The organism is Agromyces sp. NPDC058484, from assembly GCF_042720415.1.
Taxonomy (GTDB): domain Bacteria; phylum Actinomycetota; class Actinomycetes; order Actinomycetales; family Microbacteriaceae; genus Agromyces.
Genome location: NZ_JBHXMP010000012.1, coordinates 1 through 52,120 on the forward strand (window position 1 = coordinate 1; position 52,120 = coordinate 52,120).

Sequence of the window (52,120 nt, forward strand, 5' to 3'; positions counted from 1 at the left end):
GCGCGCGGCGCGGCGCCCGACACGGCCGCGCCGCGAGACCGGCTCACCCGTACTGCGGGAGCTGCTGCAGGGTCCAGCGATTGCCGTCGGGATCCTCGAGCGTGATGAAGCGGCCCCACGCCTGCTCGTCGACGCCCTGGGCGTCGACGCCCTTCGCGCGAAGGTCGGCGAGCACGGCGTCGGCGTCGTCGATCACGACCTGGATCACGTCGAGCGTGCCGGGTTCGATGGTGCTGCCGAGCCCCTCGCCGATCGCGATGGAGCACGCCGATCCAGGAGGGGTCAGCTGCACGAAGCGCAGGCCCTCGCCGACCCGCTGGTCGTGGTCGGCGTTGAAGCCGAGCTTCTCGACGTAGAACTCCTTCGCGCGGTCGACGTCGGTGACGGGCACGAAGATGAGTTCGATCTTCCAGTCCATGGGTTCGCTCCTCGATTGGCATTCGGAGATGGGTTTCTGACGATCCGGTTCATCGAATCGCCATACCATCAGTCTCGCCAACGAAGCGGTCGGTTTCCGTCCGCATTCCAGAACGGATGTCGCGGTGCGGTGCCGGTGCGAAGATGAATGCATGGCAGTGCACATCACCGGGGAGTCCGCCGCCGACCAGCTCCTGAGCGACGACGCATTCGCGCTGCTCACGGGCATGCTGCTCGACCAGCAGGTGACGATGGAGACCGCGTTCGCCGGTCCCGAGAAGATCCGCGCTCGGGTCGGGTCGATCGCCCCCGCGGCGATCGCCGACTACGACCCCGAGGCGTTCGTGGAGGTGTTCAAGGAGCGCCCGTCCGTGCACCGATTCCCGGGATCGATGGCCGGGCGCGTGCAGGCGCTCGCGGCGGCGGTGCGCGACGACTGGGGCGGCGAGGCATCCGCCATCTGGACGCAGGGCAACCCCTCGGGCGCCGAGGTGCTCGCGCGGCTGAGGGCGCTGCCGGGTTTCGGCGAACAGAAGGCGAAGATCTTCCTCGCTCTGCTCGGCAAGCAGTGCGGACTCGAGGCGCCGGGGTGGCGTGAGGCCGCCGGCCACTACGGCGACGAGGGCTCGTTCGTGTCGGTCGCCGACATCGTCGATCCTGGGTCGCTCGCCAAGGTGCGGGCGTCGAAGCAGGCGGCGAAGGCGGCGGCCAGGGCCGCGAAGGGGTAGTCGTCGTCACAAGCTGCTCATGTGCGCTTCGCGGCTTCGAAAGCGTGTTCGCAGATTGCTCATGTGCATTCCGCCGCACATGCGGCAAGGCTCACATGACCAAACGCGACACGCTCACAGGGCGCGACGAACCGAGACGGTCATCCGACGAGGAACTCGGCGATCGCGAGTGCCATCGACCGCGGCTCCCACCGGTGGTCGGCTGCGGGGAGCGTGCCCTTCCGCGCGTTCGGCAGCGACGCCACGATCGAGTCTGCGGCCGGGCCCATGATGTCGAGCGTCTCCTCGCCGACGAGCACGAGGGTGGGCTGCGTGATGCCGGCCCAGAGTTCGGCCCGCGGCGCGGACTGGGTCCAGGCGAGCGACTCCGAGTCGGGCTCGAGGCTCGGCCCCATCGCCGTCATGATCGGCCAGCCGGGGCTCGCCTTCGAGCCCGCGAGCCACTCGGGCGGCATGTCCTTCATGAAGTACTCGATGGTCGCGTCGCCGTCTCCGGCGGCGACGCGACTGCGCAGGCCGGCGAGGAACTCGGAACCCTCGGTGCCGCCCTCGTCGTCGAGCGGCACCTCCCACAGCACCAGCCTCGAGATCGGCAGTCCGGATGCCGCGGCAGCGAGTGCGATCGAACCGCCCGAGGAGTTGCCGAAGAGTGCGACCGCGTCATCCGCCCCCTCGGTGAGCTCGTCGATGAGCGCCCGAAGGTCGTCGATCGTCTGGGCGAGGGTGATGGGGGCATCCGCTGGGCTCTCGCCTCGTCCGCGACGGTCGTGGTGGACGACCGTGAAGCCGTGCCCCGCGAGCAGGCGGCCCATCTCGACCGTCGCCGGATCGAAACCGCGGAACTGCATCGCGCCGTCGACGAGGATGACGGGCGGCCCGGAACCCTCGCGGTCGAAGGCGATGCGCGTGCCGTCGGCAGCTGTCACGTACTCGGTCATGAGACCCTCTCTTGCGTCGGGCGACAGGCTACGCCGACCCGCCGACGTCCTCCACCGAGCGGATGCCGCGGACGCACGCAGCGGCGCACGTTCGAATGTCGGTAGGTGGTGGCAGGGTTGGAGGCACAACAGGCGACACGCCCGGCATCCGTCCACAGGCGAAGAGATCTCGATCGCACAGGCTGTGGATAACAACGGTGTGATTCGCGAGAATCCGCCGGTCATCGCGGCATACATTCTTCACAGTCGGTGGAAAGAATGGTGGATAACTACACGAATGTAACTACATCATGTTGTGTCGGTTCCGTTCAGCAGCCACTAGATGTAGTATTGAAGGACCGAAGAATGTACGGGGGCGGGCTCCTCCGGAGCTCGAAGAGAACGAGGGGAAACCATGACGGTCACGGTCTACACGAAGCCTTCCTGCGTGCAGTGCAATGCGACGTATCGCGCCCTCGACAGCAAGGGAATCGAGTACGAGGTGCTCGACCTCTCAGTCGACGAGAGTGCCCTCGCGCAGGTCAAAGAGCTCGGCTACCTGCAGGCCCCGGTCGTCATCACCGACGAAGACCACTGGTCGGGCTTCCGTCCCGACAAGATCGACGAACTCGCATCTCGACTCGCTTGATCAGCTGAGGTTCCCTGAGCTTGTCGAAGGGATCCGGCCGCTTCGACTGGCTCAGCGACCGACAGGCTCAGCGAGCGAACGTGAGGGGATGCACCATGACGAATCTCGTCTACTTCTCGAGCGTCTCGGGCAACACCGAGCGCTTCATCGAGAAGCTCTGCCGGCCGGCCACCCGCATCCCCCTGCACGCCCGTGAAGATCCGCTCCGGGTCGACGAGCCCTACGTGCTCGTCGTGCCCACCTACGGTGGCGGCGACGGCAAGGGCGCGGTGCCCAAGCAGGTGATCAGGTTCCTGAACGACCCGCACAACCGTGAGCTCATCCGCGGCGTGATCAGCGCGGGCAACACCAACTTCGGTACGGGCTTCGGCATCGCCGGCGACATCATCGCCGCGAAGACGGGAGTGCCGCACCTCTACCGCTTCGAAGTATTCGGAACCCCCGACGACGTTCGCGCCGTCAACGACGGATTGGATGCATTTTGGTCACAACAGGCACAGCGGTCTCGACCGGCACCGCGGCGAACACAGCAGCACCTGACGGCGTAGCGATCATGGACGCACCGCGCACCAGCGTCGCGATGGACTACCACTCGCTGAACGCGATGCTGAACCTCTACGGCCCGAACGGCGAGATCCAGTTCGACAAAGACCGCGAGGCCGCGCGTGAGTACTTCCTGCAGCACGTCAACCAGAACACCGTCTTCTTCCACTCGCTGAAAGAGCGGCTCGACTACCTCGTCGAGAAGGAGTACTACGAGCCCGCGGTGCTGGCGCAGTACGACTTCGCGTTCATCCAGAAGCTCAACGACCTCGCGTACTCGAAGAAGTTCCGCTTCGAGACCTTCCTCGGCGCGTTCAAGTACTACACGAGCTACACGCTGAAGACCTTCGACGGCAAGCGCTACCTCGAGCGCTTCGAAGACCGCGTCGTGATGACCGCCCTCGGCCTCGCCCAGGGCGACGAGCGGCTCGCCACCGACCTGGTCGAGGAGATCATCGGCGGCCGCTTCCAGCCGGCCACGCCCACGTTCCTCAACACGGGCAAGGCCCAGCGCGGCGAGCTCGTCTCCTGCTTCCTGCTGCGCATCGAAGACAACATGGAGTCGATCTCGCGCGGCATCAACTCTTCGCTGCAGCTGTCGAAGCGTGGCGGCGGCGTGGCACTGCTGCTCAGCAACATCCGTGAGTCCGGCGCGCCGATCAAGCAGATCGAGAACCAGTCCAGCGGCATCATCCCGGTGATGAAGCTCCTCGAAGACAGCTTCAGTTACGCCAACCAGCTCGGCGCGCGCCAGGGCGCCGGCGCGGTGTACCTCAGCGCGCACCACCCCGACATCATGCGGTTCCTCGACACGAAGCGCGAGAACGCCGACGAGAAGATCCGCATCAAGACGCTGTCGCTCGGCGTGGTCGTGCCCGACATCACGTTCGAGCTCGCGAAGAACAACGAGGACATGTACCTCTTCTCGCCGTACGACGTCGAGCGCGTCTACGGCAAGCCGTTCGGCGACGTGCCGATCACCGAGAACTATCGCGCCATGGTCGACGACGCGCGCATCACGAAGACGAAGATCAACGCGCGCGAGTTCTTCCAGACCCTCGCCGAGATCCAGTTCGAGAGCGGATACCCCTACATCGTGTTCGAGGACACGGTGAACAAGGCGAACCCCATCAAGGGGCGCATCAACATGTCGAACCTGTGCAGCGAGATCCTGCAGGTCAACACCCCGACAACCTACAACGAAGACCTCAGCTACGCCGGCATCGGCAAGGACATCAGCTGCAACCTCGGCTCGCTGAACATCGCCCTCACGATGGACGGGCCCGATTTCGGCAAGACCGTCGAGACCGCCATCCGCGGCCTCACCGCGGTGTCGAACATGTCGCACATCTCGTCGGTGCGCTCGATCGAAGACGGCAACGACAAGTCGCACGCGATCGGCCTCGGGCAGATGAACCTGCACGGCTACCTCGCCCGTGAGCGCATCTTCTACGGTTCGGAGGAGGGCATCGACTTCACGAACATCTACTTCTACACGGTGCTGTTCCACGCGCTGCGCGCCTCGAACCGCATCGCGATCGAGCGCGGCGAGGTCTTTGACGGGTTCGCGGACTCCAAGTACGCGTCGGGCGAGTTCTTCGAGAAGTACACGGATGCCGCGTGGGTGCCCGAGACCGCGAAGGTCACGCAGCTCTTCGCCGACGCCGGGGTGCACATCCCGACGCAGGAGGACTGGCGCGAGCTCGCGGCATCCGTCAAGGAGCACGGCATCTACAACCAGAACCTGCAGGCCGTGCCGCCCACCGGGTCGATCTCGTACATCAACAACTCGACGGCGTCGATCCACCCGATCGCGTCGAAAATCGAGATCCGCAAGGAGGGCAAGCTCGGGCGCGTGTACTACCCGGCGGCGTTCATGACGAACGACAACCTCGAGTACTACCAGGACGCCTACGAGATCGGCTACGAGAAGGTCATCGACACCTACGCGGCGGCGACGCAGCACGTCGACCAGGGCCTCTCGCTCACGCTCTTCTTCAAGGACACGGCGACGACCCGCGACATCAACCGCGCGCAGATCTACGCGTGGAAGAAGGGGATCAAGACGATCTACTACATCCGCCTGCGCCAGCTCGCCCTCGAGGGCACAGAGCTGGACATGTGCGTCAGCTGCACACTGTAGTGAATAATTCTCACTTTCGGATGTCTCGAACGAAGGACTAGACGGATGACCCTCACAGACCCCGTGAACTCGGCAAGCAACGACCCGGCACACACTGGCGGAAAGCTCAAGCTCGTGGACCACGTCAACGCGATCAACTGGAACCGCATCCAGGACGACAAGGACCTCGAGGTCTGGAACCGGCTGGTGAACAACTTCTGGCTGCCCGAGAAGGTGCCGCTGTCGAACGACGTGCAGTCGTGGAACACGTTGACGCCCGACGAGCAGACGCTCACGATGCGCGTGTTCACCGGGCTGACGCTGCTCGACACGATCCAGGGCACCGTCGGTGCGGTGTCGCTCATTCCCGACTCGCTCACCCCGCACGAGGAGGCGGTGTACACGAACATCGCGTTCATGGAGTCGGTGCACGCGAAGAGCTACTCGTCGATCTTCTCGACCCTGTGCTCGACGAAGGAGATCGACGACGCGTTCCGTTGGTCGGTCGAGAACGAGAACCTGCAGCGCAAGGCCGCGATCATCATGGAGTACTACCGCGGTGACGAGCCCCTGAAGCGCAAGGTCGCGTCGACCCTGCTCGAGAGCTTCCTGTTCTACTCGGGCTTCTACCTGCCCATGTACTGGTCTTCGCGGGCCAAGCTGACCAACACCGCGGACCTGATCCGGCTCATCATCCGCGACGAGGCCGTGCACGGGTACTACATCGGCTACAAATTCCAGAAGGGGCTCGAACTGGTCGACCAGGCCAAGCGCGACGACCTGAAGGACTACACGTTCTCGCTGCTGTACGAGCTCTACGACAACGAGGTGCAGTACACGCAAGACCTCTACGACGGCGTCGGCCTCACCGAGGACGTCAAGAAGTTCCTGCACTACAACGCGAACAAGGCCCTCATGAACCTCGGCTACGAGCCGATGTTCCCGAAGACCGTCACCGACGTGAACCCGGCGATCCTCTCGGCTCTCTCGCCCAACGCGGATGAGAACCACGACTTCTTCTCGGGGTCTGGGTCGTCGTATGTCATCGGCAAGGCGGTCGTCACTGAGGATGAGGACTGGGACTTCTAGCGTGTCAGCGATCGATGGATTCTGGTCTTATGTCCATGCCGACGACGACGCCGAGTCCGGTCGAATCTCCCAGCTAGCCAGGGATGTGGCGGCCCAATTCGAAATGCTAACCGGTGAGTCGATCAATCTCTTCCTTGACCGGGACCAGCTCGTTTGGGGTGATGACTGGCGACCCAAGATCGATGCGAGTTTGTCATCGATCGCATTCTTCGTGCCGATCATCTCGCCGCGATATTTCAAGAGCAAGGAGTGCAGACGTGAGCTCAACTTCTTCGCTAGGCAAGCTGAGAGGCTCGGGTTCAAGGAACTTGTGCTACCCGTTTTGTGGGTCGATTTTGCGGGTCTGCACGAAGAATCACCGGCCGACGAATTGCTTACCCTCGTTGGTCGATTCCAGTGGTCGGACTGGACAGCGCTGAAGTTCGCTGAGCTTGGCACGGGGGAGTACCGGAGGGCAGTGGCACAGTTGGCGGAACGTCTGGTTCATGCCAACTCTGCCGCTGAAGCATCCACGGCGAAGCTCGATATCGATGCCGTGGAAACGGAGTCCGAAGATGAGCCGGGCACTCTTGACAAGCTCGGCGTCATGGAGGAGTCCCTTCCGCAGATGACAGGCATCCTTACGCAGGTCGGTGCCGCCATCGAGGATATTGGACGCGCCATGCAGAGCGCGACGAGTGAAATCCACGCCAACCAGAATCCGAGTTCCGCACTCGCGAATCGATTGCGCGTGGCTCGAAATCTCGCGGGAGAACTGTCCACTCGTGTGGATTCCGTGCGGGCGCTCGGAAGCGAGTTTGCGACCTCGCTGAATGATGTTGACGAGGGTGTTCGAATCATCATTGCGCGCGCGCCGGAAGAATCCGTGCGCGACCCTGAAGCACGTGCGAACTTCGAGGGCTTCTTTGCGGCAATCCGGGCCATGGTCGTACAGGCGGAATTAGGCCTCGGCGCAGTGGCACAAATGATCGCCCAGATCGAACCGATTGAGAAGATGTCCCGCGACCTTCGGAAGCCGCTTCGGATTCTGCGAGAAGGCCTGACATTGTTCGTCGACGGGCTGACGGTGATGCGAGGCTGGCTGACACTGATTGACGAGGTCGAACCGAAACTTGACCGCCTCGAAGTTGCACGGCCTTAGCGGTTTGGCTCCGGGTCGCCAGTCATCCCTCTTAGTGACGGCGAGGCCGGTGAGCAGGCGGGCTTCGTCGAGTACGACGCGTACTCGGTTGTTGCGGAGGGACGATGCGGGGCGCACTCGTTCTCTGTGCCATCCGATGCGAGCAGAGCAGCGAGCCGATATCGGAGCGCCGCCTGAACGGTCCTAGCCGGCCGGTTCTGGGTCTATAGCGAAGCCGAGTAGGCAGCAGCCGCCTCCCCGACGATCCGTCCGAAGGCGAGCATCTCGATGGGCGAATTGCCGCCAGAAGTTGACATATAAGTTTCCATGAAAGATGCTGCCATAAGTTATTCTAAGAAATGCAGGAGAACTTATGAGGGGGCCGCGGATGGATCGGGTGACCGCCGATCGGGCGATCGACCTGCTCGTGGCATCGGGTGTCGACACCGACGTGCAAGGCGCCTCCAGGGTCGACCTACTCCTGCACGAACGACGTCCGGTCGAGATGAAGGTTCGTCAAACAGCGGTGACACCGTCGCAGATCACTCGCGACATCGATCACGCGGGTGGCGGCCAACTGCTCTATGTGGTGGCACGCCTGACTTCCACGATGAGAAGCGCTGCTGCCGAGCGGGGTCTCACCGTTGTCGCAGTCGATGATCGAGTCGTCCTTATCGACGGTCAGGAATTTCGGCCGCTGGCGGCGGCAGCGACCGTGCCGGCGCTTCCGAAGTCTTCTCGCCGCGCGCCGTGGGGTAGGTTCGCACTCCTACGAGTGCTGTGCCGCATCCGTGAACCGCGGACGCAAGCGCAGCTGGCTGACGAAGTCGGGATCACTCAGGCGGCCGTGTCGCAGACTCTGTCGAAGCTGAACGACCTCGTGACGAGAGAATCTTCCGGATGGGCGGCCGTGAAAGCACGGCCGGTAGCCGAGAGGTTCCTGGCTGAGTACCCCGGCGCAGGCGGGATCGGGATCAACTGGTTCGCTCTGGACTCGGTCAACGCCCAAGCGGAGAAGGCACTGAGCTCGGGCCTCGAGAAGGACGCGCTGCTGTCGGGTGATGTCGGCGCCGACTGGATCGCACCGTGGCGCGTTCCCCACAAGGCGATCGTCTACGCCGCTGCAGGGATCGACCTGGCCGAGGCGGGCTTCGCGCAGACGACGGTTGAACGGGGGACCCTCGAGCTGCGGGTACCGGCGGACCCGACCCTGTGGTCGACGGCCGCCGCATATGCCGGCAGCGAACGCCCGTCAACGGCCGACCCGTTGATCGTGGCGCACGACATTCTGCGCACCGGTGGTGCCGACGCCGACGAAGCCGTCGAGAAGGTCGTGGAACAACTGACACGCGAGTGGGCTGCCCGGTGATCCGCCGTCGCGCGGTCACGGTGTCGACGTCGAACGCCGACGACGCCGCATACCGTGCACTCCGCGATGTCGCAATTGCGACCGAGGACATCCCTGACGCCCGTGTGGTCGGGGGCCAGATGGTCGGTCTCCTGGTCACTGCCTTTCCGACCGGACCCGCGATCATCCGCAGGACCGCGGACGCTGATGCGGCCGTCTCCACTCAAGTGGCCGCGTCCGGGGCGCTGCATACCGCATTCATCGCCGCCGGATACCAACCGAAACGCGGGAGCCGTTACGAGTCTGAAGACGGCCGCGCGATTGACGTGCTCGTACCGAGCGACAACCGGTTCCGCCAGGTCGAGCTCGGAGGGCGCGGATTCGACGCGGTGCCCGGTCTGCGACTGATTTTTGCCGCAGATCCGATCCTCATCGATCTCGATGTGACACTCAGGATGACACGCGGTTGCACTTGACCGTCAAGCTGCCGGCTGTCGAGCACGCCCTCATCCTGAAAGCGCTGAGCTACGGCTCGCGCCACTCGTCCAAGGACCTCGTCGACATTCACAACCTTCTGCAGGTTGCTTACGGGCATGGGGTCGATGAGATCGGAGGGTGGGGCATCGGTGAGCCTCAACGGTCGGGATTGAGAGGCGACGCCCAGTGCGAGTTGCATCGACTCGCAGCAACCGCAGTTCGAAATCCGACGCTGAACACGGCCGGCGTCCGACCGGAGGTACTGGCGGCGTTGATCCGTGCGAAGGTCGGGGAACCGCGCAACTGACGTCCGCCACGCCCCGTCCCGGCAGACACCACGTGGCATCCGCCCGTCAGAATTCGCTGGGAAACTGATTCCTGATGGAATCACGTGTATCCCAACGGTGTCGATTTCACAGCAATCGTGGAGGTTTGCGATGGAACTCAACATGCCGCTGGCGAGCATGTTCGGCCGAGTGGACGGGGCCGTCCTCACGGTACTCTCGCGAGGGTCCGCCTCACTCAACGGTCGGCAGATCGAACGGGTTCTCGGGGGCTCGGTCAGCATCAAAGGCGTGCAGGGTGGGCTCGCGCGGTTGGTGAGAACGGGGCTGGTGCTCGCCGTCCATCGTCAAGCGGAGACCCTGTACCGGGTGAACCGAGACCATCTCCTCTGGCCGGCGGTCGTGGCTGCTGCCGACTCCCTGCCCGAACTCCGTCGCCGCATCCGCGACCTCGCACATCGTTCGGCACCAGCCGGAGCATCCGTCGTGCTCTATGGCTCCGTCGAACGCGGCGAGTCTACGCTCGAGTCCGACGTCGATCTCCTGGTGGTCCTTCCCGATGGCGCGTCGGGGGATGCCGGCGATGACTTCGTCGATGAGTTGGCGCGGAATGTCGAGCTCTGGAGTGGCAACTCGGCGCAGGTCATCCAGATCAGGGAGGGCGCGCTTCGAGAATCGGCTCGCCGCGACGATCCGCTGGTGGATCTTTGGATGCACGCGAGCGAGGTCCTCGTTGGACAACTGCCGGAGGTGGTGTAACCATGCCGAGACGGATCGGGAAGCGGCATCCGATGGGTGCCGCAGCAATCGCGGCCCGCCTCGCAGATGCTCGGAAGTTCCTCGACGCCGCAGACCTCTACATCGGCGAGGAGGATGTCGCCTCCTGGAAGGTCGCCGGATCGAATGCCGTGAATGCGGGCATCGCGGCGTCGGATGTGATCTGCGGCGTTGTCCTCGGTGAATGCCCGAGGAGCGGCAACCACGAAGATGCGCTCATCGTGCTCTGGGAGGCGACCCAGCCTGATCCGGCCCCGAGAAAGCACCTACGAGCGCTACTCTCCGACAAGAGCGACTACCAGTACGGCACAAGCGGTGTACGACAGCAGGCGGCTGCGGCACTCGTCGAGCACGCGCGGAATCTCGCGGCGGAATCATCCCGCCGGTCGGAGGAGCGCTGAGGACTTGTACATGAACTCGATGCCGATGCCGATGCTGATGTCGTTGCCGATGCTGATGTCGTTGTCGTTGTCGTCATCGACGAAGGATGCGTACGGCTCGGCCAGGGCCGGTCGCGTTGATGACCCTCCAACGCGGCCTGCGTCAGAGCCCCCAGTAGTAGGCGGCGGCCGACCCGTTCGCGTTGTTCGCGACGGCCTTGACGGTGATGAGGGAGATCGGCCCGGGCCCGACAGGGCACGTCCTCGGGATGCTGACCGAGCCCGATGTTCCGCCGCCCGACACGAGCAGCATGAAGCCGCCGGTCGCCTGGTAGTCGCCGTCGGTGTAGGCGTAGTAGATGTCGACGGTATTGCCCTCGCGAGCTTCCCAGGCGAAATCGCGCGTGACGACCTGGCCCGACGGGTACTCGCCGCAACTCGCGTACTCGCCCGGCCACATCCCGATGATCCCGGGATCAGGAAACTGCCCGATCGAGCCGCTGCCGTTCGATGGGTCTTCGCCAGGTGCGTCGCCACCGCTCGAACCAACTGAATCGGATGCCTCCTCCGCTCCCTGCTTCGCGGCGGCCGCGTCCGCCGCCGCCTTGCCGGCCTCTTGCGCAGCGACGACGGCGTCCGCGGCGGTCTTCACCCGGGCCAGTGCTGCCTTCACGTCGTCGGCGGTTCCGAGATCGACGACGGCTTGGGCGAGCGAGTCTCTGGATGCGCCGGCGAGCGGGCTCGCGCTGATGAGCGCGTCAGCCTGCGCTTCGGCGCTCGCGACGAGTTGCTCGAAGGCTTCGGTGACGGCAGCGACCGCCGCCGACACCTCCTCGAGCTTGCCGTCCGCGACGGCGAAAGCGAGCTTGACGCGCGCGGCTTCGAACGCCGCGGCGGCGTCCGGATGCACGCTGCAGCGAGTGAGGCGGTGAGCCCGTCGAATTCTGCGTTGAATCGGGACGCGGCGTCCTTCGCCCCGGCGAGCGCCTCCGCAGCCTCCGCCGCGGCCTTCTGCTCGGCGGCTTCCTCCTTCGCCGCGATCTCGAGGGTCAGTCGCCGGTTGCGCTCGTCGACGGCGGCCGCGGCCACCGGGATCGAGACGGCGCCGAGCACGATGGCCGCACCGGCGGCGACGGCCGCAACCTTCGCCCACATCGGAAACGCCCTGAACCGACCGACGATCTTCACAGCGGACGCCCTCATCGTCGACTCCTGACCCATGGCGTCAAGCTTTCCACGCTCACGACGTCGGGCATGACGCGGCAGGAGGTGCCGCCCCTCGAACACGTGGGTGGTCGGTATCGACCCGGGCTTGCTTCCCGGCAGGTGCGAGATGTCCGGCCAGGCACCGCCGTTGGCCTGCTGCGCACGACCTGTGGAGAGTTGACACTGACTGCACGAGCGTCAACAATATGATGACAATGGATCGCGGAGAGCGCTCGAAAACACGGCATCGCGGATGCTGACGTCCGGCACGCCTTCGAGAATGCGCTCCGGTATGCCGAGATCGAGTACGACCCAAGTTCTTCGACGCATTGAGGTGAGCCATGAAGACGACGAACCCGAACGACGTCGAGAAATGGCTCGATGAGCTCAACTCCGCTGACATCGAGTGGAAGGACGGAGCGCACCTTCGCGAAGTCGTCGCAGCACGCGTTGCGCTCGACGACGCAGAGCGTGCCTTGCGTTCGGCTATCCGCAAGGCCCATGACAATGGCAACTCGTGGGCGGCCATTGGCATGATGCTCGGAATCTCGCGCCAAGCGGCGCATCGAAAGTACGCTGAACCGAGCGGCGGCGACGCAACCGACGGGTAGGCCCGAGTCAGCCCGCGACGACTTCCCGCGGCGGGTTGTGCATGAACTCGATGCGGATGCCGTTGTCGTCTTCGACGAAGGACGCGTAGTAGCGGTCGTTGAACCGCGGGTACGGCTTCGGCTCGCGCACGGCGGTCCAGTCCGCGTCGAGCGCGATCGCGTGCAGGCGATCGACCTCGGCGCGCGAGTCGACGGCGAAGGCGAGGTGCTGCCATCCAACGCGGCCGTGCCGGTGCGGTCCGCCATTGGTTTCGCGAGCGGGGAAGAGGATCAGCTCCTCCTCGCCCTTGTGCCACGACACTCCGTTGTCGGCATCCTGTCGCGTGCAGCCGAGCGCCTGCATCACCGGATCGAACTGAGCGATCGATCGGGGTAGATCATGGACGGAGATGCCGAGATGGTCGAAGAGAGGCATCCGATAATCCTATGCGGGGGAGTTGCGCGGCGGCGTCAAGCAAGCCACCCGCACCCGTCGGGCATGACGCGACAGGGGGAGCCCGGGCTCTCGAGCAGGCGGCGCGGTGACCCTCGGGGGTCGACCGCGCCGCAGCTTCGGACTATTCCGCGTCGTATGGCGCGGCGACGTCGATGACCCAGGTGACGCCGAAGGCGTCGGTGAGCATGCCGAAGCCGGGGCTTCACGCCGAGGCGGCGAGGGGCTCGATGATTATGGCGCCGCCCGAGAGCTTGTTCCAGTAGCCCTGGACCTCTTCGAGGGATTCGCCGCGCAGCGAGACGAAGAACGGCCGATCGGTGATGGTGGCGCCGTTCTGGCGGTGCGTGGAACCCGCTTGGCCCGCCGATCCTCCCGACTGGCCGGGGATGTCGTACGCCATCACTCGAAAACCGTCGTCGGTCTCGACCTGACCGAAGACGACATTGTCGGCGCCGGGCAGGTCCTTCGGCATGCCGAAGTCGCCGTAGGTCGCGATCATGATCTGGCCACCGAAGACGGATCGGTAGAACTCCAGTGCAGCGCGGGCGTCGCCGCGGAAGTTGAGGTGGGTGGTCGTCGCGATGCTCATGTCTGCTCCTCGTGAGATGGCCGCCAGGGCGTTTCCCTGGCAACTCCTACGTTCGCAGCCGTATAGGACAGATTCAGTCCTAGACTGGCCTAGGCTTGAGAAATGACCACGCCCACCTCGCGGCTGCTCGATCTGCTGTCGTTGCTGCAGGCCCGGCGTGATTGGCCGGGCGCGGTCCTCGCCGAACGGCTGAGCGTCAGCCATCGAACCGTACGCCGCGATGTCGATCGCCTGCGGGCCATGGGGTACCACATCCACGCCACGATGGGGCCCGACGGCGGGTATCGCCTCGAGGCGGGGAGCGAACTGCCACCGCTGCTGTTCGACGACGAGCAGGTCATTGCGCTGGCCGTAGCCCTCCAGGCGGCAACCGTCACCGGCGCCGGGATCGAGGAAGCAGCCATGCGCGCGCTGACCACGGTGCGGCAGGTGATGCCGTCTCGTCTGCGCCATCGTCTCGACGCCCTCGCGTTCACGGCGATCCCCGGTCGGCCGGGCGACGCGGCATCCGCCTCGATCTCCCCGGATGTCCTCATCGCGTTGTCGGCCGCGGCCAGGACTCACGAGGTGCTGCGTTTCGACTACGCGAGCCGACGCCCCGGCGACGAGGCCCGATCCGCACCGCCGCGCAGAGTGGAGCCGCACCACCTCGTCACGTCTCGCGGCCGCTGGTACCTGGTCGCGTGGGACCTCGAGCACGACGATTGGCGGATCTTCCGCGCCGATCGCGTCGCTCCGCGCACCCCCTCTGGGCCACGTTTCGCACCCCGAGAGGTTCCGGGTGGCGATGTCGCCGCATTCGTGTCCGCCCGGTTCAAGGGCTCCGAGCAGAACAACCAGTGGCCCTGCAACGGGAAGGTCGTCCTTCACCGGCCGGCCCGCGAAGTGCTGCCGTTCGCCGGCGACGGCATCGTCGAAGACCTCGGCCCCGAGCGGTGCAGCCTCGAGGTCGGATCGTGGTCATGGGTCGCCCTCGCTGCGTCACTCAATCGCTTCGACGCCGAGATCGATGTCGTCGGGCCGACCGAGCTCACCGAGGCATTCGGCCGGCTCGCGGCCCTCAACGCCTCGACAGCGGCTCGCGGGCGGGGGCCGCAAGCGAGCGATTGCGACCGCGGTCGCCGGCTGACGCGCCGGTGAAGCGCGGCCACCAGCACCGAACCGATGCCCGGTACCGCCGGAACTCGTCGCCGAAGCGCGCCTCGAGGTCGGCCTCCTCGAGCGGTCGCACCACGAAGTTCCACAGGAGCGAGCCGGCGATCGCGTACGCGACGACGAGCCACGAAGAGAGGATGAGGCCGACGGCGAACCCTTGCGTGATCCCTGCAATCGCCATCGGGTTGCGGACGAACCGGTACGGGCCGGCGACGACGAGCCGATTCGGCATCGCCGTCGGCAGTGGCGTGCCCGCGCCCTTCGACGACATCGAGGCGGCCGACCAGAGACCGAGAGCGCTGGCGGCGAGAAGCAGGACGAGGCCGGCCGCGGCGGCGAACGGCGGGAACGGCGCCGCCAGCGCCCATCGTTGCTCGAAGAAGGTCAGTGCGAGCGGGAGCACGCCGAGGAAGAGGCCCCAGAAGATCACGATCTGCACCGCAGTGGCTGCCAGATGCGCGGATGTCGCGGCCCTCGCGTCGGCGACGCGGAACGCGAACGGGCGGCGCGCGGCGATCCACTCGGTCGGCGCCCGTCCGATCACCATGAGGCTCAGTGCGACCGACGATCCGACCGCCGCCGCGACCATGAGCAGCACACCCCAGCCCGCTTCGGAGGTCAACGTGGCGAAGATCGCCAACCCGACGGTGACGAAGATCGTCCAGGCGGTGGCGGCGACGGCCGCGATGCGCCATCCGAGAGCCGCCAACGCAGACATGCCCACGAAGAGCGGGATGTCGAGGATGGCGACGGCCATGGGATCGAGGCTCCCGAGAGTCGCCTCGCGCACGAAGGGCGAGGCGAACACCGCGACCCACCAGGCGCTTCCGGCGATCGCCTGCACGGCGAAGTACAGGCGACCCCACATGTGCGCACCATAACACCCGGCGGCGAGGCGGCGCGGCGGCCCGTCCTGAGTCAGCTGCAGCGCCCCGTCGGCTGTCCCACGGCTGCGCGCGCTCAGCCCTCATCCTCGAAGTAGAAGTGGGTGTGCAGACGGCAGCGCTCGTTGAATGCCGCCCCGCACTCCGGGCACTCCGTGGTGGCGAGGTACGCCGCGATCGTGAGCTCGGCGTCGCATGCGCCACAGAGCACGGCCTCACGGTCGCGCTCTGCGACGGGCCACTGTTCGGCGGGGTGGTCGGCAGTGTCGGCGTGGCACCGGTGGCACGGATAGTACTCGCCGCAGCACGCGAAGCGGATCGCCACGATGTCGACCTCGGTCCGGTAGTGCACGCAACGCGTCATCTCATCGACGACGAGACCGTGCACGTGCGGCCGGCCCGCCTCGCGCGATCGCGCTGAAGTCGGCGTGGCCTCGGGCATGTCATCCATCATCGCAGCGGATGCCGCCGCAACCGCCCTCAGCCGGCTTCGCGAAGCCAGTTCACGACGTAGGCCGGCGCAGTGTCGGCGGCCTCGAGAACGAACGCGACGTGCGATCCGTCCATCCAGTAGAGCTCGGATCCGGCGATGTGCGCGTGGGCGTACTCGGCACTGGCCGGCGGCACCGCCTTGTCCGAGCGCGCGTGCACGATCAGCGTCTGGCACGTGATGCGCTCCAGCGGCGCGGGAGTGAAGACGGTGAAGTCGTTCTTCACGCCAGCGCGACGTCGCGCAGCGCCGAGCACGGCGCGCAGCGTCGCCTCGAGCGTCGACGTGCGGCCCGGGATCGCCGCGAGCTTCGTGGCGCGATCGGACGCGACCGCTCGAGAGTCGCTGCCGAGGGCCCGGAAGAGGGCCGTGAGGGTCGGTCTCGTCGCATGGCGGAGGAGCCAGAGCTGCGCCCGCGCGAGGCTGTCCCGTGCGGCGATGCTCGTCGACACCCTGGGAATCGGGCCAGGGATGCAGACGCCGTCGACCTGGACGAGCTTGCTGACACGGTCGGGATGTCTCGCAGCGAGCTCGTAACCCGCGGGTCCGCCGCCGGAGGCGGCGAACACCGGGATGCGGTCGATGCCGAGCACGTCGAGCAGAGCCGCGAGGGCATCGCCTTGCTGTGCGAAGGTTCGTCCAGTCGCCAGCGGCGTTCCCAGATACCCGGGCCGGCTCGGAGCGATGATCCTGAACCCGTTCACCCGCAGGAACTCCGCCCCCACGAGGCCTTGATCCCAGCCGCCGAGGGTGCCGTGGACAGCGAGGACCGGGTCGCCGTCTCCGCGCTCGGCGTACTCGACGGGCCCGAACGCCGTCGAGACGGTTCGCGGGGTCTCGTCGAGGCAATCTCGGAGGTCTTCCGGCGAGGGCGATCTCGGCGTGCCGGCCATGGTCAACTCTCCCAGACGGAGACCCCGACCGGCCAGCCAGCCCGGGGCGCGACCTGTTCGACGCTCAACTCGCGCCCGGATGCGCGGCGTCGATCAGCCGATGCAACGCGTCGCGTGTACGCTCGAGCTCGTCGATCGGGAGGCCGAGCCGTTCGATGATCCGCTTCGGCACCGAGAGGCATTCGGCGCGAAGCGCCCGCCCGGGCTCGGTGAGCTGGATCGACAGCGCCCGCTCGTCCGTCGTGCTGCGCGCCCGGGTGACGAGGCCCGAGGACTCCAGGCGCTTCACGATCGGGGTGAGTGTTGCGGATTCGAGCATCAGGTCGGCGCCGAGCCCACCGAGGGTGCGCGGGCTCTGCTCCCAGAGGGCGAGCATGACGAGGTACTGCGGATGCGTCAGGCCGAGCGGTTCGAGCACGGGGCGGTAGAGGGCGATCACGCTGCGGGATGCCACGGCGAGCGCGAAGCACACCTGCTGGTCGAGTCGCAGCAGGTCGTCGCCGGGCATGACCCGCGATCCGACGGCGGTCTCGCTCATCGGCCGGGGCAGATCACGTGGGTGGGCGTATTGGCGTCGCCTCGCTGCACGATGTGGTCGGCCATCGGTTCGCGGCAGATCGGGCAAGCGGGATCGGCGGGCGGCACGTACGGCGCTTCGGTCTTGCCGTACCCGATGCCGACCTGCGCGGGGCCCGCGATCGGATAGATGATGCGGTTCACGCGGTTCCAGAATCCCGGGCGACCGACGAACGGATTCATTTCATTGGGCACGAATAGTTAGTGTACTACATGTTTCGGCCTGCCATCCACCCGAGCCGAACGGAATCGCAGGAGGAATCCACGCGATCAGCTGATCTCCAGCGCGAGAATGGGGAGACATCGTCGGGCAGCACCGGCGATGAGGTACCTGACGCTCCTGATACGAACGATCGCGAAACGAGCCGAGCATGGTCTTCTCACTTTCCGCCGTCCTCGCCAGCAGCGTGGTTGCGGCGCTTCTCACCGCGACCATCAACATCCTCTTGGCTCGCAACAAGACCAAGCAGGAGGAACGTGCGCGCGTCCGCACGGTGCTGGCCGAGGCATTTGCGGCGTACGCCCAGTACCGCCAGTATCCCTCCGCCATCCGACGACGGAACAGCGAGAAGCCGGCCGAAGAACGTGTGCGTATCGCCGAGCTCATCCGCGCCACGCAGGAGCGCATCAACTTCTATGTGGCCTGGACTGCGGCGGAGTCCGAATCCCTCGGGGCCGCGTACGCAGAACTCATCACGCAGGCGCGGCGGGTTGCCGGCACGGCGATGACGGAGGCGTGGCGCAGTCCTGCCATCGAGAGCGACGCGGAGATGGTGATCCCCACGTCGGTTCTCGACCTCGCAGAGCTCAGGCCGGCCGAGACCGAGTATGCACGCGCGGTGGCGCAGCATCTGGCAGGTATGACCCGCTGGTACAAGCTCTGATCGGCCGCGATGCCTACCATCACCGCGCGTGCCCGAAGTACATCAGCTCCCAGATGGCGTCGTCGGAGAACTCCTCGACCTGCTCGCCCGAGCGGAATACCGTCACGGTCATCGGTCCGGCGAAGCGCAGGTAGGCACCGTCGAACCGAGCCAGCCGCGCGATCAGGCGCTTCAACGGTGGCAACTCGTCGACCATGAGAGCCCGGGTCAGGTCGCGCTCCCGGATGAAGGTGACCACGACCTCCTCGTCCCCGCGCGGGTAACGGTAGCGAACGACGGATGCCACGGGCTTGCCGGTGACGTCGTCGGTGTACACGCCCTCGGTCTCGAACCGCACGAGCGACGCGTCATCCGCCACGATCTCACCGTCGCGGGCCAGCATGAACACCGGGATCGTCTGGTGGCCGAACTTCTCGACGGCTGTGATGTACGACGCGATGACGCTGTACGGGCCGGCCTGGCCGCGCGCCCAGTACCAGTCGTGGATGATCTTCACGAGGCTGACGTTGCCCCAGTTGTGGTCGTGATAGCCGACCCCGGTGAACTGCGTCGTGACGCCGTCGACGGTGTGGCTGCCGGTTACGGTGCCCTGCGGCACGGCGGGGAGCCATGCGAACTCGAGTTCGCGGTTCGCGCCGAAGAGCATGTGCCCCGTCGCCGGCCGCCATGGTCGGATCTGGCCGGTAAGTGTCACGTCGACCGACACCTCCTCGGCGCTCGCCGTGATGCGGTACGTGTGCAGGTCACCCTCGAAGCGGTTGCCGGCGAGCCGCACGTCGGCCCGGTCGGTCGCTGCGGTCCAGTCGGAGGCCGACAGGTTCAGCACCTTCTCGAACGAGCGGCCGTCGGGCAGGTCGAGGCTCAGCCGCAGCACCGGCGACAGGGGCTGGTTCGGGTTCACGATGTCCTTGTTCTGGAACACCACCACGAGCTTCGCTCCGTCGTCGAGGTGCGCGTCGAAGTACCACCACTCGTAGGTGCCCGGCCGGTTGTCGGTACGGGCGCCGTCCTCCCACTGCGCGATGGTGGTCGGGTCGAGCTTGAAGCGCGCGTAGTCAGTCGACGAAGCAGCAGCGGATGCCGCGTTGCCATCGGTCATCTGTGGACCTCCTTGCTCCTCACCAGAGCGTTCGCACGGCCTTCATGGCGCCGAACACGGGATCGATCGTGACGAGTGTCGCGTTCTCGAGCACAGCCTGGGCGGCGAGCATCCGGTCGAACGGATCTCGATGGTTCCAGTCGAGCGTGCCGGCGAAGAGCGCATGTTCCTGGTGCATCGGCAGCGCGGTGGCGCCGAGCTGGCCCACGAGTCGGGTGTAGTTCTTCACGAGCGGCACGGCGTGCGGCAGCCTGCCGATGCGCACCTTCGTGCCGATCTCCCACGCCGACGCGGCCGACACGACGAGCTCATTTGCCCGGTCGGCGATGTGCCTGCGCGCGCTCGTGCTCAGCCGATCGGGGACGGCGAGTGCCCACAAGAGTGCGTGAGTGTCGAGAAGGAGTCGCATTCAGCGCTCCCACGCGGCGAGCTCTGCTTCAGGGAGTTCCTCGAAGAAGGAGTCGGGGATCGACATCGACAGGATGCCGAGTTCGCGTGGTGCCGGGCTCGCGATGGGCTCGAGCCGGGCGATCGGTCGGCCGTTGCGAGCGATCACCACCTCGTCGCCGCGCTCGACCGCGGCGAGCAGCTTGGAAAGCTGAGCCTTCGCGTCTTGCACGTTGACCTGAACCATGCACGTCATGGTACCACTGGCCAGACCAGCCTAGCCAGACCAGATAGCCTATCCGGACTTCTTCTCGGCAGCCTTCTAAGGTGGTGTCAGACCGTCTAGGAGGACCCGTGCACGACTCGAACCCTCGCCGCTACGTCGTGGGGGCGTATGCGGCATCCCCTGCTCACCGGCAGTGGAACCCCGAGCTCGAGGCGGCCTTCCTCGGCGCGCTCGGCGGGATGCCGCGGGTGGGCGCGCTCGAGCTTCCGTGGCTCGGCAGGCTGCACCCGCATGACGACGTCTGGCTGCTGCAGAACCTGCCGTCGTCGCTCGGCGCGGTCATGACCGACATCGGGCACACCGTCGGGCGCACCTCCGAGGCGCCCGCATTCGGACTGGCCTCCCGCGACGACGACGCACGAGCCGAGGCGATCGCCACGCTCGAGCGACTCCGCGGCGACGTGCACCGCCTGAACGACCACTCCGCGCGCCGGGTGGTCGAGGTCGTCGAGCTTCACTCGGCGCCCAGGGCGCGGTTCGGAAGCGCCGCCGCGCTCGCGGCATCCCTTGAAGAGGCGTCGCGGTGGGACTGGGACGGGGCGGCGCTCGTCGTCGAGCACTGCGACGCCGAGGTGCCGGGGCACGAGCCCGAGAAGGGCTACCTGCCGCTGGAGGACGAGATCGGCGCCGTCCGGGCGGCCGGTGCGCCGGTCGGCATCGCGATCAACTGGGGGCGTTCCGCGATCGAACTGCGAGACGGCGACCGGGTGACCGAGCACATCCGACTCGCTGCCTCGGAGGGACTGCTTCGCGGACTGATGTTCTCGGGCGCGTCGGGCGAAGAGGGCGCGTTCGGGCGGCCGTGGCTGGATGCGCACCATCCGTTCGCGAGGTCGGGTCCTCACCCGTTCGGAGACCCGGTGTCGCTGCTCACCGAGCAGCGGGTCGCGGACGCGTTACGCGCGGCCGGTGCCGTCGACTGGCTCGGCGTCAAGGTCGGATGGGCCGGCGACGACGGTACGGTGTCCGACCGGGTCACCATGATCGCCCAGGCGCTCGACGCGCTCGACCGCCAGGCGGCTGCCGCCTGAATACCGTCCGGAGGTCTTGCACCCCCTGCGAAGCATCCCTATAGTTGCCCGAAGTGGGACAAACGTCCCACTTGAGCTGTCGCGGAAACCGCAGTCCGCCCGGGAGACGATGATGTTCGACGAGACCACCGCCCACCCGACTCCCGAAGCGCTCGCGCGCGCACTGCCGCCGGGCTTCGTGATCGGCACCGCGACCGCCGCCGCCCAGATCGAGGGGGCCAGCCGCGCTGGCAATCGCTCGCCGAGCGTTTGGGACCGGTTCGCCGCCCAGCCGGGCCGCATCCTCGACGGCAGCGACACCTCGGTCACCGCCGACCACTACCACCGGTACCGCGAGGATGTCGCGCTCATGCGCGACCTCGGCGCCGACGCCTACCGCTTCTCGTTCTCGTGGACGCGCCTGCAGCCGCACGGCCGGGGCCCGCTCGACCCCGCGGGCTCCGACTTCTACGATCGGCTGCTCGACGAACTCCAGGAGGCCGGCGTCTCGCCGTTCGCCACGATCTCGCATTGGGATCTCCCGGAGGAGTACGCGCACGGATGGCTCGACCGTGAGACCGCGCTGCGGCTCGGCGACCTCGCTCACCTGCTCGGCGAACGATTCGGCGACCGCGTCGACGCCTGGATCACGATCAACGAGCCGGCGACCGTGACGCTGAACGGGTACGCACTCGGTCTGCACCCCCCCGGCGAGAGCCTGCTGTTCGACGCGCTGCCCACCGTGCACCACCAGTTGCTCGGGCACGGGCTCGCCGTCCAGGCGTTGCGGGCCGCCGGCGTGCCCGGTCGCGTCGGCATCGCCAACGTGCACAGCCCGGTGTCGCCGGCCGCCGACACCGACGAAGACCACGCCATGGCTGCGCTCTTCGACCTCGTGCACAACCGGGTCTACGCCGATCCCGTGCTGCTCGGTCGCTATCCGGAGGCGCCGGGGTTCCTCGGCGACGCACTCGCCGCGTTCGATGCCGTGCCGGCCGACGACCTCGCCCAGATCCACCAACCGCTTGATTTCTACGGCCTGAACTACTACATGCCGACCCTCGTCGCCGCGGGTGCCGGGTCGGGCGAGAGCCCCGACGGAACGAGCCAGGCGATGGCCGGGCTCCCATTCCGCCTCGAGGCGTTCGAGGGCGTGCCGACGACCGGGTTCGGCTGGCCGATCAAGCCCGACGGCTTCGTGCGCGCACTCGGCGAGATGCAGGAGCGCTACGGCGAGGCGCTGCCGCCCGTGTACATCACCGAGAACGGCGCGAGCTTCCCCGACGAGGTCGGCCCCGACGGAACGGTCGACGATCGCGAGCGCATCGCGTTCCTCGGCGACCACCTGCGGGCGGCGATCGGGGCCGTAGCGCCGGGCGGACCGGCGGAGGGCCTCGACCTGCGCGGGCTCTTCGTCTGGTCGCTCATCGACAACTGGGAGTGGGCCGCCGGGTTCACCCAGCGGTTCGGTCTCGTGCACGTCGACTTCACGACGGGGGACCGCACCCCGAAGGCGTCGTATCACTGGCTCCGAGAGCTGCTCGCTGCGCGCCGCGCGGATCGGCTGAGTGCGTGACCACCGAGATCCCCGTGCCGTCGGAGACGGAGACGGCGCCTGCCGTCTCGACGCCGTCGCTCGAGCCCTCGCGCGTGAGCCGCGGCTGGCTGCTCGGCTTCGGCACCGCATGGTTCGGCTTCTGGCTGCTCATGATGCTGCCGGGCCAGTTCATGGTCATGAAGCTCGCGAGCGTCATCGACCCGGCCGCCAAGATCGGGGTCGGCTCGATCGTCATCGCTGAGATGGCCAGCGTCATCGTCGTGTCTGTGCCGATCATCGGCTGGCTGTGCGATCGGAGCAGTCCCCGGTTCGGCCGGCGTCGCACCTGGGCGCTGGGCGGATTCGTCGCGGCGACCGTGCCGTTCGCCTTCGTCGGCGTGCAGACGTCGTGGCAGCTCGCCGCGCTTCTGCTCGCCGTCGTGGCGATCGGCCAGTCGGCCGTGCTCGTGTCGCTGTCGGCGATGATCGCCGACCAGGTGCCGATCGGGCAGCGGGGGCGTGCCTCGGCGGCGATGGGTGTTCCCCAGGTGATCGCCCTCGCGGTCGGCATGATCGTGGTCACCGAACTCGTGCGGGACGTCGGATGGAGCTGGGCGGTGATCGCGGCGATCGCACTCGTGTCGCCGCTGCCGTTCCTTCTCGCGTACCCCGAACCCGCCATCGCGCAGCGTGCCCGACCCGAACGACGCCGCAGTTCCGGATGGCTCCACGGATATCGCGACTTCGGCTGGGCGACGCTCTCCCGGGTGCTCGTGAACGCGGGCAACCTCGTCGGCACGACGTACCTCCTGTACTTCCTGTCGGACGTGCTCGAGCTCGAGAACCCCGAGAGCGCGCTCACGGTGCTGATCCTCGTCTACCTCGTGGCGAGCGGCCTCGCTTCATGGGCAGGGGGCCTGCTCACCGACCGCACCCGGTCGCGTCGAACGTTCGTCGCGGTGTCGGCGGCCCTGCAGGTGCTCGCTGCGCTCACGCTCGCGTTCGTGCCGACCTCGTCGGCGAGCATCGTCGCCGGCGTGCTCCTCGGCATCGGCTACGGGCTGTTCCTCGCCGTCGATCAGGCGCTGCTCACCGACGTGCTGCCCGACGAGGCCACACGTGCGCGGGACCTCGGCATCGTGAACTCGGCTCAGCACCTGCCGATCGCCGCGCTCATCGGATGGCTCGTGCTCAGCGTCGCCGGATTCACCGAGCTGTACATCGTCGCGGCCGTCATCATGGCGCTCGGCGGGATCGTCGTCTATCGCATCCGCTCGGTGCGGTGACATCCGACACCGCCTACGCCCCCGCGGCCTCCCGCGCCGCCGCTGCGGCCCGCTCCACCCACTTCGGCGTCTCGCCGTAGCGCTGGAACGACACGAGCCCGCCTGCCGCACTCCTCTCGATGAGCTGCGCGAGCCGCCGCTCGCGCGTGGCCTCCTGTTTGGCGGAGAGCACCCAGTGGGTGACCTGGCGTCGGTAGGTCGCGGTGGCCGCGTTCCAGAACGCGGACGCCGCGGCATCCGCCGCCAGTCGTGCCGCGAACTCGGGCGGAAACTCCTCATGCGGGTTCTCGTGCGAGTAGACGCCCGTCCGGTCTTCGCGCCGCCGGTCGAAGGCGGCGATGCCTGCAGGGTGCATGCGGCCGTCGGCGGTGAGCTTCTCGACGAGGGCGATGTTCACGCTCGACCAGTTGCTCGAAGGCTTTCGCGGGCTCCAGCGCTGGCGACGCGCGTCGTCGTCGATGCGCTGGGACACCGAGTCGATCCATCCGAAACACAACGCCTCGGGCACCGCCTGCTCCCAGGTCAGCCCGCGATCGGGCACGTGCCGCTTGTACAGGCCCATCCACAGCTCGGTCTCGGTGGCGTGGTTGGTCTCGAGCCAGGCGCGGAACTCTTCGGGCCCGGAGAAGAAGAGGGCGGGCCGCTCGGATGTGCCGCCTGGAATGCCGATGCTCGTGGTCATGGCACGAGTCTGCCAGCAGTGTCAAGGTGGAGGGAGAGGTCCCAACCCGACGCGGAGGATTGCACATGCACGCAGGGACGACAGCACCCGAAACCGGACACGCGCCGGTCAACGGGCTCCAGATGTACTACGAGTCGTACGGCGGCGGCAGCGGCACACCCGTGCTGCTCCTGCACGGCGGGCTGTTCGACATCGAACAGCAGTTCGGTGCGCTGATTCCGAGCCTGTCGGCCGGCCGAAGGGTGATCGCCGCGGACTTCCAAGGGCACGGGCGCACCAACGACATCGATCGGCCGCTGGGCACCGGCGCCCTGGCATCCGATGTCGTCGGCCTTCTCGAGCATCTCGATGTCGACCGGGTCGACGTGTTCGGCTTCAGCGTCGGCGGGGCCGTCGCGCTGCACCTCGCGATCAAGCATCCCGACCTCGTGCGGAAGCTCATCGTGTCGTCGGTGTCGTTCCGGCCCGAGGGCGATCGTGGTGGAAATGCGGAGGCGGTCGCGGAGATGACCGTGGACATGATCGCCGGGACCTCGATGGAGGAGCGCTACCTCGCCGTGTCGCCGCACCCCGATCTCGAGCACTTGCAGGGTCTGCTCGACAAGCTCGCTCGGTACGACGTGGGCGAGAGCGGATGGAGCGACGACGAGATCCGCGGAATCGCCGCCCCGACCCTCATGACGGTCGGCGACTGCGACATGGTCAAGCTCGACCACGCGGTGCGCTTCCTGCAACTGCGCGGGGGAGATGTGAACGGCGACTTCGAAGGCGTTCCGGCGTCGCAGCTCGCCGTGTTCCCCGGCACGACCCACTTCTTCGGGCTTGCACGCACCGACCTCGTGAGCGATGTCGTGATCACGTTCCTCGATGCGCCCGCGCCCGGCAGCCTCGCCTAGGCGGTTCACGTGACGGCGAGTACGCTGGAGGGGCGGGTCGGCTACGGGGGATCTGGGATGAGACGACCACGATCGACCCCGACGGGCAACCTTCGAACGAACGCCCGAACGGAGCAGCTCACGGATGTCCTGGGATGATGATTCCGACGCCGACGAATACGGTGAGCAGCGGAGAGCCCGCACCACCGGGTGGCAGATCGCGCGTCGAGTGCTCGGATACGCGGGCCTGCTCACGGGGGTCGTCGCGCTGGCGGTCGGCGCGGTCTTCGCCGTGAACGCAGCGGGGATCGCGGCCAGACCCGGCGGATTCAGCGCGCCGCCCGCGCACGGGGCGAATGTGGCACTGCCACCCGTGATCGCGCCGGCAGAGCGCGTCGAGCAGGCCGATGACCGGCTCGCGACGACGGAGGAGCCGGCGGAGGTGTCGGGCTCGGCAGCGTCGCCGATGCCTCGCGTCGATCCCGGGTGGACGTCGCGGGTCGCCGCGGCGACGGGCATTCCGGAGCGCGCCCTGTCGGCCTATGCCTTCGCGCATGTCTCGATCGCCGAGGAACAGCCCGAGTGCGGCCTCGACTGGACCACGATCGCTGCGATCGGAGAGATCGAATCGGATCATGGCAGCCACGACGGTGCGGTCCTCGATGAGAACGGGAATTCCCGACCGGCGATCATCGGCCGGGCGCTCGACGGCGACGGCGTGGCGAAGATCGCGGACACCGACGACGGGCTCCTCGACGGTGACGTCACGTGGGACCGCGCGGTCGGGCCGATGCAGTTCATCCCCTCGACCTGGGCCGAGTGGGCGAGCGACGCGAACGACGACGGCATCGCGGACCCGAACCAGATCGACGATGCCGCTCAGACCACGGCGCTGTACCTGTGCGCGTCCGGCCCGATGACCAGCCCCGAAGGGTGGCGGGCGGCCGTGTACTCGTACAACCACGACAACGACTACGTCGACGACGTCGCGGCGGTCGCGAACGAGTTCGCATCAGCAGCCGGTTCGCTGTAGTTCCTTCACTGCCCCGGGTACTCGCTCGGCGCACCCGTCAAGCCCTCGCGGCCGTCGGCGGCGCTCGTTACGCTGAGCGAAGACCCTACGGGAGGAGATCTCATGACGATCAACGACGACGACATCACGATCGAGCCTGGTGCCGGCGGCGAGGGAGTCGCCGACGGCGGCGCCAACCCAGAGGGCCACGACGGCGGTGCCGACGGGTCGGCGGCCGCCGAGGGCGAAGGGGTGGCCGACGGCGGCGCCAACCCGGGTGGCCACGACGGTGGAGCCGACGGCTCCGCGGCCGGTGGCGAGGGAGTCGCCGACGGCGGCGCCAACCCCGGCGGGCACGACGGCGGTGCCGACGGTTCCGCCTAGTGACCGGCGTTCAGCGCGGGTCGGGTAGCCGGCCCGCGCTTTCCCGATGCATCCGCGTCTCCGTCGGCGAGTTCGCCGAGCAGTACTGGGGCCGCGAGCCGCTCCTCTCCACTGCGGCCGAGCTCGCGACCGCCGACGAGTTCGCCGCCGCCTTCGGTGATCTGTTCTCGGCGAGCGCGGTCGACGAGCTCATCGCGAGGCGCGGCGTGCGCACCCCGTTCATCCGGATGGCGCATGAGGGTGCGGTGCTCGCGGCATCCGCGTACACCGCCTCAGGGGGTTTCGGGGCCGAGATCGCCGATCAGGTCTCGAGCGACAAGGTGCTCGCCGAATTCGCCGGCGGCGCCACGATCGTGCTGCAGGGGCTGCACCGTCTCTGGCCGCCGATCATCGACTTCACCCGCGCGCTCGTCGACGACCTCGGCCACCCGGCTCAGGTGAACGCCTACGTCACCCCGCCGTCCTCGCAGGGATTCGACGCCCACTACGACACCCACGACGTGTTCGTGCTGCAGATCGCGGGCGAGAAGCACTGGCGCATCCACGCGCCCGTGCACGTCGATCCGCTCCGCTCGCAGCCGTGGACCGATCACCGCGAAGCCGTCGCACGCGCGGCCACGCACGAGCCCGTGATCGATGCCGTGCTGCGCCCGGGCGACGCCCTGTATCTTCCGCGCGGATGGATCCACTCCGCGACCGCGCTCGGCGAGACCTCCGTGCATCTCACCGTCGGCATGTCGGCCTACACGCGTGCCGACATCGTGCAGGCGCTCGTCGCCCAGGCCGGAGCGAGCGCCGCTCTCCGCGAGTCATTGCCGCTCGGCGTCGATCTGCACGACGCCGAGGCGCTCGCGCCGATCGTCGAGCAGACGGTGCACGCCCTTGTCGAACATCTACAGACGACGGATGCCTCGCGGCCGGCGGCCTGGCTCAGCCGCCGCTTCGACGCCGACACGCGAGCCGAGCCGCTCGCGCCGCTCGCGACGCTCGATGCGCTCGCGACGCTGGATGCCGCGACACGAGTGCGGTGGCGCGGATCGCTGCGGGTGCGCATCACGACGGTCGGCGATCGCGTGCGCATCATCGCGCGCACGAAGACGCTCTCGCTGCCGCTCGAAGCGGAACCGGCGCTGCGCCGGCTCACCACGGGCGACCCCGCGACGGTCGGCGACCTGCCCGGCCTCGACGTCGACAGCGCGATCGTGGTGGCGCGCCGGCTCGTGCGCGAGGGCTTCGCGGTGCCGGTGGTGCGCGCGTGACTCGCGTCAGCGTGTCGCTCGCCGCCGAGCACTGGGCGCCGTGCAGCGATCGAGCACGCGAGCGCGGCGACCCGTTGGCCGGCACCGGACCCCGCGGCATCCGCTGGTTCCTCATCGAGGTCGCCGCGAGCTGGGGGCAGAACGCGCTGCTCGACGAGCCGTTCGACCGGGTGCTCGGTCGTGCGCTGGTACGCCGCATCGAGGGCGCGGGGATGCGCCCGCTCGCCATCCGCCGAACCGGGCGCCGCGAGCCGCCGTCGACGCAGCGCTGGGCGATCGTCGATTCGCGGCCCTGGGACGAGCGCATCGTGTGGGGTGAGGTACTGGATGCCGCGGCCCTCCTCGAGGTGCCGCTCGACGGTTCCACGGGCACCCCGTCGTCGCGACCGTTGTACTGCGTCTGCACCCACGGGCGCCACGACCAGTGCTGCGCGGTGCGCGGCCGGCGCGTGGTCACGGCGCTGGCGGAGGCGCATCCCGAGGAGACCTGGGAGTGCTCGCACCTCGGCGGCGACCGGTTCGCCGGCACGATGGTGGTCTTTCCGCACGGTCTCTACTACGGCTACGCCGACGACGGCGACCCTGTGCGGATCGCCGATGCATTCGCCGACGGACGGATCGTGCCGGAGCGATTCCGGGGACGCAGCTCGCTGTCGCACCCGGTGCAGGCCGCGCAACACTTCGTCCGCGAGGCATTCGGCGACGACCGGATCGACGCGTACCCGCCGATCGCTGAAGCGGTCACGGATACCGGGTGGCGGGTGCGGCTCGGGGGTGGTGGCAGCGAGATCGTCGTCGACCTCGGAGAGACCAGGTCGGACCCGCTGCTCTCGACCTGTGCCGCGACGCGTTTCGTGCGCGTGCGCCAGTACGCGCTGCGCTCGATCCGCGTCGAGTAGGCGGTCGAAGACGGCCCGAGGCATCATGCGCGCCAGTCGCCGGCAGGGCCGGGCGAGGCATCCGTTCAGCTCAGGGTCGCGCCATCGGCGAGCCGACCTACGATGGCAGTGTCACGCCCGATCTTCAGACGGGAGTCACCCATGATCCAGGTCCGTGTCCTCGGTATCGCGCTGGATGCCGCGCGGCAGCACATCGTCCTGCTCAAACCGCTGCTCGAGGAGCCGGGCGAGGGGAGCGTGCTGCCGATCTGGATCGGCGCCCAGGAGGCGACCTCGATCCTGCTCGCCGTCTCGGGTGAGCACCCGCCGCGGCCGCTCACCCACGACCTGATGAAGACGCTGCTCGACACCGTGGGCGCGCAGGTCGAGCGGGTGGAGGTCACGCGTATCGACGAGGGCACCTTCTTCGCAGAGCTCACGCTCACCACGCCCGCGGGTCCGCTCGTGCTCGATACGCGTCCGTCGGATGCCGTCGCGCTCGCCGTGCGCACCGAAGCGCCGCTCTTCGTCGCGCAGGAACTGCTCGACGAGGCCGGGATCCCCGCTGAGGTCGCCGAGCCGCGCACCGGGGCGGCCGAGCCGCGCACCGAGGAGGAGAAGCTCGACGAGTTCAAGAGGTTCCTCGAGGACGTGGATCCCGAGGACTTCCAGGGCTGAGGTCGGCGGTGTGCGTCGAACATCGGCAGGGGTAGGCTCCCCACCGTGAGCGAGCGCGACGACGAGGTCGACCTGATCATCGACGCGTGGTCGCGTCGGCTGCCCGACGTCGACCTCACGCCGCTCGACGTGATGTCGCGGCTTCGGCGTGTGGCCAACCGGCTCGCCCGGCTTCGTGCCGGGGCCTTCAGCGCGGCCGGCCTCGCGGCATGGGAGTTCGACGTGCTCGCGGCACTCCGCCGCGAGGAGCCGCCGCACGAGCTCAGTCCGGCGCAACTCATCGCCGCGACCATGATCGGGAGCGCCGCGATGACGAATCGGCTCGACAAGCTCTCGCATCGCGGCCTCGTGGAGCGTCGGCCCAACCCCCGCGACGGCCGCAGCGTGCTCGTTCGCCTCACGGCCGACGGCGTGACCCTCGTGGACGACGCCATGCGCGGACTCGCCAACCGCGAGGCCGAGGAGCTGCGTGGCCTCACCCGGGAGGAGCAGGCGACGCTCGCCCGGCTGCTGCGCCGCCTTTCGCGTGACGGCGAGCCTGATCGCTGAGCGGATGTCGCGGGCTCACCCCGACGCCACGGTCGCTGCCGCCGTGCTCACCGCAGCTCACCGCAGACTCACCTCAGACTCACCTCAGATCGAGCCGCATGAGCACGCGCGGGAATCCGTTGAGCACCGACTCGGTGTCGGCGGCCTTCGTGAAGCCGGCCTTCTCGAACAGCGCACGAGTGCCGACGTACGCCATCGTGAGGTCGATCTTCTTGCCCTTGTTGTCGAGCGGGTAGCCCTCGACGGCGGGTGCGCCCCGGTCGCGGGCGAACTGCACCGCGCCCGCCAGGAGGTGATGCGAAATGCCCTCGCCGCGATGGCCCGGTCGCACCCGGATGCACCACACCGACCAGACATCGAGGTCGTCGACGTGCGGGATCCTGCGGTTTCGCGCGAAGCTCGTGTCCGCCCGGGGGTGTACGCCGGCCCAGCCCACGACCTCGTCGCCGTCGTAGGCGAGCACGCCGGGCGGGGGATCTTGCCCCACCAGCTCCTGCACGCGCTCGCCGCGGGCCGTGCCGCTGAGGGCGAGGTTCTCCTTCGAGGTCGTGAGGCGGTAGCTCAGGCACCAGCACACGTTCGCATCGGGCCGCTTGGGCCCGACCATGGTCGCGACATCGGCGAACGTGCTCGCCGCGCGCACTTCGAGGGTCATGCAGCCCACGATGCCACCGGCCACCGACACCCGGCAACGGGTCAGGCCTCGGCCCAGGCCACCTCGAAGCGCTCGAAGACGATCTCGTGGTCTTCGGTCCACTCGAACCCGAGGCCGGCACTCACCCGCTGCCAGTAGCGGCTGTGGTTCTCGCGCCACGTCGCGAGCGACCGGTCGTCTTCGCCCTCGTCGAACGCGAACTGCTCGTCGACGCTCGCGAAGGTGCCGATGCGCAACTCCACGCTGCGCAGGATGGCGCGGGGCCGGCCGGCCGAGTCACAGGCGATCCAGTGGCTGCCGATGCGGGGGAGCGGCTGCCCATCGAGCTCGAACTCCACTACGAGGGACGCCGTGGCCCGCTTCGTGCCGTCGAGTACGAGCCCGAGGAGTTCGTCGGTGAGCTCGGCATTGTCGCCGAAGACCTCCGCCGACGGCGGCTCGGTGTCGGTCGCCCGGTCGGGATGAGCGGAGCGGTACTCGGCCCAGAACTCTCGTGCGGCGGTCTCGTCGATCGGGCGGTTCTCCATCGGGCCAGTCTGGCAGCGACATCCGACGCATGAGAATGGATGCTCCGCGGTCAGACGGGTCGCACCGGCTGCCGGAGCACGGTGCGGAGCTTGTCGTGGGCGGTGCGACGTGGGTCGGTGAGGTAGATCTCGTGGTGGTCGCCGTCGAAGGTGAGGCCGTGCTCGGGCATGTACTCATGGTGCAGGCGGGCGAGCGTCGGCGCCTCGTCGTCGTACGGTCCGTGGTGGAGGATCTGCACGCTGCGGCCCTCGGCGTATCGCAGCGGCCGCACGAACTCGAGGGACGGCAGCGCCTTCTTCGCGCCGACGGCGGCGACGGCGTCGGCGACATCCGCGGGGCTGATCCACTCGGGCTGCACGAGCAGCATCGTCCACGACCATTCGTGCTTGCGGCGGCCGGTGAACGCGGTCTCGTCGTCGGCTCGCCAGAGGCCCTCGAGCGGTCCGACGACGAAATCGCGGCCGGCGCGCTTGCTCGCGAACTTGATCGCGTAGGCCACGGCGTAGAGCGCCTCGAGCGCGGCGGCGTACTCGGTTGCGGTGTTGGGGTCGCCGTGCCCGTCGACCGCGAGGTACAGGAACTCGGGCACGTCGACGAGCACGAACTCGGCCGGCGGCGCGTACAGCTCGCGATATGCGCGCTTGGGGTCGAACTTGTCCACGGGGTCTCCCATCAGCCGGCGAGCAGCACCAGAGTAACCGTCGCCGCCGACATGGCCCTGCGCCGTGGTGCCGGCTCAGCGAACCGCATACTGGGCGATGACGACCCCGGTCGTGGTGGGCACGCTCCGCTGAAGGTCGAGTTCGACGGATGCCGCGGCGAACAGCGGCGTGCCCGATCCGAGCACGAGCGGATGCACCAGCAGCACGAGTTCGTCGACGAGTCCCGCGGCGACGGGCGTCCGCACGAGCTCGTCGCTGCCGAGCACGGTGACCGCGCCGTCGAGGTCGCGCTCGAGGACCGCGACGGAGTCGGCGGCATCGCCGGTCAGGAGCGGCGAGTTCGGATACCCGAGCTCGCCGCTGTCGCGGCTCCGCGGGACGACGCATTCCGGGCTGGGCACAGGCATGCATCCGGTCGCCGAAGGTCGGTCAGCCACTGCCCTGCCTCGAGGGCGCGATCGGATGTCGGCGGGTGGGCATAGCGTCGAGGCATGGAGCAGTTCACGGTCACTCCCGCCGGTTCGTCGGCGCCGTGGTCGATGGTGCCGGCAGATCTCGATGTCGAGGAGTGGGCGCCGACCTGTGAGGGGCGGCTGCGTGACTGTCTCGATCTCGTCGAGGTCGAGACGGCGGCACTCGCGCGTGCCGAGGCGGCCAGGTTCCGGGCGATCGCCGACGCGTTCGCCGCGGCCGCGGCATCTCCCGAGACCTACGTGTTCGGGCCGGTCCGGTCCGGGGAGGATGCCGAGTTCGTTCTGCGGGCGGTCGCACACGATATCGCGTTGCGCGTCGGGATGTCGACGACGGCGGTGCGCACCATCGCGGCGCAGGCCGACGTGCTGCGACTCCGGCTGCCGAGGGTGTGGGAACGGTTCGTGCGGGGTGAGATCGCTGCGGCGAACGCCAGGGTCCTGGCCGACGTCGCGATGGGCATGCCGCACGAGCACGACGCCCGGTTCGAGGAGGCGCTGCTCGAGCGTGCCGGCCGCCTGGTGCCGGGCCGGCTCCGCACCGCCGCACAGGTCGTGCGCGAGCGGCTGGAGAGGGCGAGCAGGCAGGAGCGGTTCGACCGGGCCAGGTCGGAGCGTCGGATCTCGGTCGAGACCGTGCCCGACGGTATGGCGTGGCTCAGTCTCTACGCCCCGGCCGACGTGGTGCTGCGAGCCCGGGCACGCATCGACGCGCAGGCCCGCCGGCTCGCCGCGGTCGATGGCGAGGCGCGCACGCTGGAGCAGTTGCGGGCGGATGTCGCGGGCGACATCCTGACCGGTGCGGGCACGCCGCAGGAGGTGACGGCGACGGTGTTCGTGACCGTGCCGCTGCTGAACCTCGCCGGTGTCGAGCCCGCCCGCGTCGGCCTCGACGTCGTCGCTCCCGGCGGCGTCGCTCCCGGTGGCGTGGGTCCCGGCGGCGTGGCTCCCGACGGCGTGGCCACAGAGTCGGCCACCCTCGAGGGATACGGCATCATCGACGATGCCACCGCCGCGCGGCTGTTCGCGGATGCGCCGTCGTTCCAGCGGATCGCGACCGACCCGTTCACCGGTGTCCGGCTCAGGCTCGACCGGAGTCGTTACCGTCCCTCGCGGGCGCAGCGCGACTGGGTGCGGCTCACGCACCGGTCCTGCATCGACCCGACCTGCGCGCACGACGCCCGCCACACCGATATCGACCACACCACTGACTGGCAGCACGACGGGCTCACCAACGACGACAATCTCGGCCCGCTGTGCAGGGCGAAGCACCGGATCAAGCACCGCACCCGGCTCCGAGTCGATCAGATCGCCGACGGGATCATCCGATTCACCTCTCCGACCGGCGCAGTGCGCGACCACGACCCGCCCCCGTTCTGACCCGCCCCAAGTTCTGCCCGCGGCCGTTCTGCCCCGCGGCCCCGCGGCAAGGATGCCTCCGGGCGCCCGCCCGCCCGGACACGAGAAGTATTCGCGCCGAATTGGCGGATGCTGGAGTCATGGGCGAATCGACGCGGCTACCCGGACCACCGCGATGGGCGGTGCGAGCGACCGAACCCCTTGTGCTGGCCTTCTCGGGCCGGCGCTGGTTTCCCCTGTGGGCAGTCGTGCATCACCGCGGACGCAAGAGCGGGAACGACTACGCGACTCCCATCGCCGTGATCCCGACGGCGGCAACCGACGTCTTCCTCATCGGACTGCCATGGGGACCGAAGACCAACTGGGCCAGGAACGTGCTGGCGGCAGGCGGAGCGACCGTGACGTGGAAGGGGCGCGACCATCGCGCGACCGAACCTCGGCTGGTCCACGCCGACGAAGCTGCGGCGATCGCCATGCCACGTCTCAAGCGGATCGTCGGAAGCGGCCGGTTCCCGGCCTTCCTCGTGCTGAAGCGGTAGACCGGACCGACCTTCACTCCTCGGTCATCGACCGGCGTTCGCCGACCCGGCGGTCGGTGAACGGAAAGACGAGTGCGCCCTCGCCGACCCACCACTCCATCACGTCGTAGACGAGCCGCCCCGCCGCGACCGACGGGTCGCCGTCCGACAGTCGTGCGGCCTCGGCGGGGCGGCATGCGAAGATCGACATGCCGCGATACGACGGGTCGCTCTGCTGATCGAACGGCCCGTTCGCGACCAGCACGCCGCGCCGTCCGAGCTCGGCGCGGTAGGCGAGGTGGCGTGCCTGCAGCGCGTCGAGTTCCTCCTCCGACATCTGCGGCGCATCGGCCGGCCGCCGTAAGACCACGACCGTGTAGACGTCGAACGCGTCAGGGATGTCGGGTTGGCGTGGCATGGTTCCGCGGGAGGCTCGCGCCGCCGTCAGGCGTTCTCAAGTTCGGCGATCACGATCTTCTTCTGCCGCATCATCACCTGGATCTGCTCGGGCCGGCGCGTCAGCTCGCCCATGTTCGCGGGGATGACCTGCCAGCTCACGCCGAAGCGGTCCCTGCACCAGCCGCACTGCTCCGACTCGGGCACGTGCGAGAGCTTCGACCAGTAGTCGTCGATCTCGGCCTGGTCCGCGCACGACACGATGAACGAGATCGACTCGTTGAAGGTGAAAAGCGGCCCGCCGTCGAGGCAGACGAAGTCCACCCCGTTCAAGGTGAATTGGCCGTTGAGCACCTTGCCCGACATCCCCTCGAAATGCTCGTCGAGCGACTCGTCGGGATACTCATCGATCCGGGTAATCCGGGAGTTCGGGAACACGTCGACGTAGTACTCCATCGCCTCGCGCGCCCGGTCGTCGAACCAGAGACACGGCTGGATGGGTGAGAGTTCGGCCATCGGTGACCCCCTTGTTTTCGCCCGACGCTTCGGCGGCCACGTTACGCCGATGTGGCGGCGGGATCGAGGGGTCGCGCTGTCCGGTCGACTTCCTTCACGGCAAGTCGGGCGGTGCGACCCCGGTCAGCTGCGGATGCCGTTGAATCGCCGCGGGTCGAGGAACGAGGCATCCGTGAACGGCTGCTCGCCCGCGACCGACTGGGCGACGAGCTCACCGAGCGCCGAGGCGTGCTTGAACGAGTGACCCGAGCAGCCGCCGCCGACGACGACGCGCGGGTGCGCCGTCGCACCGACCACGAATTGCCCGTCGGGCGTGTGCGTCATGATGCACGTCGTCACCCCCGACGGCTCGGGATCGAGGTCGGGGAAGGTCGCGGCGACCAGGTCTCGGATGCCGTCGGTCTCGCCGGGATGCACGATCCGGTCGATCGCGTCGGGGTCTTCTGCGGCGAACGGTCCGTCGAACTCGGGCCCGACCTTCGCGTCGAAGCCGTCGTACCCGTCGTACCCGTCGTCGCCGTCGTCGCCGGGCATCGCGCCGTGACCCCAGATCCACGTGGCGTGCCCGGGCACGCTGCGGATGAACACCGGCAGCGCGTCGAGGTTCGCGTCATGCCCGGCGCGCGCGCGGAACCAGGTCATGACCACGCGGTGCGCCGTGAGCGGCAGGCCGGGCACGAAGCGGGTGATCCAGGGGCCGGATGTCACGGCGCACCGCCGTACGCGGACCTCGCCGTCGGCGGTGCGCACCGTGACGCCCTCGTCGTCGGGCTCGATCGCGATCACCCGGGTGTCGGTGCGGATGCGGGCGCCGGCCGCTCGTGCAGCGTCGACCGCTGCGACGATCGCGGCCTCGGGGCGGAGGATGCCCGCCTCGGGATCCCAGACGCCGATGTCGCCCGGGTTCAGGCGGGCGTGCGCCGGGAATCGGTGGGCGATGTCGTCGGCGCCCAGCCGTTCGACGGGCAGGTCGTGCGCCTCGGCCGCGCGCAGCGTGCCGGCGATGATGTGCGAGCCGGGCGGCCCGATCATGAGGCCGCCGGTCTCGTGGAACAGTGCCTGGCCGCTGGATGCCTCGAGCTCGCGCCACAGGTCGCGCGCGCGTCTGGCGATGGGCGTCAGGCCCGGATGCTCGAGGCACGCGACCCGGAACAGTCGCGTGCGTCCGGTCGAGCCGCCCCAGGGGTGCCCGGGCTCGAACTGCTCGAAGCCGAGCACATCGAGGCCGCGCACCGCGAGCCGCCATGCCGCGCTCGACCCGACCGCGCCGAGACCGATCACGGCGACGTCGGCGTCGAACTGCGGTGAGGTGCCGGGCGATTCCACTTCACCATTCTCGCCGACGGCCGTCAGCGCGGCACCCGGGTCATCGGCCGACCATGGTTGGACGAGGACGCCGTCGCATCGGCGTCGAAGGCTATCTGCAACTCGAAAGTTGCATTATTGTCTGAGGTCTGCAACCATCGAGTTGCAAGAACACACAGAGCGACATGAAAAGGACGATCATCATGACCATGACCGACAACCAGCCATCCGTCATCCACGAGGGCACGTTCACCGTGCGACGCACCATCCGGATCGCCGCCCCCATCGAGAAGGTGTGGCGTGCCGTGACCGAGCCCGAGCACATCTCGCGATGGTTCGGGCACACCGTGCTCGACGGCACCGGACCCGGGGCATCCGGCACCATCACATTCACCGACTATGGCGCCGTGCCCCTGCGGGTCGAGGCGGTGGATGCCCCGCGCAGCGTGTCGTACCGCTGGGGCAACGACGACGCGCTCGGCAAACTGCCCGACGCGGTCGACGACGACACGTCGACGGTGTTCACCTTCACGCTGGAGGCAGAGGCCGGCGGCACCCGGCTCACGGTCGTCGAGACCGGATTCGAGCGCACCTCCGACCCGGCCGCGAACATGGAGAGCCACGCCGAGGGCTGGGTCTCGGAGCTCGACAAGCTCGTCGCCCTGCTCGAGGGCGCCGAGGGCGCCGAGGGCTCCGAGGGCGCTGCGTGACCACGGAAACGCTGGTCCCGGTGTTCGCTGCGCTCGGGGACGAGACCCGGTGGAGCATCCTGGCTGCGCTCGGCGAGGGCGATGCCTCGGCGTCGGCGCTCGCCGAGCGCCTGCCGGTCACCAGGCAGGCGATCGCGAAGCACCTCGCCGTGCTGCAGGTGGTGGGCGTGGTCGAGCCCGTTCGTGTCGGCCGCGAGGTTCGCTACCGCGTGATCGGGTCGCAGCTCAGCGAAACGGCACGCCGGCTCGAGGCTATCGGTGCCGAGTGGGATCGTCGTCTCGCGGCGATCAAGGAGATCGCCGAGGGGCTGTGACGGGTCGCCTCACGCGGGCCGGTTGCCGGCGTCGCCGGGGTGCATGTCGAGCGAGTCGACGATCCAGGGGCAGGTGCATAGGGTGCACGTCGGGCGTGCATCGACGGGTCGCCGCCATGCCGGCGTTCTTGCAGAACGCTTGACGACCGCCCGAGTCCGGAGCACGCTGATCGCATACGTCAACCGCAACGGCGCGGGATGCCGCGCGAGAGGGCAGGCCCCATGAACCCCACGACCGAACTCACGACCGACCTCATGACCGAGAAGATCGCCTGCGCGTTCTCGAGTCATCGGTTCGAGGTCGCGCTGCCGCACCTCGCCGACGACGTCGTCTGGACGCTCGTCGGCTCCGACCCCCTGATCGGGCTCAAGGCCGTGAAGAAGGCCTGCGAGCGCACCGTCGCCGAACTCGCCGGCGTGACCACCGAGTTCCAGCGCCAGCGCACTGTGGTGGGCGAAGACAGCGTCGCAGTCGACAGCCTGGCGAGGTACACCGATGCTGCGGGTGGCGTCTCGGTCGTCGCATCGTGCGACGTCTACGACTTCGACGGCGGGCGCATCACCGAGATCGTCTCGTACAACATCGAGATCCTGCGCTAGGCGCGTCAGCCCTCGAACCAGCGCAGCACTCGAAGCGCCCGCAGCGTGTTCCAGGGGCTCGGTTCGCCTTCGGGCGCGTCGACCGCGAAGAACACCTCACCGTGCCAGGGCCTTCCGGCGGGCCAGCGCTGGTCGTCGCCCCGCTGCGTGCGAAGCACGTCGATCGCCTCGTCGAGGCGAGCGTCGGGCGTGTCGCCGGTCTCGCGGAAGTAGTCGAGCGCCCGCAGCACATCGTAGAACCAGTACGGCGGGAAGGAGACGTTGAGGTAACGCTCCTTGACCACCTCGCCCGTCGAGCGCCTGCGGAACAGGCTGCGTTCGAGCAGGTACTCCTCGCCACGGCGGCGGGCCACGGCGAGCACGGCATCAGTATCGGAATCGCCCGACCCGCCCGCCTGCTCGAGCGCGAGCAACCCCTCGAGCACGCAGATCGTCGAGTCGAACGACGACCGCACCGACCCCTCGGCCCGATCGCAGTTCCATCCGCCGTCGCCCTGCTGCTCCTCGAGCAGCAGCCGGATGATGCGTTCGCTGCCCTCGCCGAGCTCGCCGAAGTAGGCAGCGTTGGCGAGCACACCGCCGTTGACGCACTCCTCGACCTCGCCATGGAAGTACGGCCGACCACCCCAGTCGCTCCAGACGACGCCGTCGCGCACGCGAGCGGTCGCGGCGCGCACCGTGGGATCGGCGGGCTCGGCACCGAGCCGCCTCAGCAGGTGCAGGGACCAGTGCGTGCCTCTGCGGTCTCCGTCGATGCCGTACTCATGATCGCCCCAGTAGCCGCGCTCGTCTTGCAGCGCGAGGAGTCGGGCACCCCACCCGTCGCGTGCCACACGCGCCCGCTCGCCGGCGACGGCATCAGCAGGTTCGTCGAGCAGGTCGCGCATGACCTGCCAGCGGATCGAGGGATCGGAGTCGAGCAACCAGTCTGTGACGTGCATGTGGCAATGCTTCCGGATGCCGCCGACACGCGGCCACCCCCTACGGCTGCTCAGCGGGCGAGCACCGTGTCGAGGCTCTCGCGCACGATCGCGAGGCCGCGGGTGAGCTCGTCGTCGGTGATCGTGAGCGCCGGCAGGAACTTCAGCACTTCGTCGAAGGCGCCGGATGTCTCGATCACGAGCCCGCGGTGGAACGCCTCCGCCGAGACGCGGCCGGCCAGCGTGCGATCGGAATCGCACGCGAGGCCGTACATGAGACCGCGGCCGCGCACGACGAAGCCCTGGCCCGGGTGGTCGGCGGCGATGCGCTCGAGTTCGGCGCGCAGCAGGGCCGACTTCGCGGCGACCTCGTCGGCGAACGCGGCATCCGCCCAGTAGGTCTCGAGCGCGGCGCGCGCGGAGACGAAGGCGAGATTGTTGCCGCGGAACGTGCCGGTGTGCTGGCCGGGCTTCCACACGTCGACCTCGGGGCGCAGCAGCACGAGCGACATCGGCAGGCCGGAGCCCGAGATGGACTTCGACACGGTGACGATGTCGGGCACGATGCCCGCCTCCTCGAACGCGAAGAACGCACCGGTGCGGCCGACGCCCGCCTGGATGTCGTCGAGGATCAAGAGGATGCCGCGGGCCGCCGTGATCCCGCGGAGGCGCCGCAGCCAGGGCGCGCTCGCGACGTTGATGCCGCCCTCGCCCTGCACCGCCTCGACGATCACCGCCGCGGGCAGGTCGAGGCCCGAGCCTGGGTCGTCGAGCATCTTCTCGAACAGGTCGAGCGTGTCGACATCCGCCCCCAGGTAGCCGTCGTACGGGAGGCGTGCGACGTCGTCGAGGCCGACGCCCGCGGCGTTGCGATAGCGGCTGTTCCCGGTGGCGGCGAGGGCGCCGAGGCTCAGGCCGTGGAAGCCGTTGGTGAAGGCCACCACGAGCGAGCGGCCGGTCGCCTGGCGGGCGACCTTGAGCGCCGCCTCGACGGCGTTCGCGCCCGTCGGCCCGGTGAACTGCAGCTTGTGGTCGAGGCCGCGCGGTTGAAGCACGAGCCGCTCGAACGCCTCGATGAACGCCTTCTTCGCCGAGGTGGCCATGTCGAGGCCGTGGATGATGCCGTCGCGCTCGAGGTACTCGACGAGCGCGCGCGTGAACGCCGGGTTGTTGTGCCCGTAGTTGAGCACGCCGGCGCCGGCGAAGAAGTCGAGGTACTCGCGCCCGTCGGCGTCGATCAGGGTCGAACCGGTGGCGCGGTCGAACACGGTCGGGAACGAGCGGATGTATCCACGAACCTCGGACTCGCGGCGGTCGAAGACGTCCAGAACTGTGTCGCTGCTCATGGCAGGCGGGCTCCTCTCGAGGCAGGTGACGGTGAAAAGACCCTACGTCCTCAAGCCGAGCGTTCCGTGCACGGGGTGGCGTTTGCTCCCGGCATGGCCGAGCCCACGGCTGCGAACTACGACGTCAAGCGCGAGCATCCGGAGCTGTACGCGCCGTCGGCGAGGGAGGCCATCGCGAAGCACCTCGCCGTGCTGCAGGACGTCGGCCTCGTCGAGCCGGTACGCGTCGGCCGCGAGGTGCGGTACCGCGTGCTCGGCTCGCAGCTGAGCGACACCGCGCACCGGCTCGAGGCCAGGGCGCGGAGTGGGACCGCCGTCTCGCGACCATCAAGGAGATCGCCGAGGGACCTTGACCGGGCTCGGTCAGTAGATGTGCAGCTTCTCCAAGAGCGCGAACGTGTCGTCGAGGGTCTCGAACAGATCCTTGTTGTGCTTGATCATCTTGCTGCGCATGTAGACGCGCAGCCACTGCTTGTACATGAAGTTCTCGTACCGGTCGAACTTCTCCCGCAGTGGCAGATCCTGCTGCCCGATCAGCCCGGCGAGGAACATCGCACATTCGAAGCCCAGCGAGATCGACTGGAAGTACGGCGAGCCGATGGCCGAGTCGCCGGCAAGGAACGCCGGCGAGCTCGCGAGCGGGTGGTCGGCCGAGTCGAGCGCGTGCCACTTGCGGCTGGTCACGTTGCGGGCGTGATAGAGGTCGAGCGGGATACGGACGATCTCGAGTTCGCCGAGGATTTCTCCGCCGGTCTCGTGCTTGATCCGGTCGATGAATCGGTCCATCGACAGGGTGACGCCCGGGAAGTTGCTGCGGAGCCATGCGCTGTCGAACCGCGATGGCATCGCCTGGTACTCCGCTTCCGTGATGTTGACGATGCCGGTCACGTGGCTGACGCCTTGGTCGTAGAAGGTTCGGTGCACCGCGGGAATGAACTTGTAGCTGTCATTCTCGGCGTTCTTGTAGTACTTGCAGTACTCGTCGCAGACATACGTCTGGCTGTACAGGAACGTGATCACGAGCGTATACTCCAGCCGGACCTTGAAGAGGTTGGCTTCGCCGCCAACCCCGCCGAACGCGGGAGAGATGTGATCCCGGAGGAGTGATCTGCTCCCGGTGCAGTCGATGAGGATGTCGTCCGGTCCCACGATCGCCAGCGCGTCCTGCGCTGTGAGGTCGCCGGCCACGCGTTCGACCGAGTGCGTTCCACGCTGATCGATCAGGTCGCTGAGCGCCTGCTCGATGGCGTTGAGTGGGCAGAATCCCAGCGTCCATTCGAGCAGCAGCGACCGAAGGTCCGGCGCGATCGACTGCCTGGATGCGACGCCCTCTTCGAGGTCGGCGCGATCGAAGACGGCCTCGACGTTCTCCTCATCGATGTAGTCGATGCAGTAGCTCTCGACAGTATCCGCGACGAGATAGGTGTCGAGCTTGACCATTCGGGTGCGAGTGTACGGGGATCGCTTCTCATAGAGGCGGATCGAGTAGTCGCCCATGGTCTGCAGCAACGCCGCCAGCATGAGACCGACAGGGCCTCCGCCGACGATGTGGACCTGGCGTGGCGTCGACGATTCGAAAGGCATCCGAACACTCCTCACGCAGGAGACGCGGAAGGATCCTGTGCCGCAGCGACCCCAGGTTCCGCGCAGCGGCGCACCCCCATCTGGTGCGTGCCGCGGCCTAGACTAGCACCGCGAGGACGCAACCGAGCCGAGGTGCCCCATGGCGACTGCGATCGAGGATCAGGACGCACGCTTCCCGGTCTTCGAATTCACGTACTCCGACAACCAGACGGGTGAAGCGACCACCGTCAGATCGACCGACGGCATCCTCTTCGCGCGTGTGGCGAATGGCGGTGCGTTCCGTTCGATCACCGCCCGAATCATCTCTTCGCGCGTCCCCCTCAAGCTGAAGTACGGATGTCGCTACAGACGGCTGGGCCAAGATGGTGAACTCTCGGGCGAAGCGCTCGAGGGCGAGCGATGCCCGCCGGGCGGCGCCGACCACATCACTCGGATCGCGTTCGAGTCCAAGATCTACTATCGGTGCTGGATGTCGCATCCCGAACGGCCCGACGAATACCTGCGAGATCCCGCCGGCGCGTTCTGGTATCCGAGTGGGCAGTTCTGTGGAGCCGTCGACGACGGTCGTTGGATCACGGCTCTCGAGATCAAGATGCCACCGATCGTCGAAGGCTGGCGTTCGGCGTGAGCCGCAGGATGCCACGGACGCCGGCTTCGAGTTTCAGATCGGCAGCGGCCGGTCGTCGACCGCCGCGACGATCCTGCGGCCGTGCGAACGAGTTCGCGTGGCTCGAGTCCCACGGCGTCGGTCGCGCCTGAACAGCGTCGCAGCATCCATGTCACTCTCCTCGCGTCATCGCAGGTCGACGCTGCTGATCACCTCGGTCGCGGCGATCTTGAGCACCCCGCCCTCGTCGACCAGTTGATACGCCGTCACCTCCCGCACGGCACGCCCGTCGGTGAAGTTGTAGACCAGCGTCGCCTGCGCGGCGTCGGCAGCGGACGCGGTCACGTCGGAAATCCTCATATTCGCAACCGCGCCCCAGAAGGCACCGTATGCGTTCCGCCCTCCGACGTGATTCTGCTGGTAGTCGGCGGTCAACATCGACCAACCGGTGTCCAGGTCGCCCGGGACGGTCGCGTAATAGGTCGTGACCGCGTCGACCACCTGTTGTTCGGCACTCGGTGGAGCTGGCGGCGGCTCCTCCGCTTCTTGGGGCGGAGTGGAAGGGGCGACCGGCGGTTGCGCCTCGGGCGATCGTGTCGCCGGGGTTTCGGTGGCGGCCTCCGGCGTCTGTGAAGTGCTGGGCGATTCCTCCGTGCCGGGGCCTCCAGCGGTGCCGGCATCCGGGCGGAGCGGACCGAAGAGAGAGAGGCCGCCGAGCACGAGGAGGGCCACCAGAACAAGGATGCCGACCAGCGCATCGGCACGGCGGCGGCGAATAGGTGGGGGCCCCGGAGTTGGCTCGTCGGTCGGTGGTGGACTTTGCGGGCTCTGCGTGAGCCAGGCCAGCGGCGGGGATGTTGCGGCTCCGGCCAGTCGATCTGTGTCGGCGGCAGGCACTACAGCGGTGGGCGCTTCAGTGGTGGTCGCTTCGGCGGCGGGCGCTTCAGCGGTGGGCGCTTCAGTGGTGGTCGCTTCGGCGGCGGGCGCTTCGGCGGCGGGCGCTTCAGCGGTGGGCGCTTCAACGGTCAGCGCTTCAACGGTCTGCGCTTCAACGGTGGGCGCTTCAACCGTTGGCGCTTCGGATTCGGGCTCTTCGGCCGTCACGACTGGTGACCCATCGACGACGAGGTCGGCGGCTGCGGCGCCGAGCGGTTCCGTTGGCAGAACGGATGCCGCGGCATCCGTGCCCTGGGATATCGCGGCCAAGCGCGACGCGACCGACTTCATCGAAGGGCGACGCTTGGGATCGGCCGACAGCATGTCGCGCAGCAGCGGCCCGAGCGCTCCGGCGTGCGTCGAAGCCGGGAAGTCGCCGCGTGCGACCTTGTGCAGCAGGGCGAACGCGTTGTCGTCGGCGCCGAAGGGCGGCCCACCCTCGAGCATCGCGTACAGGGTGGACCCGAGCGAGAAGACGTCCGACGCGAAGCTCGACTGTTGCTGTCCGCTTGCCACCTCTGGCGCGAGGTAGGCGGGCGTGCAGCGCATCATGCCGGTTGCGGTGGTCGTCGCATCGCCGAGCGCGTGCGAGATGCCGAAGTCGCTGATCATCGCCGAACCGTCTTCGGTGATGAGGACGTTGCCCGGCTTCACATCGCGGTGAACGATGCGCATCTTATGGGCCGAGGCGAGTGCGGAGCTCACGTGCGCTCCGATGCGAGCGGTCTCGGGCGGGGTGAGCGTACCGTGCTCACGAAGCAGGTTCGACAGCAGCGTCGACTCGACCAGCTGCATCACGAGGCATGGTCGGCCGTCATGTTCGACGACGTCGAACACCGTGACCGCGTGCTCGTGGTGCAGGCCCGCGGTGATGCGGGCCTCACGCATCGCCCGATTCGTCGCGGCCTCGCGCTCGAGGTCGGTGAGTTCGGGCTGCGTGCGCAGCATCTTGAGCGCGACGCGCCGCTCGAGGCGTTCGTCCCACGCTTCCCAGACGACACCCATCCCGCCTGTACCGAGCAGTTTGACCAGTCGGTAGCGGTCGGCGATGAGAGTGGATGGCGTACTCATCGAGCTGGTTCCTCCGACTCCCTGGGTCTTGGGACTCTCGGCGCCATAGGCGAATCACGCGGCCTGACGACGCCCGGCACCGCTGCGACGGCCTCAGGCCACGCCGACCAGCTTCGCGTAGACGACGAGGTTGTTCGCATACAGCAAGTTGTCCCCGTCGTACGCGTCGCAGGTGATGAGGCGGATCTCGGCACCTGGCACCGGGTAGTAGATGGCTTTCGTCGGGAACTCGTCCTTGACGTACGTCTCGTTCTTGTACACCTCGAACACCGCTGTCGCGCCGTCGGCACGGGCGACCGAGATCTGGTCACCGGGTTGGAGGTGGCGCAGGTCGTAGAAGACACCGGTGGCATCGGTCAAGGAGTTGACGTGGCCGAGCAGCACCGACACGCCGGCGGAGCCGGGGGTGGCCGAGCCGTTGTACCAGCTCGCCGGTGATCCGTCGTCGTTGGGCGGAACCTCCAGCGTGTTGTCCGCGCGCAGGCCCGTCTTCATGAGCCCCGAGTCGATGTTCACCGCCGGAATGCGGAGGCTCACCGGCTCCGACGGCTCCATGGCGAGCGCCACGGAAGGCGGCAGGTCTTGCTGGGGCTCCGCAGCCGGTGAGGGCGTCTGGTCCGGTTCGGCAGGTGCCGGGTCGGGCGAGGGAGCGGAACTGGCGGCGGGTGGACTGGAGGGCTCCTGCTGGTCACTGAGAGCGCAGCCGGTCAGGAGCAGCAGCAGGGCCACCATCCCCGCTGGGAGACGGAGCTGGCGGCCCGTGCTGTGATGTGACATGTGAACGACCCTCACCGAGTCGCGTTCGCCCGACGAGCGAAGACGTAGGCTCCGCCGACCGCGGCGGCGCCGATCACGCCACCAATGGCGAGCATTCCGGCGTCGATGCCACCGGTGTTGCCGGTTCCGGCGACGCCGGTGTCGACTCCGCCGGCGGGCTGCATCTTCAGCGCGCCGCACAGGGCCGGTGAGGTTGCGGCCAACGGCAGCTCGGGAACGAGGTCGCTCGGCGCGGTCGCGCCCTCAGGCTGCGTAGCGGGATCCAGACCGTGCACCACGATGACGGCCGTTCCGTTGGCCAGCGAGTCCTGCGTCTCCTGGTTCAACTCGAACGTCTCCTTGTACTCGATGGTGGCGCCCCACGGCGCGACGGTGAGGTCCGTTCCCGCGGCCGGGCTCTTATCGGCGTCGCCGACCGACAGCGTGGTGCCGATCCCGCCGTACGAGGGCGCACCTTCCGTGGTGCTGATGATGCCGTCGCCGTTCGCGTCAACGCTCATGTCCGGGCAGACGCCCTGCGCACCGATGTGGATGTGCTGCACATGCGGGTACGGGTTGCCGTCGAATTCGGCCGCCAGGTTCGACGCGTTCAGCGTGACCGTGGCCACGGTGCCTTCGACGTCGATCCACGCCTCGCCGGATGCGCCGCTGTTGTTGATCTCGTTGAGCGTTGCCGAGTACGAACCTGCGGCATGGTCGGCCATTGCCGGCGCCGCCGCTCCCATCGCCACGAGGCCCAAGCCGAGCGCCGGAGCGAGTATGAGTGCCTTCTTCTTCATGAGAAGTACCTCTTTCGATCAGATTGCGGGCGCACAGGCTTGTGTCCTGTTCACGTTGCCCGTTGTTCATGGGTAGTTATTCGGAACCGTCGCCGCCGAGGATTGGTCCTCTAGGTCGGTCGGTGACCGCCGCCTTGTGCCCGTCGAACCAATCCCATGGCTCCACGTCGACGAACCACTCCTGAACTCATGAGCGATGGATGTGGAGATTCGAATGGAACGCAGAACGTGGCTCGGTGCCATCGCCGTCGCCTCACTGTTGATGACCGGCTGTGCGGCGTCGGCCGCTGAGGCACCGGAAAGCCCGAATCCGGGGCCGTCCCACACCATGCCCGACGGGACGGTGATGTCCGGTTCCGAGCATGAAGCACACGACGCCCGACCCGAGAACGAACACGGGCCTTCGGAGGCAGCGCAGATGGTCTGCGCCGGTCAGGTCGTGACGGCCGTCGCAGGCGTTCTCGGGCTGGAGGCCGAAGTCTCCCCAACGTCGTCGTGGGAGAAGCCCATGTTCACCTGCACGTACGAGATCGATGGCCGGCCACTGGTGCTCTCCGTGCATGACGCTACTGATGAGGCCGAGGGCCGAGCGCACTTCGCAGACCTTCAGAACAGCCTCGACGATGCCGAGGAGATCGAGGGTATGGCAGGCCTGGGCATGCCGTCGTTCTCCACCGGTACGGGGATCGTCGCATTCGTGCGGGATGGCAAGACGCTGCTGGTGGACGCGACCGCGCTTCCGAGCGGACTCGGCGCCAACGGCTCGAAGACGCAATCCGAAGCGGCGTATGCGCTTGCCTCGGCCGTTCTCGTCTGCTGGGTCGAGCACGACTGAGCACGCATCGGTCGTCGACGTGCTCGACATCGGGAACGGCGGACTGCGCGACTCGCGCGGAATCGACCCTGAGCCGTCCGGACTTCATCCCAAGCGTGACGTGAATGCAGGAACAATCGTCCAGGGCGTCGCGTGTCGCGCTGCGACACGCCACAAGAAGGCGGGTTGTTCCTTCTTTGGCAGGGGAGCGGCCGGTGCCCGGCCAGCGGGAACCTCCTCGTTCGGTCGTTGGTTCGAGGGGCCGCGTTGCGCCGCCGCACGAGGCGCGGCATCCGTCGATTCGGATGCCGCGCCTCGCGCAGCTCTCGTCGGATGTCAGACCCTGGCGCCCGCGCGCAAGGCCTCGGCGAGCACGGTGCGCGCGTCGCGCGGCGGCCGGCCGAGCGCGTCGAGCACGCCCGCGGTCGGCTGAACGTTGCGGCCGTCGAACACCTCGCGGCAGAGCTCGGTGAGCATGGTTGCCACATCGGGTCCATCCTCGGCGGCGACCGCCGCGTGGAACTCGTCGAAGCCGACGGGCAGGTAGCGGATGTCGCGCCCGTGGATCTCCGACAGCAGCTCGGTCAGTTCGGTGAACGTCAGCGACTCGGGGCCGGTCACCTCGTGGATGCGACCCTCGTGCCCGGTGCCGGTCAGCGCCTCGACGGCGACGGCGGCGATGTCGTCGACGTCGATGAAAGGTTCGCGCACGTCGCCGGCGGGCAGCGCGAGCACGCCCGTGTCGACCGCGTCGCGCAGCATCCCCTCGGTGAAGTTCTGCGTGAACCAGCTCGCGCGCACGACGGTGGCGGGCACGCCGGACGCGAGCAGGATGTCCTCGCAGCGGCGCGCGCCGTCTTCACCCCTCCCCGAGAGCAGCACGATGTGACGCACCCCCGCGACGCGGGCGACCGCCGTGAAGCGGGTGATGGCCGCCTCCGATCCGGGGGCGGCGAGGTCGGGCACGTAGGCCGCGTACAGGCGCTCGACGCCGTCGAGGGCGTCGCGCCATCCATCGGGTCGCTGCCAGTCGAAGGCGGGAATCGTGCCGCGGGCGAGGCGGCGCACGGCGTGGCCGCGCTGCTCGAGCAGATCGGCGACGCGTCGGCCGGTCTTGCCGGTGGCGCCGACGACGGCGGTGGTGGAAGTGGAGGAGGTCATGGCGGGGTCCTTCCGTCGTGTTCGAGTCGTTTCGTGCGACCACTCTCGCGTCCGCCGGTCCGGACGGACAATCGCCGTACAACCGCTTCTCTTTGCCGATCGTCCAGAGCGAGGCTCATCCGGATGTCCGGCATGCCACCGTGGACGCATGGTCAACCCACGAACGGCGGCCGCGCACGCGGCGGCACACCACGACGACTCCGTCGACGAACTCGGCGACGGCCTGCACCTGCTGCGCTTCACCGGCGCGCTCTTCTGCCGCGCCGAGCTCTCCGAGCCGTGGGGTGTCGAGTTCCCCGAGCTGCCCGGCTGCATGACGCTGCCCGTCGTGCTCTCGGGGCGGTGCGTGCTCGAGGTCGGCGACGACCGCTACCCGCTCGAAGCCGGCAGCGCCGCGCTCATCACTCGTGGCGTCGCCCACAGGGCACGCAGCAGCACGGATGCCGCGGCGACCCCGCTCTTCGACATCCCCGCCCTGCAGGTCACCGACACCTACGAGCACATGCGCCTCGGCGGCGGCGGCGAACGCACGCAGATCGCATACGCGGCGATGCAGGTCGACGCGCCGCTCACGGCCCGCCTGATCGCGGAGCTTCCCGACGTGATCCGCGTCGACTCATGGGACGACGAGGAGACGGGCGCGTTCGCGACGGTGCTGCGACTGCTCGCGCGCGAGGCGGAGTCGATCGAGCCCGGCGGCGAAGCCGTCATGACCAGGCTCGCCGACGTGCTCGTCATCCAGATCCTCCGCCGCTGGCTGCGCACCGCAGAGACACAGGCCGGATGGCTCGCCGCGCTCCGCGACCCGCACGTCGGTCGTGCCATCCGCCGCATGCACGCCCGGCCCGAGGAGGAATGGACGCTCGTGAGGCTCGCTCGCGTCGCGAACCTGTCGCGCTCGGCCTTCGCGGAACGCTTCACGACCCTCGTCGGCGAACCGCCGATGCGCTACCTCGCCGGTTGGCGCCTCGACCAGGCCCGGTCGCAGCTCACGCGCACCGACGACCCGATCGCGACCATCTCGACGCGCGTCGGCTACGGCTCGGAGGCCGCGTTCAGTCGCGCGTTCAAGCGGCACCACGGGGTGACGCCGGGATCCGTGCGTCGAGCCGCCGAGTCGGCGCGGCCGCTCACGCCGTTCCGGTCGGCGTCGTAGCCTGCGCAGGGCCGCTCACCGGTTCGGATTCGTGGCCGCCCCATCGAGCCAGAGCGTGTCGGTCGGGTCGCTGTGCGTGCCGCCGCTGTCGACGTGCTCGGCGCTGATCTGAGGACCCTTCGTGATGACGTGGACGAGCGCCATCGCGTGGCCGCGGCCGAGGTCGTAGTCGGCGGCGAGCCACTCGACGATCGGCGTCGCCTTGGTGCCGGGGCCGAAGCCCTTCTCCTCGGCGAGCTCGATGAACCGGCGGGGCGTGAGGCCGGTCTTCGCTTCGATGTTGTCGAGGTAGGACTGGAATGACAACGTGGATCTCCTTCGGTTCGGTGGGTCAGTCTTGGTCGGCCCAAGTCTGCACGATGACGTCCGATGCGTGGATGCACAGCACCCGGAGCCGTCCCGTGCCGGCGTTCTTGAAGCCGTGCCAGACGCCGGTCGGCACGGTCGCGGTGTCGCCCTCGCCGGCCTCGAACGTGTGATCGCCGATCGTGATGCGCGCCGTGCCCTCGATGACGACCCAGGTCTCGGGGTAGGGATGCCAGTGGAGGCCTGGGCCCTCGCCCGGCTCGTTGTCGACGTAGAAGTAGGAGACACCGGCGCCGTGCTCGCGCCCGACGAACCGACGGGTTCGGCCGGCACCGATGCGCAATGACTCGCCGGGCACGACCTCCGGCGTCGGCGCCGACATCGTCGGTTCCATGGTGATCTCGGTCGAATAGGTCGCACTGGTCATGGAATGCCTCGATTCGGTGTGAATGGTCGGAAAGCTCCACCTAGGCTCTCGCCGGAGCAGGCTCCGGCGCAACAGGTTCTGACGAGAGATCACCGCGAATCCGGCCCGGTGATCGCGGTCAGATCGGCAGCGGCCGGTCGTCGACGATCGTCTTCATGACCAGGGTCGACTCGACGCGGCGCACGCCCGGCAGCGCGGAGAGTTGCTCGTCCCACAGTCGCTGGTACGCCGGAAGGTCGGCCACGGCCACGCGCAACAGGTAGTCGGGGTCGCCGAAGAGCCGCAACGCCTGGATCACCTCGGGAATCTCGGCCACGGCGGCGTCGAAGGCGGGGATGGTCGCACGGTTCGCCTGCTCCATCGTGACGAACACGAGCGCTCCGAAGCCGAGCCCGACCACCTCGGGGTCGATGACCGCGCGGTATCCGGTGATGGCACCGGATGCTTCGAGCGCATGGAGTCGGCGATGGGTCGGCGACATGCTCAACTGCACGCGCGCGGCCAGGTCGGTGAGGCTCAATCGCCCGTCTTGCTGCAGTTCGGCAAGGATTCTCTGATCGATCGCGTCCATGGGGTGAATTGTTCCACGAGAGCAGCCTGTGATGGAGAAAGAAGGAAGCCTATTCTTCGCATTCTTGCCTATGTTCGTCCCATCGGAGATGAGAGGCAGGGGCGAGACGTGGATGCGCAGTTGCTGCTCGCGTGCGCGGGCATGATGATGCTCATGGTGCTGGTGCCCGGCCCCGATTGGGCGTACATCCTCGCCGCCGGCATGCGTGATCGCAGCATCGTGCCGGCGCTCGCAGGCATCCTCATCGGATACCTCGCAGCCGTCACCGCGGTCGCGGTGGGCGTGGGGGCCGCTGTGGCCGCGCTGCCATGGGTGCTCATCGGCCTCACGTTCGCGGCCGCGGGCTACCTGTCGTATCTCGGCATCCGCGTGCTCCTGCAGCCCCCCGCGCTCGCCACGGGCGACCCGCCGGGGCAGGGCGCCTCGACCGCGGCATCCGACACCCGGCCATGGTTGCGGCTCGCGCAGGGCGCCGGCGTCAGCGGACTGAACCCGAAGGGGCTCCTCGTGCTGGTCGTGCTGTTGCCGCAGTTCACCGACACGGCCGGAGCCTGGCCGATTCCGATGCAGCTCACCGTACTGGGCCTCATCTTCGTGGGCAGTTGCGCGCTCGTCTATTCCGTCGTTGGCATGAGCGCGCGAGCGGTGCTCAGATCCCGGCCGTCGGCCATGCGCATCATCTCCCGCGTCTCAGGCGGCGCGATGGTCCTGCTCGCGGTGGCCCTCGTCGTCGAACAGGTCTCACATTTCGTCAGCGCATGACCGCCGGGCCACCGTCCCCCTCGGTCGGGGCGAGAATGGAAGGAGACACGAGAGGCTCCGCATGGGTGAACCGACCACTGATTCGACGAGGGATGTTACGGGCGCGACGGGTGCGACGGCACAGGCGCCCGCTCCGGATGCCGCGCGCACCCCGCACGGGCCCGGACACCACGCCCTCGGCTGCCCCGAGTGCTTCGAGCAGTTGCAGCGAAACCGCGACTGGTGGAAGGCGCGCCCGGAGGGAGCGCGGCTCGTCGGGCTGGTCGTCGCCCGTGACGACATGCCGTCGGTCGTCGAGCAGCGGAACGACCTGGCGCGCTTCGGCGTCGCGATCCTCGACTTCAAGCATCCTGCCGCCGAAGCGCCCGAAACC

At 68.2% G+C, this 52,120-nt stretch carries 65 protein-coding genes and 1 pseudogene (1 of these 66 cut by a window edge); 35 read left to right on the forward strand and 31 right to left on the reverse strand.

Annotated elements, in window-relative coordinates:
• Positions 1-43 precede the first annotated feature (43 nt).
• The gene (locus ACFWN7_RS10975) at positions 44-418 is read right to left on the reverse strand and encodes a glyoxalase superfamily protein (protein WP_376938844.1); all 375 of its coding nucleotides are present in this window, start codon (positions 416-418) and stop codon (positions 44-46) included.
• Positions 419-569: 151 nt separating this feature from the next.
• Between ACFWN7_RS10975 and ACFWN7_RS10980 the strand changes: the two genes are divergently transcribed.
• On the forward strand, positions 570-1,145 hold the full coding sequence (locus ACFWN7_RS10980) for an HhH-GPD-type base excision DNA repair protein (RefSeq protein WP_376938845.1): 576 nt from the start codon (positions 570-572) through the stop codon (positions 1,143-1,145).
• Positions 1,146-1,285: 140 nt separating this feature from the next.
• On the opposite strand, the gene ACFWN7_RS10985 is transcribed toward ACFWN7_RS10980, so the two are convergent.
• Positions 1,286-2,083, reverse strand: coding sequence for an alpha/beta fold hydrolase (locus tag ACFWN7_RS10985; RefSeq protein WP_376938846.1), 798 nt, complete (start codon positions 2,081-2,083; stop codon positions 1,286-1,288).
• A 394-nt stretch (positions 2,084-2,477) separates the two neighbouring features.
• Here ACFWN7_RS10985 and nrdH point away from each other — a divergent pair, with 394 nt between their 5' ends.
• The 10 genes from nrdH (at position 2,478) to ACFWN7_RS11035 (ending at position 10,872) form a co-directional block, all read left to right on the forward strand.
• Positions 2,478-2,711: a glutaredoxin-like protein NrdH gene (gene nrdH, locus ACFWN7_RS10990; RefSeq protein WP_376938847.1), complete on the forward strand. Its 234-nt coding sequence runs from the start codon at positions 2,478-2,480 to the stop codon at positions 2,709-2,711.
• Positions 2,712-2,806: 95 nt separating this feature from the next.
• A complete protein-coding gene (nrdI, locus tag ACFWN7_RS10995) occupies positions 2,807-3,259 on the forward strand; it encodes a class Ib ribonucleoside-diphosphate reductase assembly flavoprotein NrdI (RefSeq protein WP_376938848.1) in 453 nt (150 codons plus the stop codon).
• Positions 3,260-3,264: 5 nt separating this feature from the next.
• Complete coding sequence (gene nrdE, locus ACFWN7_RS11000) at positions 3,265-5,397, forward strand: class 1b ribonucleoside-diphosphate reductase subunit alpha (protein WP_376938849.1); 2,133 nt, start codon at positions 3,265-3,267, stop codon at positions 5,395-5,397.
• Between the two features lie 45 nt (positions 5,398-5,442).
• Positions 5,443-6,465: a class 1b ribonucleoside-diphosphate reductase subunit beta gene (gene nrdF, locus ACFWN7_RS11005; RefSeq protein ID WP_376938850.1), complete on the forward strand. Its 1,023-nt coding sequence runs from the start codon at positions 5,443-5,445 to the stop codon at positions 6,463-6,465.
• 1 nt (position 6,466) lies between these two features.
• Positions 6,467-7,606 (forward strand): TIR domain-containing protein, encoded by a 1,140-nt coding sequence (locus ACFWN7_RS11010; RefSeq protein WP_376938851.1) that lies wholly within the window; start codon positions 6,467-6,469, stop codon positions 7,604-7,606.
• Positions 7,607-7,973: 367 nt separating this feature from the next.
• The gene (locus ACFWN7_RS11015; protein ID WP_376938852.1) at positions 7,974-8,954 is read left to right on the forward strand and encodes a MarR family transcriptional regulator; all 981 of its coding nucleotides are present in this window, start codon (positions 7,974-7,976) and stop codon (positions 8,952-8,954) included.
• Entirely contained in the window at positions 8,951-9,409 is a 459-nt protein-coding gene (locus ACFWN7_RS11020) for a hypothetical protein (protein ID WP_376938853.1), read from the forward strand. The genes ACFWN7_RS11015 and ACFWN7_RS11020 overlap by 4 nt, the downstream gene beginning before the upstream one ends.
• On the forward strand, positions 9,406-9,717 hold the full coding sequence (locus ACFWN7_RS11025) for a hypothetical protein (protein WP_376938854.1): 312 nt from the start codon (positions 9,406-9,408) through the stop codon (positions 9,715-9,717). Before ACFWN7_RS11020 ends, ACFWN7_RS11025 begins: the two co-directional genes overlap by 4 nt.
• 130 nt (positions 9,718-9,847) lie before the next feature.
• On the forward strand, positions 9,848-10,453 hold the full coding sequence (locus tag ACFWN7_RS11030) for a nucleotidyltransferase family protein (protein WP_376938855.1): 606 nt from the start codon (positions 9,848-9,850) through the stop codon (positions 10,451-10,453).
• A 32-nt stretch (positions 10,454-10,485) separates the two neighbouring features.
• On the forward strand, positions 10,486-10,872 hold the full coding sequence (locus ACFWN7_RS11035) for a hypothetical protein (RefSeq protein ID WP_376938856.1): 387 nt from the start codon (positions 10,486-10,488) through the stop codon (positions 10,870-10,872).
• Between the two features lie 142 nt (positions 10,873-11,014).
• Here the strand turns inward: ACFWN7_RS11035 and ACFWN7_RS11040 are convergent, their stop codons facing one another.
• On the reverse strand, positions 11,015-11,761 hold the full coding sequence (locus ACFWN7_RS11040; RefSeq protein WP_376938857.1) for a hypothetical protein: 747 nt from the start codon (positions 11,759-11,761) through the stop codon (positions 11,015-11,017).
• Positions 11,762-11,800: 39 nt separating this feature from the next.
• On the opposite strand from ACFWN7_RS11040, the gene ACFWN7_RS11045 reads away from it, so the two are divergent.
• The gene (locus ACFWN7_RS11045) at positions 11,801-12,067 is read left to right on the forward strand and encodes a hypothetical protein (RefSeq protein ID WP_376938858.1); all 267 of its coding nucleotides are present in this window, start codon (positions 11,801-11,803) and stop codon (positions 12,065-12,067) included.
• 331 nt (positions 12,068-12,398) lie between these two features.
• On the forward strand, positions 12,399-12,668 hold the full coding sequence (locus ACFWN7_RS11050; RefSeq protein ID WP_376938859.1) for a hypothetical protein: 270 nt from the start codon (positions 12,399-12,401) through the stop codon (positions 12,666-12,668).
• 7 nt (positions 12,669-12,675) lie between these two features.
• On the opposite strand, the gene ACFWN7_RS11055 is transcribed toward ACFWN7_RS11050, so the two are convergent.
• The gene (locus tag ACFWN7_RS11055) at positions 12,676-13,083 is read right to left on the reverse strand and encodes a VOC family protein (protein WP_376938860.1); all 408 of its coding nucleotides are present in this window, start codon (positions 13,081-13,083) and stop codon (positions 12,676-12,678) included.
• Between the two features lie 142 nt (positions 13,084-13,225).
• Positions 13,226-13,693 (reverse strand): annotated as a pseudogene (locus tag ACFWN7_RS11060) (VOC family protein).
• A gap of 102 nt (positions 13,694-13,795) precedes the next feature.
• On the opposite strand from ACFWN7_RS11060, the gene ACFWN7_RS11065 reads away from it, so the two are divergent.
• Positions 13,796-14,833: a helix-turn-helix transcriptional regulator gene (locus ACFWN7_RS11065; protein ID WP_376938861.1), complete on the forward strand. Its 1,038-nt coding sequence runs from the start codon at positions 13,796-13,798 to the stop codon at positions 14,831-14,833.
• On the opposite strand, the gene ACFWN7_RS11070 is transcribed toward ACFWN7_RS11065, so the two are convergent.
• The 5 genes from ACFWN7_RS11070 to ACFWN7_RS11090 all read right to left on the reverse strand — a co-directional run bounded on the left by ACFWN7_RS11070 (position 14,754) and on the right by ACFWN7_RS11090 (position 17,886).
• On the reverse strand, positions 14,754-15,716 hold the full coding sequence (locus ACFWN7_RS11070; protein WP_376938862.1) for a methyltransferase family protein: 963 nt from the start codon (positions 15,714-15,716) through the stop codon (positions 14,754-14,756). The genes ACFWN7_RS11065 and ACFWN7_RS11070 overlap by 80 nt on opposite strands.
• 92 nt (positions 15,717-15,808) lie before the next feature.
• Positions 15,809-16,174: a CHY zinc finger protein gene (locus ACFWN7_RS11075; protein ID WP_376938863.1), complete on the reverse strand. Its 366-nt coding sequence runs from the start codon at positions 16,172-16,174 to the stop codon at positions 15,809-15,811.
• Between the two features lie 38 nt (positions 16,175-16,212).
• Complete coding sequence (locus ACFWN7_RS11080) at positions 16,213-17,115, reverse strand: alpha/beta fold hydrolase (RefSeq protein WP_376938864.1); 903 nt, start codon at positions 17,113-17,115, stop codon at positions 16,213-16,215.
• 64 nt (positions 17,116-17,179) lie between these two features.
• Positions 17,180-17,653, reverse strand: coding sequence for a MarR family winged helix-turn-helix transcriptional regulator (locus ACFWN7_RS11085; protein WP_376938865.1), 474 nt, complete (start codon positions 17,651-17,653; stop codon positions 17,180-17,182).
• Positions 17,650-17,886: a hypothetical protein gene (locus ACFWN7_RS11090; protein WP_376938866.1), complete on the reverse strand. Its 237-nt coding sequence runs from the start codon at positions 17,884-17,886 to the stop codon at positions 17,650-17,652. The genes ACFWN7_RS11085 and ACFWN7_RS11090 overlap by 4 nt, the downstream gene beginning before the upstream one ends.
• A 176-nt stretch (positions 17,887-18,062) precedes the next feature.
• Between ACFWN7_RS11090 and ACFWN7_RS11095 the strand changes: the two genes are divergently transcribed.
• Positions 18,063-18,575 carry a hypothetical protein gene (locus tag ACFWN7_RS11095; protein ID WP_376938867.1) on the forward strand — a complete coding sequence of 171 codons (513 nt, stop codon included), beginning with the start codon at positions 18,063-18,065 and terminating at the stop codon, positions 18,573-18,575.
• Positions 18,576-18,594: 19 nt separating this feature from the next.
• Here the strand turns inward: ACFWN7_RS11095 and ACFWN7_RS11100 are convergent, their stop codons facing one another.
• From ACFWN7_RS11100 to ACFWN7_RS11110, 3 genes are read right to left on the reverse strand one after another with little or no spacing between them, the layout of a single operon-like run.
• Positions 18,595-19,674: a hydroxyneurosporene dehydrogenase gene (locus ACFWN7_RS11100; protein ID WP_376938868.1), complete on the reverse strand. Its 1,080-nt coding sequence runs from the start codon at positions 19,672-19,674 to the stop codon at positions 18,595-18,597.
• Between the two features lie 19 nt (positions 19,675-19,693).
• Positions 19,694-20,083, reverse strand: coding sequence for a type II toxin-antitoxin system VapC family toxin (locus ACFWN7_RS11105; RefSeq protein ID WP_376938869.1), 390 nt, complete (start codon positions 20,081-20,083; stop codon positions 19,694-19,696).
• Positions 20,084-20,308 (reverse strand): type II toxin-antitoxin system Phd/YefM family antitoxin, encoded by a 225-nt coding sequence (locus tag ACFWN7_RS11110; RefSeq protein ID WP_376938870.1) that lies wholly within the window; start codon positions 20,306-20,308, stop codon positions 20,084-20,086.
• 107 nt (positions 20,309-20,415) lie between these two features.
• Here ACFWN7_RS11110 and ACFWN7_RS11115 point away from each other — a divergent pair, with 107 nt between their 5' ends.
• The 3 genes from ACFWN7_RS11115 (at position 20,416) to ACFWN7_RS11125 (ending at position 24,180) form a co-directional block, all read left to right on the forward strand.
• Positions 20,416-21,378, forward strand: a complete 963-nt coding sequence (locus ACFWN7_RS11115; RefSeq protein WP_376938871.1) for a DUF4862 family protein — start codon at positions 20,416-20,418, stop codon at positions 21,376-21,378.
• 112 nt (positions 21,379-21,490) lie between these two features.
• Positions 21,491-22,933, forward strand: a complete 1,443-nt coding sequence (locus ACFWN7_RS11120; RefSeq protein ID WP_376938872.1) for a glycoside hydrolase family 1 protein — start codon at positions 21,491-21,493, stop codon at positions 22,931-22,933.
• Entirely contained in the window at positions 22,930-24,180 is a 1,251-nt protein-coding gene (locus ACFWN7_RS11125) for an MFS transporter (RefSeq protein WP_376938873.1), read from the forward strand. Before ACFWN7_RS11120 ends, ACFWN7_RS11125 begins: the two co-directional genes overlap by 4 nt.
• A gap of 13 nt (positions 24,181-24,193) precedes the next feature.
• On the opposite strand, the gene ACFWN7_RS11130 is transcribed toward ACFWN7_RS11125, so the two are convergent.
• Entirely contained in the window at positions 24,194-24,862 is a 669-nt protein-coding gene (locus tag ACFWN7_RS11130; RefSeq protein WP_376938874.1) for a YdeI family protein, read from the reverse strand.
• 65 nt (positions 24,863-24,927) lie between these two features.
• Between ACFWN7_RS11130 and ACFWN7_RS11135 the strand changes: the two genes are divergently transcribed.
• The 7 genes from ACFWN7_RS11135 to ACFWN7_RS11165 all read left to right on the forward strand — a co-directional run bounded on the left by ACFWN7_RS11135 (position 24,928) and on the right by ACFWN7_RS11165 (position 30,497).
• The gene (locus ACFWN7_RS11135) at positions 24,928-25,758 is read left to right on the forward strand and encodes an alpha/beta fold hydrolase (RefSeq protein WP_376938875.1); all 831 of its coding nucleotides are present in this window, start codon (positions 24,928-24,930) and stop codon (positions 25,756-25,758) included.
• A 124-nt stretch (positions 25,759-25,882) separates the two neighbouring features.
• Positions 25,883-26,770, forward strand: coding sequence for a lytic transglycosylase domain-containing protein (locus ACFWN7_RS11140; protein WP_376938876.1), 888 nt, complete (start codon positions 25,883-25,885; stop codon positions 26,768-26,770).
• A gap of 102 nt (positions 26,771-26,872) precedes the next feature.
• On the forward strand, positions 26,873-27,133 hold the full coding sequence (locus ACFWN7_RS11145; RefSeq protein ID WP_376938877.1) for a BatC protein: 261 nt from the start codon (positions 26,873-26,875) through the stop codon (positions 27,131-27,133).
• Complete coding sequence (locus ACFWN7_RS11150) at positions 27,133-28,392, forward strand: cupin domain-containing protein (protein WP_376938878.1); 1,260 nt, start codon at positions 27,133-27,135, stop codon at positions 28,390-28,392. Before ACFWN7_RS11145 ends, ACFWN7_RS11150 begins: the two co-directional genes overlap by 1 nt.
• The gene (locus tag ACFWN7_RS11155) at positions 28,389-29,291 is read left to right on the forward strand and encodes a sucrase ferredoxin (RefSeq protein ID WP_376938879.1); all 903 of its coding nucleotides are present in this window, start codon (positions 28,389-28,391) and stop codon (positions 29,289-29,291) included. Before ACFWN7_RS11150 ends, ACFWN7_RS11155 begins: the two co-directional genes overlap by 4 nt.
• Before the next feature lie 141 nt (positions 29,292-29,432).
• A complete protein-coding gene (locus tag ACFWN7_RS11160; RefSeq protein ID WP_376938880.1) occupies positions 29,433-29,948 on the forward strand; it encodes a bifunctional nuclease family protein in 516 nt (171 codons plus the stop codon).
• A gap of 45 nt (positions 29,949-29,993) precedes the next feature.
• Positions 29,994-30,497, forward strand: coding sequence for a MarR family winged helix-turn-helix transcriptional regulator (locus ACFWN7_RS11165; protein ID WP_376938881.1), 504 nt, complete (start codon positions 29,994-29,996; stop codon positions 30,495-30,497).
• A gap of 79 nt (positions 30,498-30,576) precedes the next feature.
• On the opposite strand, the gene ACFWN7_RS11170 is transcribed toward ACFWN7_RS11165, so the two are convergent.
• The 4 genes from ACFWN7_RS11170 to ACFWN7_RS11185 all read right to left on the reverse strand — a co-directional run bounded on the left by ACFWN7_RS11170 (position 30,577) and on the right by ACFWN7_RS11185 (position 32,749).
• Entirely contained in the window at positions 30,577-31,152 is a 576-nt protein-coding gene (locus ACFWN7_RS11170; RefSeq protein WP_376938882.1) for a GNAT family N-acetyltransferase, read from the reverse strand.
• A gap of 41 nt (positions 31,153-31,193) precedes the next feature.
• Positions 31,194-31,679: an ASCH domain-containing protein gene (locus tag ACFWN7_RS11175; protein ID WP_376938883.1), complete on the reverse strand. Its 486-nt coding sequence runs from the start codon at positions 31,677-31,679 to the stop codon at positions 31,194-31,196.
• A 50-nt stretch (positions 31,680-31,729) separates the two neighbouring features.
• Positions 31,730-32,341, reverse strand: a complete 612-nt coding sequence (locus ACFWN7_RS11180; RefSeq protein ID WP_376938884.1) for a GyrI-like domain-containing protein — start codon at positions 32,339-32,341, stop codon at positions 31,730-31,732.
• Positions 32,342-32,416: 75 nt separating this feature from the next.
• A complete protein-coding gene (locus ACFWN7_RS11185; RefSeq protein ID WP_376938885.1) occupies positions 32,417-32,749 on the reverse strand; it encodes a dihydrofolate reductase family protein in 333 nt (110 codons plus the stop codon).
• Between the two features lie 84 nt (positions 32,750-32,833).
• Between ACFWN7_RS11185 and ACFWN7_RS11190 the strand changes: the two genes are divergently transcribed.
• Complete coding sequence (locus ACFWN7_RS11190) at positions 32,834-34,192, forward strand: DUF222 domain-containing protein (protein ID WP_376938886.1); 1,359 nt, start codon at positions 32,834-32,836, stop codon at positions 34,190-34,192.
• 119 nt (positions 34,193-34,311) lie between these two features.
• Positions 34,312-34,710, forward strand: coding sequence for a nitroreductase family deazaflavin-dependent oxidoreductase (locus ACFWN7_RS11195; protein WP_376938887.1), 399 nt, complete (start codon positions 34,312-34,314; stop codon positions 34,708-34,710).
• A gap of 13 nt (positions 34,711-34,723) precedes the next feature.
• Here ACFWN7_RS11195 and ACFWN7_RS11200 read toward each other — a convergent pair whose 3' ends face one another.
• From ACFWN7_RS11200 to solA, 3 genes are all read right to left on the reverse strand, one after another.
• Positions 34,724-35,107, reverse strand: coding sequence for a YciI family protein (locus tag ACFWN7_RS11200; RefSeq protein ID WP_376938888.1), 384 nt, complete (start codon positions 35,105-35,107; stop codon positions 34,724-34,726).
• A 26-nt stretch (positions 35,108-35,133) separates the two neighbouring features.
• Positions 35,134-35,601: a VOC family protein gene (locus ACFWN7_RS11205; RefSeq protein ID WP_376938889.1), complete on the reverse strand. Its 468-nt coding sequence runs from the start codon at positions 35,599-35,601 to the stop codon at positions 35,134-35,136.
• Positions 35,602-35,724: 123 nt separating this feature from the next.
• A complete protein-coding gene (solA, locus tag ACFWN7_RS11210; RefSeq protein ID WP_376938890.1) occupies positions 35,725-36,927 on the reverse strand; it encodes an N-methyl-L-tryptophan oxidase in 1,203 nt (400 codons plus the stop codon).
• A 182-nt stretch (positions 36,928-37,109) separates the two neighbouring features.
• Between solA and ACFWN7_RS11215 the strand changes: the two genes are divergently transcribed.
• The 3 genes from ACFWN7_RS11215 (at position 37,110) to ACFWN7_RS11225 (ending at position 38,530) form a co-directional block, all read left to right on the forward strand.
• On the forward strand, positions 37,110-37,616 hold the full coding sequence (locus ACFWN7_RS11215; RefSeq protein ID WP_376938891.1) for an SRPBCC family protein: 507 nt from the start codon (positions 37,110-37,112) through the stop codon (positions 37,614-37,616).
• Positions 37,613-37,930, forward strand: a complete 318-nt coding sequence (locus tag ACFWN7_RS11220; protein WP_376938892.1) for an ArsR/SmtB family transcription factor — start codon at positions 37,613-37,615, stop codon at positions 37,928-37,930. Before ACFWN7_RS11215 ends, ACFWN7_RS11220 begins: the two co-directional genes overlap by 4 nt.
• Positions 37,931-38,152: 222 nt before the next feature.
• Positions 38,153-38,530, forward strand: coding sequence for a nuclear transport factor 2 family protein (locus tag ACFWN7_RS11225; RefSeq protein WP_376938893.1), 378 nt, complete (start codon positions 38,153-38,155; stop codon positions 38,528-38,530).
• A 5-nt stretch (positions 38,531-38,535) separates the two neighbouring features.
• Here the strand turns inward: ACFWN7_RS11225 and ACFWN7_RS11230 are convergent, their stop codons facing one another.
• The 3 genes from ACFWN7_RS11230 to ACFWN7_RS11240 form a co-directional block, all read right to left on the reverse strand.
• Entirely contained in the window at positions 38,536-39,471 is a 936-nt protein-coding gene (locus tag ACFWN7_RS11230; protein ID WP_376938894.1) for a hypothetical protein, read from the reverse strand.
• A gap of 50 nt (positions 39,472-39,521) precedes the next feature.
• Positions 39,522-40,796 carry a diaminobutyrate--2-oxoglutarate transaminase gene (gene ectB / locus ACFWN7_RS11235; protein ID WP_376938895.1) on the reverse strand — a complete coding sequence of 425 codons (1,275 nt, stop codon included), beginning with the start codon at positions 40,794-40,796 and terminating at the stop codon, positions 39,522-39,524.
• A 363-nt stretch (positions 40,797-41,159) separates the two neighbouring features.
• Positions 41,160-42,380 carry an FAD-dependent oxidoreductase gene (locus ACFWN7_RS11240; protein WP_376938896.1) on the reverse strand — a complete coding sequence of 407 codons (1,221 nt, stop codon included), beginning with the start codon at positions 42,378-42,380 and terminating at the stop codon, positions 41,160-41,162.
• A 139-nt stretch (positions 42,381-42,519) separates the two neighbouring features.
• Here ACFWN7_RS11240 and ACFWN7_RS11245 point away from each other — a divergent pair, with 139 nt between their 5' ends.
• A complete protein-coding gene (locus tag ACFWN7_RS11245) occupies positions 42,520-43,008 on the forward strand; it encodes a hypothetical protein (protein WP_376938897.1) in 489 nt (162 codons plus the stop codon).
• 165 nt (positions 43,009-43,173) lie between these two features.
• Here the strand turns inward: ACFWN7_RS11245 and ACFWN7_RS11250 are convergent, their stop codons facing one another.
• From ACFWN7_RS11250 to ACFWN7_RS11260, 3 genes are all read right to left on the reverse strand, one after another.
• The gene (locus ACFWN7_RS11250) at positions 43,174-44,994 is read right to left on the reverse strand and encodes a serine/threonine-protein kinase (RefSeq protein WP_376938898.1); all 1,821 of its coding nucleotides are present in this window, start codon (positions 44,992-44,994) and stop codon (positions 43,174-43,176) included.
• A gap of 93 nt (positions 44,995-45,087) precedes the next feature.
• Entirely contained in the window at positions 45,088-45,771 is a 684-nt protein-coding gene (locus tag ACFWN7_RS11255) for a class F sortase (protein ID WP_376938899.1), read from the reverse strand.
• Between the two features lie 11 nt (positions 45,772-45,782).
• Positions 45,783-46,550 carry a hypothetical protein gene (locus ACFWN7_RS11260; RefSeq protein ID WP_376938901.1) on the reverse strand — a complete coding sequence of 256 codons (768 nt, stop codon included), beginning with the start codon at positions 46,548-46,550 and terminating at the stop codon, positions 45,783-45,785.
• A 214-nt stretch (positions 46,551-46,764) separates the two neighbouring features.
• Between ACFWN7_RS11260 and ACFWN7_RS11265 the strand changes: the two genes are divergently transcribed.
• Positions 46,765-47,385, forward strand: coding sequence for a hypothetical protein (locus tag ACFWN7_RS11265; protein WP_376938902.1), 621 nt, complete (start codon positions 46,765-46,767; stop codon positions 47,383-47,385).
• 315 nt (positions 47,386-47,700) lie between these two features.
• Here ACFWN7_RS11265 and ACFWN7_RS11270 read toward each other — a convergent pair whose 3' ends face one another.
• Positions 47,701-48,525 (reverse strand): NmrA family NAD(P)-binding protein, encoded by an 825-nt coding sequence (locus ACFWN7_RS11270; protein WP_376938903.1) that lies wholly within the window; start codon positions 48,523-48,525, stop codon positions 47,701-47,703.
• Between the two features lie 148 nt (positions 48,526-48,673).
• Between ACFWN7_RS11270 and ACFWN7_RS11275 the strand changes: the two genes are divergently transcribed.
• Positions 48,674-49,681, forward strand: coding sequence for a cupin domain-containing protein (locus ACFWN7_RS11275; RefSeq protein ID WP_376938904.1), 1,008 nt, complete (start codon positions 48,674-48,676; stop codon positions 49,679-49,681).
• A 15-nt stretch (positions 49,682-49,696) separates the two neighbouring features.
• On the opposite strand, the gene ACFWN7_RS11280 is transcribed toward ACFWN7_RS11275, so the two are convergent.
• The 3 genes from ACFWN7_RS11280 to ACFWN7_RS11290 form a co-directional block, all read right to left on the reverse strand.
• Positions 49,697-49,987, reverse strand: a complete 291-nt coding sequence (locus ACFWN7_RS11280) for a DUF4287 domain-containing protein (RefSeq protein ID WP_376938905.1) — start codon at positions 49,985-49,987, stop codon at positions 49,697-49,699.
• A gap of 25 nt (positions 49,988-50,012) precedes the next feature.
• Positions 50,013-50,414 (reverse strand): cupin domain-containing protein, encoded by a 402-nt coding sequence (locus tag ACFWN7_RS11285; protein ID WP_376938906.1) that lies wholly within the window; start codon positions 50,412-50,414, stop codon positions 50,013-50,015.
• A 118-nt stretch (positions 50,415-50,532) separates the two neighbouring features.
• On the reverse strand, positions 50,533-50,985 hold the full coding sequence (locus ACFWN7_RS11290) for an Lrp/AsnC family transcriptional regulator (protein WP_376938907.1): 453 nt from the start codon (positions 50,983-50,985) through the stop codon (positions 50,533-50,535).
• A 108-nt stretch (positions 50,986-51,093) separates the two neighbouring features.
• On the opposite strand from ACFWN7_RS11290, the gene ACFWN7_RS11295 reads away from it, so the two are divergent.
• Both ACFWN7_RS11295 and ACFWN7_RS11300 read left to right on the forward strand, forming a co-directional pair.
• Positions 51,094-51,747 (forward strand): LysE family translocator, encoded by a 654-nt coding sequence (locus ACFWN7_RS11295; protein ID WP_376938908.1) that lies wholly within the window; start codon positions 51,094-51,096, stop codon positions 51,745-51,747.
• A 61-nt stretch (positions 51,748-51,808) separates the two neighbouring features.
• On the forward strand, positions 51,809-52,120 hold the 5' portion of the coding sequence (locus ACFWN7_RS11300) for a recombinase family protein (RefSeq protein WP_376938909.1). It continues 189 nt past the right edge of the window; only the first 312 of its 501 coding nucleotides appear in the window; the start codon lies at positions 51,809-51,811; the stop codon falls past the right edge of the window.

What these genes read in the sequence shown, in the direction of transcription:
- ACFWN7_RS10975 (WP_376938844.1), bottom strand. Translation starts at nt 418, where the DNA reads ATGGACTGGAAGATCGAACTCATCTTCGTGCCCGTCACCGACGTCGAC.
- ACFWN7_RS10980 (WP_376938845.1), top strand. Translation starts at nt 570, where the DNA reads ATGGCAGTGCACATCACCGGGGAGTCCGCCGCCGACCAGCTCCTGAGC.
- ACFWN7_RS10985 (WP_376938846.1), bottom strand. Translation starts at nt 2,083, where the DNA reads ATGACCGAGTACGTGACAGCTGCCGACGGCACGCGCATCGCCTTCGAC.
- nrdH (WP_376938847.1), top strand. Translation starts at nt 2,478, where the DNA reads ATGACGGTCACGGTCTACACGAAGCCTTCCTGCGTGCAGTGCAATGCG.
- nrdI (WP_376938848.1), top strand. Translation starts at nt 2,807, where the DNA reads ATGACGAATCTCGTCTACTTCTCGAGCGTCTCGGGCAACACCGAGCGC.
- nrdE (WP_376938849.1), top strand. Translation starts at nt 3,265, where the DNA reads ATGGACGCACCGCGCACCAGCGTCGCGATGGACTACCACTCGCTGAAC.
- nrdF (WP_376938850.1), top strand. Translation starts at nt 5,443, where the DNA reads ATGACCCTCACAGACCCCGTGAACTCGGCAAGCAACGACCCGGCACAC.
- ACFWN7_RS11015 (WP_376938852.1), top strand. Translation starts at nt 7,974, where the DNA reads ATGGATCGGGTGACCGCCGATCGGGCGATCGACCTGCTCGTGGCATCG.
- ACFWN7_RS11030 (WP_376938855.1), top strand. Translation starts at nt 9,848, where the DNA reads ATGGAACTCAACATGCCGCTGGCGAGCATGTTCGGCCGAGTGGACGGG.
- ACFWN7_RS11035 (WP_376938856.1), top strand. Translation starts at nt 10,486, where the DNA reads ATGGGTGCCGCAGCAATCGCGGCCCGCCTCGCAGATGCTCGGAAGTTC.
- ACFWN7_RS11050 (WP_376938859.1), top strand. Translation starts at nt 12,399, where the DNA reads ATGAAGACGACGAACCCGAACGACGTCGAGAAATGGCTCGATGAGCTC.
- ACFWN7_RS11055 (WP_376938860.1), bottom strand. Translation starts at nt 13,083, where the DNA reads ATGCCTCTCTTCGACCATCTCGGCATCTCCGTCCATGATCTACCCCGA.
- ACFWN7_RS11065 (WP_376938861.1), top strand. Translation starts at nt 13,796, where the DNA reads ATGACCACGCCCACCTCGCGGCTGCTCGATCTGCTGTCGTTGCTGCAG.
- ACFWN7_RS11070 (WP_376938862.1), bottom strand. Translation starts at nt 15,716, where the DNA reads ATGTGGGGTCGCCTGTACTTCGCCGTGCAGGCGATCGCCGGAAGCGCC.
- ACFWN7_RS11075 (WP_376938863.1), bottom strand. Translation starts at nt 16,174, where the DNA reads ATGCCCGAGGCCACGCCGACTTCAGCGCGATCGCGCGAGGCGGGCCGG.
- ACFWN7_RS11080 (WP_376938864.1), bottom strand. Translation starts at nt 17,115, where the DNA reads ATGGCCGGCACGCCGAGATCGCCCTCGCCGGAAGACCTCCGAGATTGC.
- ACFWN7_RS11085 (WP_376938865.1), bottom strand. Translation starts at nt 17,653, where the DNA reads ATGAGCGAGACCGCCGTCGGATCGCGGGTCATGCCCGGCGACGACCTG.
- ACFWN7_RS11095 (WP_376938867.1), top strand. Translation starts at nt 18,063, where the DNA reads ATGGTCTTCTCACTTTCCGCCGTCCTCGCCAGCAGCGTGGTTGCGGCG.
- ACFWN7_RS11100 (WP_376938868.1), bottom strand. Translation starts at nt 19,674, where the DNA reads ATGACCGATGGCAACGCGGCATCCGCTGCTGCTTCGTCGACTGACTAC.
- ACFWN7_RS11105 (WP_376938869.1), bottom strand. Translation starts at nt 20,083, where the DNA reads ATGCGACTCCTTCTCGACACTCACGCACTCTTGTGGGCACTCGCCGTC.
- ACFWN7_RS11110 (WP_376938870.1), bottom strand. Translation starts at nt 20,308, where the DNA reads ATGGTTCAGGTCAACGTGCAAGACGCGAAGGCTCAGCTTTCCAAGCTG.
- ACFWN7_RS11120 (WP_376938872.1), top strand. Translation starts at nt 21,491, where the DNA reads ATGTTCGACGAGACCACCGCCCACCCGACTCCCGAAGCGCTCGCGCGC.
- ACFWN7_RS11130 (WP_376938874.1), bottom strand. Translation starts at nt 24,862, where the DNA reads ATGACCACGAGCATCGGCATTCCAGGCGGCACATCCGAGCGGCCCGCC.
- ACFWN7_RS11135 (WP_376938875.1), top strand. Translation starts at nt 24,928, where the DNA reads ATGCACGCAGGGACGACAGCACCCGAAACCGGACACGCGCCGGTCAAC.
- ACFWN7_RS11140 (WP_376938876.1), top strand. Translation starts at nt 25,883, where the DNA reads ATGTCCTGGGATGATGATTCCGACGCCGACGAATACGGTGAGCAGCGG.
- ACFWN7_RS11145 (WP_376938877.1), top strand. Translation starts at nt 26,873, where the DNA reads ATGACGATCAACGACGACGACATCACGATCGAGCCTGGTGCCGGCGGC.
- ACFWN7_RS11160 (WP_376938880.1), top strand. Translation starts at nt 29,433, where the DNA reads ATGATCCAGGTCCGTGTCCTCGGTATCGCGCTGGATGCCGCGCGGCAG.
- ACFWN7_RS11170 (WP_376938882.1), bottom strand. Translation starts at nt 31,152, where the DNA reads ATGACCCTCGAAGTGCGCGCGGCGAGCACGTTCGCCGATGTCGCGACC.
- ACFWN7_RS11175 (WP_376938883.1), bottom strand. Translation starts at nt 31,679, where the DNA reads ATGGAGAACCGCCCGATCGACGAGACCGCCGCACGAGAGTTCTGGGCC.
- ACFWN7_RS11185 (WP_376938885.1), bottom strand. Translation starts at nt 32,749, where the DNA reads ATGCCTGTGCCCAGCCCGGAATGCGTCGTCCCGCGGAGCCGCGACAGC.
- ACFWN7_RS11190 (WP_376938886.1), top strand. Translation starts at nt 32,834, where the DNA reads ATGGAGCAGTTCACGGTCACTCCCGCCGGTTCGTCGGCGCCGTGGTCG.
- ACFWN7_RS11195 (WP_376938887.1), top strand. Translation starts at nt 34,312, where the DNA reads ATGGGCGAATCGACGCGGCTACCCGGACCACCGCGATGGGCGGTGCGA.
- ACFWN7_RS11200 (WP_376938888.1), bottom strand. Translation starts at nt 35,107, where the DNA reads ATGCCACGCCAACCCGACATCCCTGACGCGTTCGACGTCTACACGGTC.
- ACFWN7_RS11205 (WP_376938889.1), bottom strand. Translation starts at nt 35,601, where the DNA reads ATGGCCGAACTCTCACCCATCCAGCCGTGTCTCTGGTTCGACGACCGG.
- ACFWN7_RS11215 (WP_376938891.1), top strand. Translation starts at nt 37,110, where the DNA reads ATGACCATGACCGACAACCAGCCATCCGTCATCCACGAGGGCACGTTC.
- ACFWN7_RS11225 (WP_376938893.1), top strand. Translation starts at nt 38,153, where the DNA reads ATGAACCCCACGACCGAACTCACGACCGACCTCATGACCGAGAAGATC.
- ACFWN7_RS11230 (WP_376938894.1), bottom strand. Translation starts at nt 39,471, where the DNA reads ATGCACGTCACAGACTGGTTGCTCGACTCCGATCCCTCGATCCGCTGG.
- ectB (WP_376938895.1), bottom strand. Translation starts at nt 40,796, where the DNA reads ATGAGCAGCGACACAGTTCTGGACGTCTTCGACCGCCGCGAGTCCGAG.
- ACFWN7_RS11240 (WP_376938896.1), bottom strand. Translation starts at nt 42,380, where the DNA reads ATGCCTTTCGAATCGTCGACGCCACGCCAGGTCCACATCGTCGGCGGA.
- ACFWN7_RS11245 (WP_376938897.1), top strand. Translation starts at nt 42,520, where the DNA reads ATGGCGACTGCGATCGAGGATCAGGACGCACGCTTCCCGGTCTTCGAA.
- ACFWN7_RS11250 (WP_376938898.1), bottom strand. Translation starts at nt 44,994, where the DNA reads ATGAGTACGCCATCCACTCTCATCGCCGACCGCTACCGACTGGTCAAA.
- ACFWN7_RS11255 (WP_376938899.1), bottom strand. Translation starts at nt 45,771, where the DNA reads ATGTCACATCACAGCACGGGCCGCCAGCTCCGTCTCCCAGCGGGGATG.
- ACFWN7_RS11260 (WP_376938901.1), bottom strand. Translation starts at nt 46,550, where the DNA reads ATGAAGAAGAAGGCACTCATACTCGCTCCGGCGCTCGGCTTGGGCCTC.
- ACFWN7_RS11265 (WP_376938902.1), top strand. Translation starts at nt 46,765, where the DNA reads ATGGAACGCAGAACGTGGCTCGGTGCCATCGCCGTCGCCTCACTGTTG.
- ACFWN7_RS11270 (WP_376938903.1), bottom strand. Translation starts at nt 48,525, where the DNA reads ATGACCTCCTCCACTTCCACCACCGCCGTCGTCGGCGCCACCGGCAAG.
- ACFWN7_RS11275 (WP_376938904.1), top strand. Translation starts at nt 48,674, where the DNA reads ATGGTCAACCCACGAACGGCGGCCGCGCACGCGGCGGCACACCACGAC.
- ACFWN7_RS11285 (WP_376938906.1), bottom strand. Translation starts at nt 50,414, where the DNA reads ATGACCAGTGCGACCTATTCGACCGAGATCACCATGGAACCGACGATG.
- ACFWN7_RS11290 (WP_376938907.1), bottom strand. Translation starts at nt 50,985, where the DNA reads ATGGACGCGATCGATCAGAGAATCCTTGCCGAACTGCAGCAAGACGGG.